General features: G+C 69.7%; 59 protein-coding genes, 1 tRNA gene and 1 pseudogene (2 of these 61 cut by a window edge). 38 read left to right on the top strand and 23 right to left on the bottom strand.

The genetic code is table 11. The annotated features are described in order from the left end of the window. Positions 1 to 118: the beginning of a zinc-binding dehydrogenase gene (locus tag ACQPXB_RS43420; protein ID WP_432847740.1), read on the bottom strand. It extends 815 nt beyond the left edge of the window; the window shows 118 of its 933 coding nt (coding positions 1-118); the start codon lies at positions 116 to 118; its stop codon lies off the left edge, out of view. A 320-nt stretch (positions 119 to 438) separates the two neighbouring features. Between ACQPXB_RS43420 and ACQPXB_RS43415 the strand changes: the two genes are divergently transcribed. The 8 genes from ACQPXB_RS43415 to ACQPXB_RS43380 all read left to right on the top strand — a co-directional run bounded on the left by ACQPXB_RS43415 (position 439) and on the right by ACQPXB_RS43380 (position 7,838). Continuing rightward, positions 439 to 1,008 carry a TetR/AcrR family transcriptional regulator gene (locus ACQPXB_RS43415; protein ID WP_366585735.1) on the top strand — a complete coding sequence of 190 codons (570 nt, stop codon included), beginning with the start codon at positions 439 to 441 and terminating at the stop codon, positions 1,006 to 1,008. Positions 1,009 to 1,508: 500 nt separating this feature from the next. Continuing rightward, positions 1,509 to 2,066 (top strand): RNA polymerase sigma factor, encoded by a 558-nt coding sequence (locus ACQPXB_RS43410; RefSeq protein ID WP_432857054.1) that lies wholly within the window; start codon positions 1,509 to 1,511, stop codon positions 2,064 to 2,066. Next, on the top strand, positions 2,063 to 2,839 hold the full coding sequence (locus ACQPXB_RS43405) for a zf-HC2 domain-containing protein (protein ID WP_432847738.1): 777 nt from the start codon (positions 2,063 to 2,065) through the stop codon (positions 2,837 to 2,839). The genes ACQPXB_RS43410 and ACQPXB_RS43405 overlap by 4 nt, the downstream gene beginning before the upstream one ends. 21 nt (positions 2,840 to 2,860) lie before the next feature. Then, positions 2,861 to 3,664: an ABC transporter ATP-binding protein gene (locus tag ACQPXB_RS43400; RefSeq protein WP_432857051.1), complete on the top strand. Its 804-nt coding sequence runs from the start codon at positions 2,861 to 2,863 to the stop codon at positions 3,662 to 3,664. Then, positions 3,661 to 4,986 (top strand): hypothetical protein, encoded by a 1,326-nt coding sequence (locus ACQPXB_RS43395; RefSeq protein ID WP_432847737.1) that lies wholly within the window; start codon positions 3,661 to 3,663, stop codon positions 4,984 to 4,986. The genes ACQPXB_RS43400 and ACQPXB_RS43395 overlap by 4 nt, the downstream gene beginning before the upstream one ends. After that, entirely contained in the window at positions 4,983 to 5,537 is a 555-nt protein-coding gene (locus tag ACQPXB_RS43390; RefSeq protein WP_432847735.1) for a hypothetical protein, read from the top strand. The genes ACQPXB_RS43395 and ACQPXB_RS43390 overlap by 4 nt, the downstream gene beginning before the upstream one ends. A 103-nt stretch (positions 5,538 to 5,640) precedes the next feature. Next, positions 5,641 to 6,255: a TetR/AcrR family transcriptional regulator gene (locus tag ACQPXB_RS43385; RefSeq protein WP_432847734.1), complete on the top strand. Its 615-nt coding sequence runs from the start codon at positions 5,641 to 5,643 to the stop codon at positions 6,253 to 6,255. Continuing rightward, positions 6,255 to 7,838 (top strand): carboxylesterase/lipase family protein, encoded by a 1,584-nt coding sequence (locus tag ACQPXB_RS43380; RefSeq protein ID WP_432847733.1) that lies wholly within the window; start codon positions 6,255 to 6,257, stop codon positions 7,836 to 7,838. The genes ACQPXB_RS43385 and ACQPXB_RS43380 overlap by 1 nt, the downstream gene beginning before the upstream one ends. Positions 7,839 to 7,843: 5 nt before the next feature. On the opposite strand, the gene ACQPXB_RS43375 is transcribed toward ACQPXB_RS43380, so the two are convergent. Genes ACQPXB_RS43375 through efeU form a run of 4 tightly spaced genes read right to left on the bottom strand, consistent with a single transcriptional unit; the run spans position 7,844 to position 11,538 of the window. Next, on the bottom strand, positions 7,844 to 8,254 hold the full coding sequence (locus ACQPXB_RS43375) for a PPOX class F420-dependent oxidoreductase (RefSeq protein ID WP_366585617.1): 411 nt from the start codon (positions 8,252 to 8,254) through the stop codon (positions 7,844 to 7,846). Positions 8,255 to 8,288: 34 nt separating this feature from the next. Next, complete coding sequence (gene efeB / locus ACQPXB_RS43370) at positions 8,289 to 9,545, bottom strand: iron uptake transporter deferrochelatase/peroxidase subunit (RefSeq protein WP_366585619.1); 1,257 nt, start codon at positions 9,543 to 9,545, stop codon at positions 8,289 to 8,291. Then, positions 9,542 to 10,687, bottom strand: coding sequence for an iron uptake system protein EfeO (efeO, locus tag ACQPXB_RS43365; protein ID WP_386953865.1), 1,146 nt, complete (start codon positions 10,685 to 10,687; stop codon positions 9,542 to 9,544). Before efeO ends, efeB begins: the two co-directional genes overlap by 4 nt. 2 nt (positions 10,688 to 10,689) lie before the next feature. Beyond that, positions 10,690 to 11,538 (bottom strand): iron uptake transporter permease EfeU, encoded by an 849-nt coding sequence (gene efeU, locus ACQPXB_RS43360; protein ID WP_366585623.1) that lies wholly within the window; start codon positions 11,536 to 11,538, stop codon positions 10,690 to 10,692. 409 nt (positions 11,539 to 11,947) lie between these two features. On the opposite strand from efeU, the gene ACQPXB_RS43355 reads away from it, so the two are divergent. Further along, positions 11,948 to 12,661, top strand: a complete 714-nt coding sequence (locus tag ACQPXB_RS43355; RefSeq protein WP_432857048.1) for a murein transglycosylase — start codon at positions 11,948 to 11,950, stop codon at positions 12,659 to 12,661. Between the two features lie 740 nt (positions 12,662 to 13,401). On the opposite strand, the gene ACQPXB_RS43350 is transcribed toward ACQPXB_RS43355, so the two are convergent. Both ACQPXB_RS43350 and ACQPXB_RS43345 read right to left on the bottom strand, forming a co-directional pair. Beyond that, on the bottom strand, positions 13,402 to 13,608 hold the full coding sequence (locus ACQPXB_RS43350) for a hypothetical protein (protein ID WP_432847730.1): 207 nt from the start codon (positions 13,606 to 13,608) through the stop codon (positions 13,402 to 13,404). Between the two features lie 139 nt (positions 13,609 to 13,747). Continuing rightward, the gene (locus ACQPXB_RS43345; protein WP_366585627.1) at positions 13,748 to 14,149 is read right to left on the bottom strand and encodes a tetratricopeptide repeat protein; all 402 of its coding nucleotides are present in this window, start codon (positions 14,147 to 14,149) and stop codon (positions 13,748 to 13,750) included. Positions 14,150 to 14,221: 72 nt separating this feature from the next. Here ACQPXB_RS43345 and ACQPXB_RS43340 point away from each other — a divergent pair, with 72 nt between their 5' ends. The 5 genes from ACQPXB_RS43340 to ACQPXB_RS43320 all read left to right on the top strand — a co-directional run bounded on the left by ACQPXB_RS43340 (position 14,222) and on the right by ACQPXB_RS43320 (position 17,530). Beyond that, positions 14,222 to 14,692, top strand: a complete 471-nt coding sequence (locus ACQPXB_RS43340) for a VOC family protein (RefSeq protein ID WP_366585629.1) — start codon at positions 14,222 to 14,224, stop codon at positions 14,690 to 14,692. A gap of 99 nt (positions 14,693 to 14,791) precedes the next feature. Then, a complete protein-coding gene (gene eno, locus ACQPXB_RS43335; RefSeq protein WP_220244276.1) occupies positions 14,792 to 16,078 on the top strand; it encodes a phosphopyruvate hydratase in 1,287 nt (428 codons plus the stop codon). A gap of 241 nt (positions 16,079 to 16,319) precedes the next feature. Next, positions 16,320 to 16,682 (top strand): FtsB family cell division protein, encoded by a 363-nt coding sequence (locus tag ACQPXB_RS43330; protein ID WP_220244275.1) that lies wholly within the window; start codon positions 16,320 to 16,322, stop codon positions 16,680 to 16,682. A 111-nt stretch (positions 16,683 to 16,793) separates the two neighbouring features. Beyond that, entirely contained in the window at positions 16,794 to 17,285 is a 492-nt protein-coding gene (locus tag ACQPXB_RS43325) for a DUF2975 domain-containing protein (protein ID WP_432847727.1), read from the top strand. Further along, positions 17,285 to 17,530 carry a helix-turn-helix domain-containing protein gene (locus ACQPXB_RS43320; protein ID WP_366585633.1) on the top strand — a complete coding sequence of 82 codons (246 nt, stop codon included), beginning with the start codon at positions 17,285 to 17,287 and terminating at the stop codon, positions 17,528 to 17,530. Before ACQPXB_RS43325 ends, ACQPXB_RS43320 begins: the two co-directional genes overlap by 1 nt. Here ACQPXB_RS43320 and ACQPXB_RS43315 read toward each other — a convergent pair. Further along, positions 17,527 to 17,757: a hypothetical protein gene (locus ACQPXB_RS43315; protein ID WP_366585635.1), complete on the bottom strand. Its 231-nt coding sequence runs from the start codon at positions 17,755 to 17,757 to the stop codon at positions 17,527 to 17,529. The genes ACQPXB_RS43320 and ACQPXB_RS43315 overlap by 4 nt on opposite strands. Positions 17,758 to 18,059: 302 nt before the next feature. Here ACQPXB_RS43315 and ACQPXB_RS43310 point away from each other — a divergent pair, with 302 nt between their 5' ends. Next, positions 18,060 to 18,614 (top strand): DUF501 domain-containing protein, encoded by a 555-nt coding sequence (locus tag ACQPXB_RS43310; protein ID WP_432857045.1) that lies wholly within the window; start codon positions 18,060 to 18,062, stop codon positions 18,612 to 18,614. A 99-nt stretch (positions 18,615 to 18,713) separates the two neighbouring features. Here ACQPXB_RS43310 and ACQPXB_RS43305 read toward each other — a convergent pair whose 3' ends face one another. Next, positions 18,714 to 18,995 (bottom strand): hypothetical protein, encoded by a 282-nt coding sequence (locus tag ACQPXB_RS43305; protein ID WP_432847725.1) that lies wholly within the window; start codon positions 18,993 to 18,995, stop codon positions 18,714 to 18,716. 132 nt (positions 18,996 to 19,127) lie between these two features. After that, positions 19,128 to 19,934, bottom strand: a complete 807-nt coding sequence (locus ACQPXB_RS43300; RefSeq protein WP_432847723.1) for a hypothetical protein — start codon at positions 19,932 to 19,934, stop codon at positions 19,128 to 19,130. A gap of 111 nt (positions 19,935 to 20,045) precedes the next feature. Between ACQPXB_RS43300 and ACQPXB_RS43295 the strand changes: the two genes are divergently transcribed. From ACQPXB_RS43295 to ACQPXB_RS43245, 11 genes are all read left to right on the top strand, one after another. Further along, complete coding sequence (locus ACQPXB_RS43295) at positions 20,046 to 21,143, top strand: lytic transglycosylase domain-containing protein (RefSeq protein WP_432847721.1); 1,098 nt, start codon at positions 20,046 to 20,048, stop codon at positions 21,141 to 21,143. Between the two features lie 24 nt (positions 21,144 to 21,167). After that, positions 21,168 to 22,121 carry an exopolyphosphatase gene (locus ACQPXB_RS43290; RefSeq protein WP_432847719.1) on the top strand — a complete coding sequence of 318 codons (954 nt, stop codon included), beginning with the start codon at positions 21,168 to 21,170 and terminating at the stop codon, positions 22,119 to 22,121. Between the two features lie 167 nt (positions 22,122 to 22,288). Next, entirely contained in the window at positions 22,289 to 23,911 is a 1,623-nt protein-coding gene (locus ACQPXB_RS43285) for a peptide ABC transporter substrate-binding protein (protein WP_432847717.1), read from the top strand. A gap of 95 nt (positions 23,912 to 24,006) precedes the next feature. Beyond that, complete coding sequence (locus tag ACQPXB_RS43280; protein ID WP_432847716.1) at positions 24,007 to 24,933, top strand: ABC transporter permease; 927 nt, start codon at positions 24,007 to 24,009, stop codon at positions 24,931 to 24,933. After that, on the top strand, positions 24,926 to 25,879 hold the full coding sequence (locus tag ACQPXB_RS43275) for an ABC transporter permease (RefSeq protein ID WP_432847714.1): 954 nt from the start codon (positions 24,926 to 24,928) through the stop codon (positions 25,877 to 25,879). Before ACQPXB_RS43280 ends, ACQPXB_RS43275 begins: the two co-directional genes overlap by 8 nt. Positions 25,880 to 25,886: 7 nt before the next feature. Then, positions 25,887 to 26,888, top strand: coding sequence for an ABC transporter ATP-binding protein (locus ACQPXB_RS43270; RefSeq protein ID WP_386953889.1), 1,002 nt, complete (start codon positions 25,887 to 25,889; stop codon positions 26,886 to 26,888). Next, complete coding sequence (locus ACQPXB_RS43265) at positions 26,881 to 27,879, top strand: ABC transporter ATP-binding protein (RefSeq protein WP_366585655.1); 999 nt, start codon at positions 26,881 to 26,883, stop codon at positions 27,877 to 27,879. Before ACQPXB_RS43270 ends, ACQPXB_RS43265 begins: the two co-directional genes overlap by 8 nt. A gap of 89 nt (positions 27,880 to 27,968) precedes the next feature. Then, on the top strand, positions 27,969 to 29,678 hold the full coding sequence (locus ACQPXB_RS43260) for a S8 family serine peptidase (protein ID WP_432847712.1): 1,710 nt from the start codon (positions 27,969 to 27,971) through the stop codon (positions 29,676 to 29,678). Positions 29,679 to 29,771: 93 nt separating this feature from the next. Beyond that, entirely contained in the window at positions 29,772 to 30,146 is a 375-nt protein-coding gene (locus tag ACQPXB_RS43255; protein WP_432847711.1) for a hypothetical protein, read from the top strand. Between the two features lie 148 nt (positions 30,147 to 30,294). Then, on the top strand, positions 30,295 to 31,227 hold the full coding sequence (locus tag ACQPXB_RS43250) for a hypothetical protein (RefSeq protein ID WP_432847709.1): 933 nt from the start codon (positions 30,295 to 30,297) through the stop codon (positions 31,225 to 31,227). A gap of 43 nt (positions 31,228 to 31,270) precedes the next feature. Beyond that, entirely contained in the window at positions 31,271 to 32,134 is an 864-nt protein-coding gene (locus tag ACQPXB_RS43245) for an LLM class flavin-dependent oxidoreductase (RefSeq protein ID WP_432847707.1), read from the top strand. 19 nt (positions 32,135 to 32,153) lie between these two features. Here ACQPXB_RS43245 and ACQPXB_RS43240 read toward each other — a convergent pair whose 3' ends face one another. Further along, positions 32,154 to 33,638, bottom strand: coding sequence for a S10 family peptidase (locus ACQPXB_RS43240; RefSeq protein WP_366585667.1), 1,485 nt, complete (start codon positions 33,636 to 33,638; stop codon positions 32,154 to 32,156). 40 nt (positions 33,639 to 33,678) lie between these two features. Between ACQPXB_RS43240 and ACQPXB_RS43235 the strand changes: the two genes are divergently transcribed. From ACQPXB_RS43235 to ACQPXB_RS43225, 3 genes and pseudogenes are all read left to right on the top strand, one after another. Beyond that, a complete protein-coding gene (locus tag ACQPXB_RS43235; protein WP_432847704.1) occupies positions 33,679 to 34,335 on the top strand; it encodes an endonuclease V in 657 nt (218 codons plus the stop codon). Further along, positions 34,335 to 34,797, top strand: a pseudogene (locus ACQPXB_RS43230) (hypothetical protein). The gene ACQPXB_RS43235 and the pseudogene ACQPXB_RS43230 overlap by 1 nt, the downstream one beginning before the upstream one ends. Before the next feature lie 84 nt (positions 34,798 to 34,881). Beyond that, positions 34,882 to 36,207 carry an NAD(P)/FAD-dependent oxidoreductase gene (locus ACQPXB_RS43225; RefSeq protein WP_366585671.1) on the top strand — a complete coding sequence of 442 codons (1,326 nt, stop codon included), beginning with the start codon at positions 34,882 to 34,884 and terminating at the stop codon, positions 36,205 to 36,207. Positions 36,208 to 36,261: 54 nt separating this feature from the next. Here the strand turns inward: ACQPXB_RS43225 and ACQPXB_RS43220 are convergent, their stop codons facing one another. Further along, a complete protein-coding gene (locus ACQPXB_RS43220) occupies positions 36,262 to 37,986 on the bottom strand; it encodes a multicopper oxidase family protein (protein WP_432847702.1) in 1,725 nt (574 codons plus the stop codon). 50 nt (positions 37,987 to 38,036) lie between these two features. Here ACQPXB_RS43220 and ACQPXB_RS43215 point away from each other — a divergent pair, with 50 nt between their 5' ends. After that, positions 38,037 to 38,648 (top strand): TetR/AcrR family transcriptional regulator, encoded by a 612-nt coding sequence (locus ACQPXB_RS43215; RefSeq protein WP_432847701.1) that lies wholly within the window; start codon positions 38,037 to 38,039, stop codon positions 38,646 to 38,648. Positions 38,649 to 38,679: 31 nt separating this feature from the next. Further along, positions 38,680 to 38,753 (top strand) — tRNA-Leu (locus ACQPXB_RS43210). Positions 38,754 to 39,383: 630 nt separating this feature from the next. Here ACQPXB_RS43210 and ACQPXB_RS43205 read toward each other — a convergent pair. The 5 genes from ACQPXB_RS43205 to ACQPXB_RS43185 form a co-directional block, all read right to left on the bottom strand. Then, positions 39,384 to 39,842, bottom strand: coding sequence for a hypothetical protein (locus ACQPXB_RS43205; RefSeq protein WP_432847700.1), 459 nt, complete (start codon positions 39,840 to 39,842; stop codon positions 39,384 to 39,386). A 243-nt stretch (positions 39,843 to 40,085) separates the two neighbouring features. Next, positions 40,086 to 40,352, bottom strand: coding sequence for a hypothetical protein (locus tag ACQPXB_RS43200; protein WP_432847698.1), 267 nt, complete (start codon positions 40,350 to 40,352; stop codon positions 40,086 to 40,088). A 127-nt stretch (positions 40,353 to 40,479) separates the two neighbouring features. Further along, positions 40,480 to 41,526 carry an ABC transporter ATP-binding protein gene (locus ACQPXB_RS43195; protein WP_432847696.1) on the bottom strand — a complete coding sequence of 349 codons (1,047 nt, stop codon included), beginning with the start codon at positions 41,524 to 41,526 and terminating at the stop codon, positions 40,480 to 40,482. A 3-nt stretch (positions 41,527 to 41,529) separates the two neighbouring features. Further along, positions 41,530 to 42,360, bottom strand: a complete 831-nt coding sequence (locus tag ACQPXB_RS43190; RefSeq protein ID WP_366585683.1) for an ABC transporter permease — start codon at positions 42,358 to 42,360, stop codon at positions 41,530 to 41,532. Further along, positions 42,361 to 43,368, bottom strand: coding sequence for an extracellular solute-binding protein (locus ACQPXB_RS43185; protein WP_432847694.1), 1,008 nt, complete (start codon positions 43,366 to 43,368; stop codon positions 42,361 to 42,363). A 119-nt stretch (positions 43,369 to 43,487) separates the two neighbouring features. Here ACQPXB_RS43185 and ACQPXB_RS43180 point away from each other — a divergent pair, with 119 nt between their 5' ends. Then, positions 43,488 to 44,273, top strand: coding sequence for a TSUP family transporter (locus ACQPXB_RS43180; protein WP_432847692.1), 786 nt, complete (start codon positions 43,488 to 43,490; stop codon positions 44,271 to 44,273). 38 nt (positions 44,274 to 44,311) lie between these two features. On the opposite strand, the gene ACQPXB_RS43175 is transcribed toward ACQPXB_RS43180, so the two are convergent. From ACQPXB_RS43175 to ACQPXB_RS43155, 5 genes are all read right to left on the bottom strand, one after another. Next, positions 44,312 to 44,710 carry a TOBE domain-containing protein gene (locus tag ACQPXB_RS43175; RefSeq protein WP_366585689.1) on the bottom strand — a complete coding sequence of 133 codons (399 nt, stop codon included), beginning with the start codon at positions 44,708 to 44,710 and terminating at the stop codon, positions 44,312 to 44,314. Positions 44,711 to 44,853: 143 nt separating this feature from the next. Further along, the gene (locus tag ACQPXB_RS43170; protein ID WP_432847690.1) at positions 44,854 to 46,005 is read right to left on the bottom strand and encodes an SPFH domain-containing protein; all 1,152 of its coding nucleotides are present in this window, start codon (positions 46,003 to 46,005) and stop codon (positions 44,854 to 44,856) included. Between the two features lie 10 nt (positions 46,006 to 46,015). Beyond that, positions 46,016 to 46,243: a hypothetical protein gene (locus ACQPXB_RS43165; protein WP_366585693.1), complete on the bottom strand. Its 228-nt coding sequence runs from the start codon at positions 46,241 to 46,243 to the stop codon at positions 46,016 to 46,018. A 466-nt stretch (positions 46,244 to 46,709) separates the two neighbouring features. Beyond that, the gene (locus tag ACQPXB_RS43160) at positions 46,710 to 47,120 is read right to left on the bottom strand and encodes a histone-like nucleoid-structuring protein Lsr2 (RefSeq protein WP_360594053.1); all 411 of its coding nucleotides are present in this window, start codon (positions 47,118 to 47,120) and stop codon (positions 46,710 to 46,712) included. Between the two features lie 386 nt (positions 47,121 to 47,506). Then, positions 47,507 to 48,250, bottom strand: coding sequence for a DUF5134 domain-containing protein (locus tag ACQPXB_RS43155; RefSeq protein ID WP_432847688.1), 744 nt, complete (start codon positions 48,248 to 48,250; stop codon positions 47,507 to 47,509). A gap of 292 nt (positions 48,251 to 48,542) precedes the next feature. Between ACQPXB_RS43155 and ACQPXB_RS43150 the strand changes: the two genes are divergently transcribed. Beyond that, the gene (locus ACQPXB_RS43150; protein ID WP_432847686.1) at positions 48,543 to 50,465 is read left to right on the top strand and encodes a LamG-like jellyroll fold domain-containing protein; all 1,923 of its coding nucleotides are present in this window, start codon (positions 48,543 to 48,545) and stop codon (positions 50,463 to 50,465) included. Positions 50,466 to 50,513: 48 nt separating this feature from the next. Here the strand turns inward: ACQPXB_RS43150 and ACQPXB_RS43145 are convergent, their stop codons facing one another. Next, entirely contained in the window at positions 50,514 to 51,107 is a 594-nt protein-coding gene (locus ACQPXB_RS43145; protein WP_432847685.1) for a phosphoribosylanthranilate isomerase, read from the bottom strand. A gap of 130 nt (positions 51,108 to 51,237) precedes the next feature. Between ACQPXB_RS43145 and ACQPXB_RS43140 the strand changes: the two genes are divergently transcribed. The 5 genes from ACQPXB_RS43140 to ACQPXB_RS43120 form a co-directional block, all read left to right on the top strand. Further along, positions 51,238 to 52,311, top strand: coding sequence for an SGNH/GDSL hydrolase family protein (locus ACQPXB_RS43140; RefSeq protein ID WP_432847683.1), 1,074 nt, complete (start codon positions 51,238 to 51,240; stop codon positions 52,309 to 52,311). A 145-nt stretch (positions 52,312 to 52,456) separates the two neighbouring features. Continuing rightward, entirely contained in the window at positions 52,457 to 53,434 is a 978-nt protein-coding gene (locus tag ACQPXB_RS43135) for a helix-turn-helix domain-containing protein (RefSeq protein ID WP_432847681.1), read from the top strand. Positions 53,435 to 53,540: 106 nt separating this feature from the next. Beyond that, positions 53,541 to 54,263, top strand: a complete 723-nt coding sequence (locus tag ACQPXB_RS43130; RefSeq protein ID WP_432847679.1) for an alpha/beta fold hydrolase — start codon at positions 53,541 to 53,543, stop codon at positions 54,261 to 54,263. A 19-nt stretch (positions 54,264 to 54,282) separates the two neighbouring features. Beyond that, positions 54,283 to 54,948, top strand: a complete 666-nt coding sequence (locus ACQPXB_RS43125) for a DUF2848 family protein (protein WP_386953950.1) — start codon at positions 54,283 to 54,285, stop codon at positions 54,946 to 54,948. Then, on the top strand, positions 54,948 to 55,456 hold the beginning of the coding sequence (locus tag ACQPXB_RS43120; protein WP_432847677.1) for a 4-hydroxyphenylacetate 3-hydroxylase family protein. Its footprint extends 928 nt past the window's final position; the window shows 509 of its 1,437 coding nt (coding positions 1-509); the start codon lies at positions 54,948 to 54,950; the stop codon falls past the right edge of the window. The genes ACQPXB_RS43125 and ACQPXB_RS43120 overlap by 1 nt, the downstream gene beginning before the upstream one ends.

The raw sequence follows: 55,456 nt of genomic DNA, 5'->3' as shown, positions 1-55,456 counted from the left end.
CCACGCCGATCGCCTCGGTCTCGATGAGCACCTGCCCCGCCCCCGGTGCGGGCTCCGGCACCTCGACGACCCGCAACCCGTCGGCCGGCCCGAAGTCCTGAATCGCCACTGCTTTCACCTGCGTGTTCTCCTCTCGTACGGCCACCGACGCTAACGGACGGGGGCGTCCGCTTCGGCTAAAGTGAGAGCGTGACGGCTCGTTTGCCTCAGACCTCGCGCCCCGCTGTTTCACGCGCGGACGCTCCCTCGGTTGATGCCGCTTCGCCTGCGGACGCTTCGCGGGCCTCGGGCTCGGAGGCCATTGCCTCGGGTGATGCTGCGTCGCCTGCAGCTGGCGTGGGCCCGGTTGCTTCGCGGCCCGCCACGCCGCGCGCTGAGGTCGGCGACTCAGCCGCTTCGCGCCCCCTCCGCTCCGACGCCCGCGACAACCGCGACCGCATCCTCACCGCGGCCCGCGAGGTCTTCGCTGCCGAAGGCCTCGACGTCCCGATGCGCGAGATCGCCCGCCGCGCCGGCGTCGGGCCGGCCACGCTCTACCGCCACTTCCCGACCAAGGAAGACCTGGCGGGCGCGGCCTTCGCCGATCAGCTCCAGATCTGCCGCCAGATCGTCGACGAGGGCCTCGCCACCCCCGACCCGTGGCTCGGCTTCTGCCTGGTGATCGAAAAACTCTTCGCCGTCCACGCTCGCGACCGCGGCTTCACCGCCGCGTTCCTCTCGCGCTTCCCGCGCGCCTTCGACTTCACCACCACCCGCGACTCCGCCCTCGCCTCGATCGCCGAGCTCGCGCGCCGCGCCAAAACCACGGGCCACCTCCGCCCCGACTTCGTCGTCGACGACCTCGTCCTGGTCCTCATGGCCAACAACGGCATCCACGCCACCTCGCCCGCCGCCCGCATCGCCGCTTCCCGCCGCTTCGCCGCACTGGCGATCCAGGCCTTCCGCGCCACCCCGCAACTGTCGCCACTCCCACCGGCGGCCCGCATGCCCCTGCACCCAGTGGTGTAACCACGGCGGCACTGGCCAACGGCCGTCGCTGCTTCTCGCCGCGCGGCCGCACTGGTGGTTGAGGCTTTCTGCGCTACGGCGCTGCCGCGTGCGGCTCGGATGCCCTGTACCCGGGCGGTGTGACCGCGGAGGCGCGGGCCGGCGGGCGTCGCCGCTTCTCGGCGCTTCGCCGCGCTGGCGATCGCAGGCCTTCCGCGCCATCCCGCAGCGGCCGCCTGCGGCCCGTATGCCCTGCACCCAGTGGTGTAACCACCACGGCGGGTTCGCCCCTGTCGGCTGTGTGCCTCGCACGCCGAGGCCGGATTCCCGCAGCGTCGCGAGCAGGCCGGAGCATCCGAGCGACCTTGCCCGTCGCCTCCGCTGCCTCAGCGGTCCAGGCCATTCGTGCATCCCCCGGTCACAACCACTTCCAGCCGCGGCACGCAGCCCTGCACCCAGGGGTGTGACCCAAACCACACATCGACGAGAACCGTGGGATGATTCGCGGCGTCTTGCCTGATGTGAAGCACCAGAAGCCCGCGACAGAGGTGGACGAGGAGAAGCTCGTCCGCCGGGTTGCGCGGGGTGATCGGGCGGCGTTCGAGGAGTTCTACCGGCGGACGGCGCCCTGGTTGGCGGTGCGGTTGCGGCGCCGGTGTGCGGATGAGCAGGTCGTCGCGGAGGTCATGCAGGAGACGTACCTCGCGGTGTGGCGCGCGGCCGGGTCGTTCGCCGGAGCTGCGGCCGGCGGGTCGGCGGTCGGGTGGGTGTGGACGATCGCCGCGAGAAGGCTGGTCGACGCGTTTCGGCGGAGGGCGCAGCACGCGCAGGTGCCGACCGTGACGCAGGTCGACGTGATCGCGCCGGCGGCGGAGGAGGAAGCGCTCCGGGGCACCGTCGGCGACGAGGTGGGCGACGCGCTGCGCACGCTCGCCCCCGAGCTGCGGCAGGTCCTGCAGGCGATGGTGCTCGACGGGCTGTCCGTCCGCGAGACCGCTGTGCTGCTCGGGCTGCCGGAAGGAACTGTGAAGACGCGGGCGCGCCGCGCGCGGATCGCCATGCGAGAGGCACTGACATGAACCACGTCTCGGATCGACTCCTGACCGGCTACCTCGAAGGCGGCACCCTGCCGGGCGACGAGGAGTGGGCCGCCGAGGCCCACCTGGAGACGTGTTCCGTCTGCCGCGCGCGGCTGGCGCAACTGTCCACATCGGACCCCATGATCGAGACGGTCTGGAATGGACTCCAGCCCCAGCTCACCACCAAGCCCCAACGCGTACCCGGCCGCTTCACGGCCCGCAGCTGGGCGACCCCGGTGATGCTGCCGTGGCTGGTGATGACGGTGCTGGTGGCGGTCGTGGCCGTACTGCTCGACCGCGGGTTCCAGGGAAACCTGTCGTTCGTCCAGATTTTCGCACCGGTTCTGCCGGTGCTGGGCGTCGCGGCGTCGTGGTCCCGCGGCCTCGATCCGGCGTACGAGCTGGTCGCCGCGAGTCCGCGGGCCGGTCTGGACCTCGTGCTGCGCCGCACGACGGCCGTGCTGGTGACCGTCGTTCCGGTGTTGCTGGTCGCGGGCTGGCTCACCGGCACGAATCTGGGGCTGGCACTGCTGCCGAGCCTCGCGTTCACCACGGGAACCCTGGCGCTGGGCGGGCTCATCGGCGTGAGCCGGGCGGCGTTCGTGCTGGTCGCGGCGTGGATCGCGGTGCTGGTGCTGCCGACGGTGGCCAAGGGTTCTTCGTTCGCACTGCAACCGGGATCGCTCCCGGTCTGGGGCGGGATCTTCGCGTTGACGGCTGTGGTGGTGGTGCTCCGCCGGAGCGCTTTCACGCGGCTCAGCGCGCATCACTGAGGGAGGAAGGGGACAATGGACATGCGGGCAGTCGAAGCCGCTGAGGTCGCTCCGTCGACCTATGCCTGGGAAATCCAGGCGGAAGCGCTGAAAGTACGGGTGGGGCGGCGGAAAATGGCCGTCGACGGCCTGGATCTGTCCCTGGGCAAGGGAGTCCACGGCCTGCTCGGGCCCAACGGGGCCGGCAAGACCACGCTGATCAGAGCACTGGCGACAGTGCTCCGGCCGGCGGAAGGCAGGCTGGCGCTGCTCGGTGAGTCAGTCGGGGGACACATCGACCAGCGCCGCCTGCGCCGGCGGATCGGGTACCTCCCGCAGACGTTCGGGTACTACAAGCGGTTCACGGTGCGTGAGTTCGTCGAGTACCTGGCGTGGTTGAAGGAGATGTCCAAACAGGACATCCCCGCCGCCGTGCAGCGCGCGATCGAGCGCGTGGGGCTGGCCGACCGCGCCGACGACAAGCTGAAAACGCTGTCGGGCGGCATGGTCCGCCGCGTCGGCATCGCGCAGGCCATCGTGAACGACCCGCAGATCCTGCTGCTGGACGAGCCCACCGCGGGCCTCGACCCGGCGCAACGCGTGCGCTTCCGCGAGCTCATGGCGCAGCTCGGACAGGACTCGTGTGTCGTCGTGTCGACGCACCTGGTGGAAGACGTCGCCACGGCGTGCACCGACGTGGTGCTGTTCGCCGAGGGCAAGCTCGTCTTCCAGGGCACGCCCGACCAGCTGGCCGCCGCCGGCACGCCCGAAGACATCGGCGACAGCCCCATCGAGCGTGGCTACTCGGCGCTGCTCAACCACGACCGGGGGAGGGGTTCCTGGTGAGCGTGCTGCGCACGGAGGCGCGCCGGACGATCGCGCCCTGGCTCCTGTTCGCGCTCTTGGCCGTGGGGCTGGGTTTCTTCTTCCTGTTCAGCGGGCCGTGGTGGAAGGACGCCGAGGCGTGGAACCTCCAGTGGACACCGTCGATCCTCTGGTCTCGTTACCTGCTTTCCCTGCTGTGGCCGATCATCGTGTGTGCGGCCGCGATCCAGGGGATGCGTGACCGACGGTCCGGAATGGACGAACTGCTGGCCACGACCCCGCTGCCCGTCGCGCGGCGCACGGCGAAGGTCGGGCTCGTCATCGGACTGTCCGCCGTGGCCGGTTACCTCCTGATCGTCGCGATCGGACTCGGCCAGGTGATCGCGAACGACGGGGTGTTCACCTTCACGTGGGTGCTGCCGTTGCTGGTCGGCGTCGCTTCGGTGGTGGCGGGTGCCGCCGTCGGGCTCGCCGTCGGGCGGCTGCTGCCGCACCCGCTGACGGCGCCGGCCGCCGGGGTCGTGGCGCTGGTGGTGGGCGTGTTCCTGCAGGTCGGGGGGGTGCGCGGGAGTGCCGTGCAGCAGGCGGTGCCGAACCGGATCGCGCTGCTCTCGCCCGCGGGTGGACAGCCGTACAGCGCGTTCGTGGACCCGGTCGTTTCGGTGTCGATCGGTCAGCTGTGCTGGTTGCTCGGACTCGCCGCCACGGGGTTCCTGGTGCTCGCGGCCCGGCGCTGGTTCGCCGTGCTGCCGGCTCTCGTCGGGCTGGCGATCGCGATCCCGATCTTCCCGGCCACGGCGACTGACAACTTCGTCGACAACCCGAGCGCGGCCGCGCCCGTGTGCGACGGTCCGGTGTGCGTCACGGCCCTGCACGGCGAATGGCTGTCCACTGTGGCCGGACCGGGAAAGGATGCGTTGGCACTGCTGGCAAAGCTGCCGTCCGCGCCGACGCATGTCGTAGAGACGACGACCTCGGAGAACAGGGCCCACGGCCCCGGCGACCCGTCCGCGCTCGTCGTCCGCCGCGACGACGCCGAACTGCGTGACGTCTCCGGCCGCGACCTCGAGTACGAGCTCCTCGCGACCGCCCCCTTCTGCTCCGGCCCGCCGACCGCCACGAAGGCGCGCTACATCATCGCCTCCTGGCTCCTCGGCGACCCGGGCGATCCACCGCACGCCGACGACTACGGTTCCTGGCTGACCACGCCGATGCACGACGTGGGGGCGCAGTTGCGCGCCCTGCCCGCTGCCGAGCAGCTCGCGCGCGTCTCGGCTGCGTACCAGGCTCAGCAGACCTGCTCCGGCGACCCGTACGCCTTGCTGACCGGGGCGTCGCAATGAGGTGGCTGACGCTCTACGCCCGCTCTCGCCGCCTGCCCGCGTCCCTTGCGGCCCTGGTCCTGTGCCCGCTCGTGATCCGGATCCTGGCCGGCGCCGACTGGTCGGTGCTGTTCGCCTCGCTGGCCCTCGGCGCTGCTGTCGCCGTCGCGGCCACCGGGCTCTCGGGCCAGGACGTGGACCTCGACCGCACCGCCGCCTTCGGCTGGTTCCCGCGGCGGCTCGTGCACCTGGTGCTGGTGGGCGTCGTGGCGGTCGGCGTGCTGCTCCTCGTGCGCGCCTCGGCCGTCCCAGCCCCTGTGATCCTGCGCGACGGCCTCGGCCTCGTCGGCCTGGCAGGCTTGGCCGCGTTCGCCTTCGGCGGCCAGTTCGGGTGGACGCTGCCTTTGCTGTGGCTGGTGCTGGCGCTCTTCGCACCTGCGGAACCGGTGGGGCTGTTCCGCGTGCTGGCGTGGCCTTTGCAGCCCTCGGACGTCGCGGTGTCGTGGTGGGTCGCGGGCGGACTGTTCGTGGTAGGCGCGGGGCTGTACTCGGCGGTGGGGGCGCGCCGCTGACCTGGGGGACCGGCCGGTTGTCGTACTCGCACGAGGGGCGGGTACGACAACTGGCTTTTTCGATGAGTGGCACCGATTGAACAGGGCTGCTAGCTGGTTGAACATGTCTGTTCAACCAGCTCAGGAAGGCGACACCGCGTCCTTCATCCACGCGGCCCGTCGCGAGCAGCTGGTGCGGTGTGCGATCGAGCTGATCGCCGAGGTGGGGCCGGCGAAGGCGTCGACGGTGCGCATCGCCGAGCGGGCCGGGGTCAGCCGCGGTGTGCTGACGTACCACTTTCGCGACCGGGCCGAGCTCATCGAGCAGGTGGTGCGGTCGGTGTACGACCTCGGGCTGGAGTTCCTGGGGCCGCGGATGGCGGCGGCGGCCTCGCCGCGCGAGGCGTTGCTGACGTTCATCGGCGGCAGCGTCGAGCTGTACGCCGCGCACCCGACGGAGATGGCGGCGCTCAGCAAGATCTATTCGGACAAAGACGGCGTGCCACGCGCCGGGCACCACCGGCACACGCGGGAGATGGCGGAGCTGGCAGCCGGCCTGCGCGCGGGTCAGGAGCAGGGCCAGTTCCGCGCGTTCGACGTGGACGTCATGTGCGCGACCGTCCGCGGTGCGCTCGACGCGGCGCTGGCCCACATCGCGGGCGGCGGTTGCGTCGAGCCGTACGCCTCGGAACTGCAGACCCTGTTCGACATCGCAACCACAGCACCAAGGGGAGACTGATGAGGCTTCACAGGATCGCCGCCGCCGCAGCCGTGGTGGTGCTCGCGTTGTCCACCGCGACCGGCGCCGCGGCCGCCGCGGCCGAGGACGCGCTGATGACCGTCCGGGTCGACACCGGCCTGCTGCACGGCGACGCGAACGCGACCACCCGCCACTTCCTCGGCGTGCCCTATGCGAAACCGCCGGTGGGCGCGCTGCGCTGGGTTGCGCCGCAACCCGCGACGTCGTGGTCCGGCGTCCGCGAGGCCACGAAGGCCGGCAGCCACTGCCCGCAGACCGCGGCCGGGCCGGGGCAGCCCGCGTCGGCCGATGAGGACTGCTTGTTCGTCAACGTCACCACCCCGCGCCGCATGGCGCCGGGCGCCAAGCTGCCGGTGATGGTGTGGTGGCACGGCGGCGGCTACACCAGCGGCGCCGGCGACGGCTACACCGCCGACCGGCTGGCCGACCAGGGCAACGTCATCGTCGTGACGCTCAACTACCGCCTCGGCGTCTTCGGCTACTACGGCCTCCCCGGCCTGCGCGGATCCGGCACCTTCGGGCTGCAGGACCAGATCGCCGGCCTGAAGTGGGCCAAGCGCAACGCGACCGCGTTCGGCGGGAATCCGGACAACCTGACCATCTTCGGCGAGTCGGCCGGCGGCATGTCGGTGTGCGCGATGCTGACGTCGCCGCAGGCCCGCGGCCTGGTCGACAAAGCGATCATGTCCTCCGGTTCGTGCCGGCTGAACTGGCCGGCCGGCGCGCTGTTCCCGGGCGCGCCCGCCGACCGGCCCTACACGTCGCTGCGGCAGGACCAGGCCGACGGCCTCGACGCCGCGCACGGCAACGGCTGCCAGAGCGACGAACTGGCGTGCATGCGCGGCAAACCGGCGGCCGACCTGGTGGCGCTGAACCAGAGCTTCTCCGACCACCTCGCCTACGGCACGCCGGTGCTGCCGCTGGACCCGGCGAGGGCGTTGCAGTACGGCCAGTTCGCGCACGTGCCGGTGATCTCCGGCGGAAACCGGGACGAGGAGCGCGCGTTCGTCGGCGGCGCCGTGATGGCCGACCCCACGCTGATCACCGACCAGACCTACCCGGCTCTGCTGAAGGCCGCCTTCGGCGCCGACGCCGACCGCGTCGCGGCCCAGTACCCGTTGGCGCGCTACGGATCCGCGCCACTGGCCTGGGCCACCGTCACCACCGACGCGGGCTGGGCCTGCCCCACGGTGACCGCCGACCAGGAACTCGCGCGGCACACGACCGTGTACCCGTACGAGTTCGCGGACCCCAACGCCCCCAACGTCAACGGCATCAACGTCCCCGGCTTCTCCCCGGGCGCGGCCCACGCGTCCGACCTGCCGTACCTGTTCGACCTGGGCGGCCTCGACCTGCTGAAGACCCAGCCCCAGCAGGACCTGGCGGCGAGCATGATCGCCTACTGGACGACCTTCGCCCGCACCGGCAATCCGAATCACGCGGGCGCCCCGAAGTGGCCGGCCGGGACGGCGCACGGGCGGCTTCAGCTGGTGCCCGACCAGATCCAGCCGGTGGACGCGGCAGCCGAGCACCAGTGCGGGTTCTGGTCGACGATCCGGTAGCGGCCTCAGACGTTGCGGTTGTTCGGCTTCATCTCCAACGGCGGCACGTCACCGTCGTCGATGCCCATGCTGATGATGCGTTCGGGGTGGAGCCGGATGACCGCGCCGTCGAGGTGCCCGTCGGGCGCGAAGACGTCGGTCAGCACCTCGGCGTGGCCGCGGATTTCCAGGCAGCGCACGCGCATGGGGTTCAGCGACGGGCGGTCGTCCACCACGAAGGCGGCGCGGCCGTTGGCGGCGACGTTGCGGTACTTGCGGCTCTGGGTCAGGTGGTAGCCGGTGATGTCGATGGCCTGGGCCTCGGCGTTGTAGGTGAAGCCCACGGGGCTGACCTGCAGGGTCCCGTTCGGCTGCTGGGTGGCGAGCCGGCCGAGACCCTGCGTGGCGAGGTAGTCGAGCTCTGCTGAGGTGAACATGCACTCCACCGTGCAAGTTCAACCCCACTTGAAGTCAAGCGAACAGGCCGTCGCCCCAGTTCGAGGTGGGGGTCAGGCCCGGCGGAACCGCGAAGTGCGCCGAACCGGTGTGCTGCACGTATTCCATCATCGCGTCCTTCGACGACAGCGCCTGCTGCATGGGCACGTACTGCTTGCGCGTATCGCGGTTGAAGGCCAGGAAGAACAGGCCGGCTTCGAGGTGGCCGACGCCGTCGGAACCGTCGACGAAGTTGTAGCCGCGCCGCAGGATCCGGGTCCCGTTCAGCGTCTGGTGCGAAGCCAGGCGGATGTGCGCGTCGTCGGCGATCAGGGGCACGCCGCCGGCGCCGCGGACGCCGAGGTCGACCTCGTCGAACTCCGCCGTCTGGCCCAGTGGCGCGCCGGAACCCTTGGTGCGGCCGATGATCTGCTCCTGGCCCTCCAGCGGTTCGCGGTCCCACGTCTCGATGTGCATCTGGATCCGACGGGCCACCAGGTACGAGCCGCCGGCCATCCAGGCCTGGCCGTCGCCGGCCGTGGCCCACACCTCGTCGCGCAGGAAGTCGGTGTCCTCGGACTTGATGTTGTTGGTGCCGTCCTTGAAGCCGAACAGGTTGCGGGGCGTGGCCTGCTCGCGCGAGGTCGACGCGCTGCGGCCGAAGCCGAGCTGCGACCAGCGCACCTCGGTGACGCCGAAGCCGAGCCGCGCGAGGTTGCGCACGGCGTGCACCGCGACCTGCGGGTCGTTGGCGCACGCCTGGATGCACAGGTCACCGCCGGTGCGCGCGGGGTCGAGCTTGTCCTTCGGGAACAGCGGCAGGTCGATCAGCTGCGCCGGCCGCTTCGACGCCAGGCCGAACCGGTTGTCGAACAGCGACGGACCGAAACCGATCGTCAACGTCAGCTCGGACGCGGGCAGGTCCAGCGCCTCACCGGTGTCGCCCGGCGGGGCTTCGGCCGCGCCGCCGACGGCGCCGTTTGGCACCACCTCCTGGCCCGCCGTCATCCGCCGCGCCGCCGACGTCCACGTGCGCAGCAGCTGCCGCAGCTCGCCGACGTCGGTGGTCGTCACGTCGAACGCCGCGAAGTGCAGGTTCTGCTGGGTCGGCGTGACGATGCCGGCCTGGTGCTCGCCGTGGAAGTCCACAGTGGTCACCGCGGCCTGCGCCGTGGAACCGCCCATTCTGTCGATGCCGACCCCGGCCGCCGCCCCCGCGCCGGCCAGGGCGACCCCCGCCCCCGCCAGGCCGAACAGCTTGCGGCGGGAGACGCGGGTGCCCTCTTCGCTCACTTCGACACAACCTCCGCGACCTTGCTCAGCGGCTCGCTCAGCGCGTCGACCGCCGAGGCGAACGCCTTGATCTCGTCCTGCGACAGCTGGTTGTAGTACTTGAACCCGTCACCCACGCGCGTCTTGTCCAGCAGCGCCTGCACGTTGGCGAACTGCTTGTCCAGAGTGGACACCAGCGCCGGGTCGCGCTCCTGCAGGATCGGGCGCAGCGAGGCGATCGCACCCTTCGAACCATCCACGTTGGACTGGAAGTCCCACAGGTCCGTGTGCGAGAACGTCTCTTCCTCGCCGGTGATCTTGCCGGTGGCGACCTCGTCGAGCAGGCCCTTGGCGCCGTTGGCGAGGTCGAGCGCGCTCAGCTGCAGCGTCTTGGTCTTGGCGACCAGGTCCTTGACGTCGGTGAGCAGCTTGTCGGCGATCTGCGGGCTGTCGGGCTGCAGGCCGGTGACCCACAGGTCCTTCTCGAGCCGGTGGAACCCGGTGAACTTCTGGCCCGACTCGAGGTCGGCCTCGCGCACGTCGATGGCCGGGTCGAGGTCGCCGAACTTCTCCGCGACGGGCTCGATGCGCTCGTAGTACACGCGCGTGGTGGCGTATTCGGCCTTCGCCTCGTCGACCTTGCCGGCCTTCACGGCGTCGACGAACTTCTGCGTCTCCGTCTCGAGCGCGGCGGTGTTGTTGGCGACGTAGGTGGCGTAGCTCTTGGTGGCTTCGGCCTTCTGCGAGTCGGTGTCGGTCTGCTTCTGCGCGCCGCCGGTGACGGTGAAGTCGCCGCGGATGCCGTTGCCGACCATGCCGGGCTTGCACGCCGTCTGGTACTTGCCGGCCTCGGGGACCTCGACGATGAGCCGGCGGTTGAGGCCGGGGGCGATGTTCTCGACCTCGCCCATGATCCGGTCGCCCTCGGCGTAGAGGTAGAACTCGGTGACCTTGGTGCCCTTGTTGGTGATCTCGAACGTCACGTTGCCCGCGTTGGCGGTGTTCGCGGCGACGGCGCAGGTGCTGTCGGAAGCCTCGACCTTGATCGGTCCCGCGGCGCCGGAGCCGCTCGTCGCGGAGTCGGTGCTGTCACACGCGGACAGGGCCACGAGGGCGCCGACCCCGGCGAGCACGGCCAGTGGGGTTCTGGGAGAAAGGGGCACGGTCACTCCTTGACAGCGGCCGCAGCGGCTTCAGCCGTGACGGTTTTCTTCTTGGTGGGCTTGAGGAAGAGCGGGAGCACGATCACCACGTAGGCGACCCACGCGATTGCCTGCAACACGGTGGTCTGCTGCGAGTAGTTGAAGACCCCCTTGAGCAGCGCGCCGTACCAAGAGGTTTCCGGCAGCGTGCTCGACGCGTCGAACGCGAGGGTGGTCAGGCCGGGGATGAAGCCGGCTTCCTGCAGGTCGTGCAGGCCGTAGCCGAGCACGCCGGCGGCGACGAACACCAGCAGCACACCGGTGACGGTGAAGAACTTCGCGAGGTTGAACCGCACGGCACCGCGATAGAGCAGGTACGCGATCACGATCGCGGCGGCGATGCCGACCACGAACCCGATGAGCGGCTGGATCGTGTCCGACTGCGCGGTCTGCACCGCGGAGTAGAAGAACACGGCCGTCTCGAGGCCTTCACGGCCGACGGCGAGGAATGACAGCAGCAGCACGGCGGCGGGGCCGACGTTGAGCGCGTCCTCCATCTTGCCGCGCAGCTCCGCGGCCATCTGCTTGGAGGCCTTGCGCATCCAGAAGATCATCGCCGTGACGAACGCGACCGCGACGATCGAGAGGCTGCCGCCCAGCAGCTCCTGGTGCTCGAAGCTCAGCTGCGCGGTGCTGTAGGTCAGGATCGCGCCGACGGCGACCGACAGCAGCACCGCCGCGCCCACACCCGGCCAGACGAACTTCAGCGCGTGGCGCCGGTCGGTCTTGACCAGGAACGCCACCAGGATGCTGACCACCAGGGCGGCCTCGAGCCCTTCGCGCAACCCGATGAGCGCGCTCGAAAACACCACTGCTCAGCCCTCCTCCGCATACCTGACCTGATGTTTTTAGGTAAGGCTTGCCTGTAAGTCCAGAGGAGCGTACGCCCGAGGCTCGGCGGGTGACCGGACAAATCGGACTACCCGGTCGGGTTAGGTTAGGGTAACCGCAGGTCAGCGACGTGGGCGGCGGATCCATAACGAATTGTGTGACGTGAGCTGCTGGGGCTGGGAGTTAACCGTCCGCTTGCCTTTGGTGGGGTGGGGCGGTCTCGGGGAGTGTTCGATCGGCCTCTGACTGTGTCCGGTCGGGCGTTTCGTGATCACCCGATATGGCGTCACGCGAAGGTGGGAGAAGTAACCTGTCCGGGTGGCCGATACCACTCAGACGACGTCTCCGCCCCGTCGCTACGTCAGCCGGATCGCGTTGTCTCTGGGGCTGGTGCTCACGGGGATCGTGCTGGTGGTGACGATCGGGGTGCGCGACCCGGCTCCTTCGGCCGCTCCGGCTGTGGCTCCGGCTACGTCGTCGTTCTCGGTGCCACCGCAGCGTCCCCAATCGGGTGGTTCGGCTCCGCGTGCCGGCTTGGCCGCCCCGCCCGACCGCCCGACCGAATCGGACCAGGCCGAACTCGATGCGTGGGCCACGCGCGTGGCGGGCAAGACGCAGCTGCCCGCCCGGGTCCTCGCCGCCTACGGCCGCGCGGAAATGTGGATGCGCCGCCAGAAACCGGCTTGCCACCTGTCCTGGGCGACCCTCGCGGGTGTCGGCCACCTGGCCACGCCTTCCCTCGCGGTGTCTTCCTCCGGGGACGTGACCCCCTCCGTCGTCGGCGCTGCCGCGGGCGCGGACACCGACTCCGGCGCCCTGGACGGCGACCGCAAAGCCGACCACGAACTCGGCCCCCTGCACTTCACCCCGGCCACGTGGAAGAAATACGCCGAACGCGCCAACGGCGACGGCAAACCCGCCAACCCCCAGAACATCGACGACGCCGCCTTCACGGCCGCCCGCTACCTCTGCTCCGGCGGCGACGACCTCGCCACCCCCTCGGGCTGGTGGCGCGCGATGCTGTTCTACAACGCCTCGGTGGACTACGTGCAGTCCGTCTTCTCCGCCGCCGACTCCTACGCAGCGGCGAGTGTTGCTCCTTGACCACCGGCCGGCAAGACAGGCCGCCATCGTCGCGGGTATCGGGATCGGGTGTCGCCGCCGCGGATTCAGGACTCGTTCAGCGTGGCGTGTGTCTTGTTGCTGAGTGGTGCCTGCCGGGACTGGGGAAGTGGGATCAGCTGATCAGGCGGCGAAACGCTGGTGGGCCGAGGCCGCCGCGCGGGATGGCGAGCCGGTTGTGGTGGCGGCGATGTCGGTCCGGTTCCTGAGCCGGGCGGAGCAAATCGTTCTCGCAGGTCGGGTTCGTCTGTCCGGGGGCGCCGTCGCGGGCGATCGCGTTGGAGCCGGGCCAGGCGGTGTTGACGGTCGCTCGCGAGCTGCGCCGCAACCAGCATCCGTGGTGAAGATCTCGACCTTGCCCGCGCAGCTGCAACGCTCGCGGGACTGGAATCAGGAATGCCGTCTACTTCTCTGATCCGCACGCGCCGCGGAAACGCGGCGAAATCAGTGGCACTGCTCCCCGGGGCACCGGCTTATCGGCCCACACCGCCCTCGACACCGCCGCCGACTCCTACGCGGCTGCGAGTGTTGCTCCTTGACCACCGGCCGGCAAGACAGGCCCCCGCCCTCCCGAGGGGGGCGTCCCCGAACCCAGTCTACCGAGGTCAGCGGCCTGGAAACCGGCTTCGCGGAATCTGTGGACAACCCCGCGCGCAGCGGACCGCGGTGTGGATAAGTCGCTCAGTTAGCCGGGCGGCGAGTCGGCCGTGTGCTAAGGCGCCTCAGGCGTGGGCGGTGATCCGCGTGCCCTTGAGGGCCTTGGCCGGACGCGGCGCGGCAGGCACGGCAGGCGAAGCAGAAGCGGCGGTGGCGCGCAAGCGGCGGCCCACCGGGAACCGGGCGTCCAACTCGACGATCACCGGCGACAGGGCCGCCAGCAGCAGGACGGCGAGGCCGGCGTAGACGGCGATGAAGGTGAAGACGTTCATCTCGAGCTCCTCGGGTCGTTCTCCGTGATGACTCAAGGTTCGCTCGCGAGGGGGGTCCGCCGGATCAGCCGACCGGCCGAGCGGCGACGCCGAAAGGTCACACCCGAAGAACCGCTGATCGACCGAAAGGCCGAGCCCGTCACCGGTCCTGCAGCGTGATCCGCGCCGTCACTTCCGCGATCGCCTCCAGGTACTCCGGCACGGGGTTCATCGCCGAGGCCATCCGCAGTTGTGCCAGCGCCTCGGCCAACCGGCCGAGGCGCTGGAGGGTCCGCCCGAGGACGAAGCGGGCGTAGTGATCCGTCGGATCCAGCTCGAGGACCCGCGTGAACGCGCGCTCCGCCCGGCGCAGCTGCGCGGAATGGAAGTAGGCGCGGCCCGCGAGGAGCTGGACACTGGGTTTGTCCGTCTCGTCGAGCAGGGGTTCGAGCGCCTTGAGCGCGTCGAGCGGGCGGTGGCGATCGACCAGATCCTCGGCCTGGCGGAAGGCACGGAAACGGTCTTCGCCGGTGGGCTCTGGTGCTGCTGCGGCGTCCGTCATGGTCACTCCGACGATACCGCTCCGGAGGGCCTCGCACGAGGCGGCGGACGGGTCGTGGTGGACTGTCCTGCCATGAGCAGCGGACAGGAACCCGGCTACCTGGGCCTGGCGCCCTACCTCTACTACACCGACGCGACGGCGGCGCTGGAGTGGCTGACCAGGGTCTTCGGCTTCCGGGAGGAAGTGCGGTTCGAGGACGCGTCCGGGGAGGTCTTCCAGGCGACGCTTTGCGCGGGTACCGGAACGGTCCAGCTCGCGGGCGTGGGTCCCGAATACTGGGCGGCCAAGGGCGTCGAGGGACCGGTCGGGCAGCTCAACATCATCTACGTGACCGACGTCGACGCGCAGTACGAGCGCGTGCGGTCCGCGCTGGGCGAGGACGCCGAGCCGGGGCCGCCGCAGGACCAGCCGTACGGCGCGCGCGTGTTCACGGTGGCCGACCCCGGGGGCAACAGCTGGACGTTCTGGCAGCAGACGTCGGAGACCGTCGAGCTGCCGTCCGGGTGGCGCGAAGTGCGCCCGGAGGGCTCGGAAGGACACTGACGGGCACTGAGCGGAATGGCCGTGCCTCCAACGGGTGAAAGCCGCGGACGGCTACTCTGGGCGGCGTCACCGCAGGCACGACCCACTGAGGAGCATGGCGTGGCTCTCATCGAGCAGGTAGGCGCGCGCGAGATTCTGGACTCGCGTGGCAACCCGACCGTCGAGGTGGAGGTGGCGCTCGACGACGGCACGCTGGCGCGGGCCGCTGTCCCGTCGGGTGCGTCCACCGGTGAGCACGAAGCAGTCGAGCTGCGTGACGGGGACACCGGCCGCTACAACGGCAAGGGCGTGGAGCGCGCGGTCGCCGCGGTGCTCGACGAGATCGGTCCGGACCTGGTGGGCGTCGACGCCGTGGACCAGCGGATCGTCGACCAGAAGCTCGTGGACCTCGACGGCACGCCCGCGAAGTCGCGCCTGGGCGCCAACGCGATCCTCGGCGTTTCGCTGGCCGTCGCGAAGGCCGCCGCCGAGTCGGCCGAGCTGGAGCTCTTCCGCTACCTGGGCGGGCCGAACGCGCACGTGCTGCCCGTGCCGATGCTCAACATCCTCAACGGTGGCGCCCACGCCGACACCGACGTGGACATCCAGGAGTTCATGATCGCGCCGATCGGCGCCGAGTCGTTCCGCGAGGCGCTGCGCTGGGGCACCGAGGTCTACCACGCGCTCAAGGGCGTGCTGAAGGGCCGCGGCCTGTCCACCGGCCTCGGCGACGAGGGCGGCTTCGCCCCGAGCCTTGGAAACAACCGCGAGGCGCTCGACCTGATCCTGCAGGCGATCGAGAAGGCCGGCTACGCGCCGGGCCGCGACGTCGCGCTCGCGCTCGACGTGGCCGCCACCGAGTTCTTCGCCGACGGGGCCTACACGTTCGAGGGCACCAAGCGCAGCGCCGAGCAGATGTCGGCCTACTACGCCGAACTGCTGCGCGACTACCCGCTCGTGTCCATCGAGGACCCGCTGAGCGAGGACGACTGGGACGGCTGGGTCCAGCTGACCGCCGAGGTCGGCGACAAGGTCCAGCTCGTGGGCGACGACCTGTTCGTCACCAACCCGGACCGTCTCGAGGAGGGCATCACCCGCCGCGCCGCCAACGCGCTGCTGGTGAAGGTCAACCAGATCGGCACCCTGTCGGAGACGCTGGACGCGGTGTCGCTGGCCACGTCGTACGGCTACAAGTCGATGATGAGCCACCGCTCCGGCGAGACCGAGGACACGTTCATCGCGGACCTCGCCGTCGCCACCGGCGTCGGCCAGATCAAGACGGGCGCCCCGGCGCGCGGCGAGCGGATCGCGAAGTACAACCAGCTCCTGCGCATCGAGGAGACGCTGGCGGACGCCGCGCGCTACGCCGGCGACCTCGCCTTCCCGCGGTTCACCGCGGAGGCCTGAGGGTTTCATGGCCGACCGGGGGAGGGCGCGCAGCCGTCGCGGCGCTACCGGCGCCGGGTCCTCGCGGACCCGGCGCGCCGAGGGAGGCGGGTCCACGCGGGCCCGTCGCCCCGCGTCGGCGCGGCGTCGCCCTGTTTCTTCGGGTGCTTCCGACGCTTCCGGCGCTTCGGAGACGACCAGGGCTCGGCTGCGCCGTGGCCTCGCGGCCAAACGCGCGTCCGGCGCGGCCAAGGTGCTCGGCATGTCGACCACCCGGCGCGCGGCCGTGGTGGCGATCGTCGTGTGTGCGCTGGCGTTCACCGTCGCCGTGCCGCTGCGGACGTACCTGAGCCAGCGTTCGGAAGTGCGTGACCAGGAGGCGCAGCAAGCCCAGCTGCAGAAGGAAGTCGACGTCCTGCGCGACCGCAAGGCCCAGCTCAGCGACCCGGCGCAGATCGAGGCGGAGGCCCGCCGGCGGCTGCGGTACGTGAAGCCGGGGGAGACGCCGTACATCGTGCAGCTGCCGGAGGACCAGCCGTCCGCACCGCCGCCCGCGGCCAACCCCGCGGCGGTTCCGCAGGGGTCTTGGTACGAGAAGCTGTGGGACTCCGTGTCGGGCGGGTGAGTTCTCGGTGTTTGAGCGGCGGGGTGCCTTCGGGTGCCCCGCCGTTTTCTTATTGCTTCACCTATCGAATTTCGATAGATTCCCATCGTAACTCGATGGGAGGATGGCCCTGTGGGAAAGCTGGCAGTGAACGCACTGCGCACGGTGCTCGCGGTGGTGCTCACCGGAACCGTGCTGATCCAGGTGCTGATGGTGTGGGTGCTGATCACCGGGAGCGATCCGGAGGACGGAACGCTGCCGTTGACCGCGCTGCGCCTCGTCACGATCGTCGGCCTGGTGACGGTGCAGATCGCCGTGGTCTGCGTGTGGCGGCTGGTGACGATGGTGCGCCGCGGCACGGTGTTCTCGCCCGCCGCCTTCCGCTACGTCGACATCGTCATCGGCGCGATCGTCGCGGCGGCCCTCGTGTGGTTCACGGTCACGGCCATCAACGCCCCCGGCCAGCGCGACGACCCCGGCGTCACCCTCATCATGGGCGGCATCGGCGTGGCCATCCTGGGCGTCGCGCTCATCGTGCTGGTGCTCCGCATGCTCCTGGCCCAGGCCGTCGCCCGCGACGTCGAGGCCACGCAGCTGCAGGCCGAGCTCGACGAGGTGATCTGATGCCCATCGCCGTCGACATCGACGTGATGCTGGCCCGGCGCAAGATGTCGGTCGGCGAGCTCGCGGAGCGCGTGGGGATCACGCCGGCGAACCTGGCGGTGCTGAAGAACGGCCGCGCCAAGGCCGTGCGCTTTGCGACGCTGGCGGCGCTTTGTGAGGTGCTGGAGTGTCAGCCGGGTGATCTGCTGCGGTGGGAGGCCGAGGTGGCTCAGGCGGGCGTGAAAACGCCTGGTGGCACGGGTTAGCGGCGTTGGCGTGCCCGGCCGGTCAAGTGGGCCACGGCGGCGCCGATGCCCAGAAGCAGGCCCAGGGCGACGAGGTAGGGGCCGAACGTCAGAGCGACGTCGGCGCCGATGTTCGCTCCGGTTCCGGAGTCGGCCTGGTAGCTGATGGATCCGACGGACAGCACCACTGCTCCGGCCGTGATCACGACGATTGAGCCCAGGCCAAGGCCCTTCGTCGTGCCTGTCATGGATTCTCCTCTGCCTGGGACCGGGGTTGCACGCCCGACATTCGAGGGCGTGCATGAGGCACAACGCCTCATGATCCTCCGCTGCGCCCGGCCTCGCTTGAGCACAAATCGCGCGCCGCCACCGGGACGGCAGGCCCCCAACCTCCAAAAGGGGGCGTCCCCGTTCCATTCTATCGGCGGGGGCCGGTGAAAACGGTGGTCGAGGCCGTGAGGGGCCGAGTTGTCCACAGGGGAGCCGAGTTGTGGATAAGTCGGGGGTTCGGGCGGAGGCGGCGGAGGGGCCGGGGGCCGGCGGCATTAACCTGGGGGACGTGAACAGCAGCAACAGCAGCACGGAAACCCCCCGCTTCGAGCCGGTCACCGATGCCGACCGGGAGATCATCAGGGAGCAGCTCGGGCGTCCGCCGCGAGCGTTGCGTGCCGTGGCGGCGCGGTGTCCGAGCGGGCACCCGTCGGTGGTGCAGACGAGCCCGCGGCTCGAGAACGGCACCCCGTTCCCCACGCTGTACTACTTGACGTGCCCGCGGCTGACGTCGCTCGTCGGCACGCTGGAGGCGTCCGGCGTGATGAAGGAGATGACCGCGCGGCTCGAGACCGACCCGGAGCTCGCCGCGGCGTACCTGCGCACCCACGAGACCTACCTCGCCGAGCGCGACGCCATCGAGTCCCTCGGCACGCAGGTCACCGCCGGCGGCATGCCGGGGCGCGTGAAGTGCCTCCACGTCCACCTCGCCCACACCCTCGCCGCCGGCCCCGGCGTCAACCCCTTCGGCGACGAGACCCTCGCCTGGCTTCACACCCAAGGCTGGCCGTCGGGCGAGTGCACCGCTGCCGAATCCGCCGCCGACGAGGGGTAACGCTCCCGTCTCGTGTGCAGATAGTCCGGACAGGCGGGCAGTTACTGCATCTGTGGGTTCCCGTACGGGTGAACCGCCGCCAAGCTGAGTACTGAATCTTCACACGACGTAGGCAACCATCGGGCTCACCACCGGGTGACCCCGAGGAGGGTTCGAACCATGCGGGCGCCACGCGGACTCGGGCACATCGCCCGCAAGCTCCGCACTGGACCCCACGCCGACGCCACCCGCGCCCCGGCTCCGGCCGAAGCCGAGGCGAACGATGTGGACGGTCGCGGCCACGACCTCGGTGTCGACGCCGCGGATCTCGGTGAGCCCGAATCGGACGTTGCCGAGGTCGAAGCAGCCGGAGAACCCGAAGCCCAAGCTGAAGTCGCTCACCCTGGAGTGGCTGAAGGCGCTGAAGAGACGGCAGCTGAATCATCCGAAGCTTCGCGAGTTCAGGACGGCGAAGGCGCTCGTCGCGAGTCGGCTGAAGGCACCGCTGCTCGAGACGAACCGCTCGACGAAGCTTCAGCCGCGGCCGCAGAGATTGGAGCCGCGCGCGCCGAAGCGAGCGAAGCCGACGCGGCCCAGGCTGAGACGGGCGAAGCTGAGCATGCGCAGGGCGAAGTCGCCGAAGCCGAAGAAGACGGCGGAGCAGTCCAGACCGGAGCGGACAAGATCGGCAACGCTAGCGCCGAAGTAGCCGGCGAAACTGAGCCCGCGGCATCTGACAACGAGCCGGGCGCACACGGCGGCGAGGCTCAGACTGAATCGGGCGAAGTCGGCGAAGTCGGTCCGGTCGGCGAAGCTCGTGCCGGGGTGGCCAGCGGAAACGATGTGGCTCCTGACGTTGAGCCCGAAGCGCAGGGTGGCGAGGCTCCGGCTGCGGCGGGCGGAGTCGCCGAAGGCGTCGAAGCCGCTGAAGTAGCTGGCGAAGCCGAGGTCGCGGCGGCTGGAGACGGGCCGCAAGCGCAGGCCGGTGGGGCTCGGCCTGAGGCGGGCGGAGTTGCAGAAGTGGGTGTGGTCGGCGAAGGTCGTGCCGAGGTGGTCGGCGAAACCGACCTGGCACGCGACGCCGGGACGGAAGCGCAGGGCCGTGAGGCACATGCCGAGGTGCGCGAAGTCGCCGAAGCGGGTGTGGTCGGCGGAACTGATGTGGCAGGCGACGCCGGGCCTGAAGCGCAGAGTCGCGAGGGCCGAGCCGAAGCGGGCGAAGGCGTCGAAGCCGCTGAAGAAGGTGAAGTCGGAGCTGCTGCCGAAGTAGGCGAAGCAGAAGCACGAGCAGTTGAGGCGGGCGAAGCAGAAGCAGCGGAGGCAGAAACCCCAGACAGACACCGCCGCTGGGCGAGGCCGAACCAAGCGCCGCGGGGGCCGAGAAGTCTCCGCGTCGCGACGAGGAAAGCTCGGTATCGCGGCCGGAAGGTCACCGCTGAGCATCGGAACGTCGTGTCCGTCGCCGTGGGGGTGTTGGCGGTCGTGCCGGCGATTGCGTTGACGGTGGCCGTCGGTGCGTGGACGGCCGGGTTGCCGACGACCCACACCAAAAACGTGGCGCTCGAACAGGGTTACGACCCCCAGAACCCCCAGGTGGAAAAGGTCGCGGTCGACGGGAGCTTGCCCGATTCGCCCGTTCCGCTGCCGTTGCCGGCGTACGAGTTGCCCAACGGGCCCCTTGGGATTCCGACCACGGCGTTGGCCGCGTATCACAACGCGGCCGACATCCTCGCCCACGAGCAGCCGAACTGTCACATCGACTGGGCGCTGGTGGCCAGCATCGGGCGGATCGAGTCCAACCACGCGCGGGGTGGCTACGTCGACGCGGCGGGTACGGCGCTCGAACCGATCCTCGGGCCGGAGCTCAACGGGACCGGGCCGTTCGCGGCGATTCCCGACACCGACGGGGGTGTGCTGGACCACGACACCGTCTGGGATCGCGCCGTCGGCCCGGCGCAGTTCATCCCCGCGACGTGGCGCGAGTACGCGTCCGACGGGAACGGCGACGGCGCGGCCGACCCGGAGAACCTGTTCGACGCCTCGCTGGCCACGGCGCGCTACCTCTGCTCCGGTGGGCTGGACGTCGCGAACCCGGACCAGCTGCGCACGGCGATCTACCGCTACAACAACTCCGACGTCTACGTGAACACCGTCATCCTCTGGGCCGAGGCCTACCGCAACGGCGTCGCGCCGTTGCCGGACAGCCAGATTCCCGTCGGGGCGCCCAATGCGGGTGTGAACCCGCCGCCGCCCGCCGTGCCGCCGCCTCCGGTGTCGGGTGCGCCGCCGAGTGGGCCGCCGCCGGTGTCGTTGCCGCCGAGTGGGAGCCCGAGCAGCAGCACCGCCACGTCGACAGAGACGACCACCAGCACCTCGCCGACCTGCGTCAGCAGCACCACAGCCGACAGCACGCCGGCGACCACACCCGAAAGCCCGAGCACGAGCCCGACGACCACCCCGAGCCTTCCGCCGTGTGGCCAGGAAAGCTCCGCTCCGCCGGACGGCAGCAGCGACTCACCGACCCCGACGAGCAACGCCCCGGAGTCCTGACCTCGACCCAGTAAAGTCGACGCCATGCCTCGTGTAGCCGCGATCGACTGTGGGACCAACTCCATCCGCCTGCTCGTCGCCGAGCTGACGCCGCGCCACGACGGCACGGTCGACTTGCGCGACCTGCACCGCGAGATGCGCATCGTGCGCCTCGGCCAAGGCGTCGACGCCACCGGCCGCCTCGCGCCGGAAGCGCTGGAGCGGACGCGGAAAGCCCTCGCCGACTACACGATCGCCGCGCGGCGCAAGGGCGTCGAAAAGGTTCGGATGGTCGCCACCTCCGCCACCCGGGACGCCAGCAACCGCGACGAGTTCTTCGCCATGACGCGCGAGACGCTCGGCGTCGAGGCCGAAGTGATCAGCGGCGACGAGGAAGCGCGTCTGTCCTTCACCGGTGCCGTCGGGGAGCAGGACCCGGACGACGGGCCCTTCGTGGTCGTCGACGTCGGCGGCGGCTCGACCGAACTGGTCCTCGGCACCTGGGACGGCCGGCGCGCCGAGGTGCTCGCGGCCAAGTCCGTCGACATCGGCTGCGTCCGCATTACCGAGCGTGACCTGAAGGGCGACCCGCCCACCCCGGAAGAGATCACCCGGGCGAAAACCACCGCCGAGACCATCCTCCAAGAGGCCTTCGACGTCGTCGACGTAGCCAAGGCCAAGACGTGGATCGGGGTCGCCGGCACGGTGACCACGTTGTCAGCGGTCGCCCAGGAGCTGCCCGAGTACGACTCCGAGCGCACCCACCTGTCGAAGCTCTCCCACGCCCAGATCGACAGCCTCGCGACGAGCCTGCTGGCGGCCGACCGGGCCACTCGCGCGGCCAACCCCGTGATCCATCCGGGCCGGGTGGACGTGATCGGCGGGGGTGCGGTGATTGTGCAGGTACTGGCCGAGCAGCTCGCGAAACGCGGTGGTCCGGACCAGCTGGTTGTCAGCGAACACGACATCCTCGACGGAATCGCGCTGTCTCTCGCCTGAGCGGAGCAGCGCGGGCACACTCGGTGATCAACACGACGTTGGTCGTACTCTGGCCGGGTGAGCGACAAGGTTGTCACTCATTTGCAACCGAGCGATCTGGTTACAAACCGCCAATAGCCCGATAACCTCCATCTCACTTTTCGCCGAACATGAGATGGAGGGGAAACATGCGGCGTTCACGCAGGCTCTGGGGAGCCGCCGCGGTGGTGACAACCTTGTCATTGGTCCTGGCCGCGTGCGGTGGTGGCTCCAGCAGTAGCGGGTCGTCCGGTGAGGTGGATCCCAACGGGACCTTCACCGTCTACGGCACCGAGCCGCAGAACACCCTGATCCCCACGAACACCAATGAGCTGGGTGGCTCGAAGGCCGTCGACGCGATGTTCGCCGAGCTGGTCGCGTTCAAGGGTGACAACGCACAGCCCTACAACCAGATGGCCGAGTCGATCACCACGACCGACTCCAAGGTCTTCGACATCAAGATCAAGCAGGGCTGGAAGTTCCACGACGGCACCGAGGTCAAGGCGAAGAACTTCGTCGACGCCTGGAACTACGGCGCCTACTCGCCCAACGGCCAGATCAACAGCACGTTCTTCGAGAACATCCAGGGCTACGACGACGTCCACCCGGCTGACGACAACGCCAAGCCGACCACGGACAAGATGTCCGGCCTGGTCGTGAAGGGCGACTACGAGTTCCAGGTGACGCTGAAGGCGCCGTTCTCGGTCTTCGCCACCAAGATCGGCTACACGGCCTTCGCGCCGCTGCCCGACGTGTTCTTCAAGGACCCCAAGGCCTTCGCTCAGCACCCGATCGGCAACGGTCCGATGAAGTTCGTCAGCCGCACGCCGAACGTCGACATCAAGCTGACGCGCAACGACGACTACAAGGGCCAGGACAAGGTCAAGTTCAAGGACCTGGACATCAAGATCTACGCGAGCCAGGAAACCGCGTACCAGGACCTGTTGAGCAACAAGCTCGACTTCATCGAGACGCTCCCACCCAGTGCCCTGGCCGGCAGCAAGTACAAGACCGACCTCAAGGACAACCTGGTCGTCGGTCACCTGCTCGGCATCAGCACCATCGCCGTGCCGTACTACGTGCCCGGCTACGACAACCTCGACCTGCGCAAGGCCATCTCGATGGCGATCGACCGCGCGCAGATCACCAAGACCGTCATGAACGACACCTACGTGCCGGCCGACGGCTACGTCTCGCAGGGCATCGAGGGCTACCGCCCGGCGGTGTGCGAGTTCTGCAAGTTCGACCCGACCGCGGCGAAGGCGGCGTTCGCGAAGTCCGGCTTCAAGGGCAAGCTCACCATCGCCTCCAACGCCGACGGTGGCCGCAAGGAGCCGCTGGTGGCCGCGTGCAACAGCATCAAGAACGTGCTCGGCGTCGAGTGCGACTTCGTGCCGGCGACGGACTTCGGCCAGTGGCGCAGCATCGTGACGGGCCACAAGCTGACCGGCATGGGCCGTTCGGACTGGTCGGCCGACTACCCGTCGATCGAGGACTTCCTGAACCCGATCTACCGCACGGGCGCCTCGTCCAACGACTCGGTCTACTCCAACCCGGCCGTCGACCAGCTCCTGGAGCAGGCCGACTCCACGCCGGACAAGGACGCCGCGATCAAGATCTACCAACAGGCCGAGGACGCCATCGCCAAGGACCTGCCGTCGATCCCGGTCTGGGACGAGAAGGGTGTGGCCGCGAAGTCCAAGCACACCAAGACCGTGACGCTCGACTTCCGCCGCCGCGCCGACTACTCGTCGGTCGAGGTCACCAAGTGACGCGCTGAAAAGACGTCCCACCACCCAGGCAGCCGCGGACCGTCCCACGAGGACGGTCCGCGGCGCGCCCGGCGCGCACTCCTAGGAACTGACGCATGATTCGCTACGTCCTGCGACGCCTGCTCCAGCTGATCCCGGTGTTCTTCGGAACGACCTTCCTGATCTACGTGCTGGTGTGGGCCGTCCCGGGTGATCCTTTCTCCGGCAAGTGCGGTCAGACGGCCTGCCCCCAGGCCTACGTCGACTTGATGACCGAGAAGTTCCACCTGAACGACAACCTGATCCTCCAGTACCTCAAGTACCTCGGCAGCCTGTTCACGGGCGACTGGGGCGAGACCTTCAACGGCACCTCCGTCGGCGAGCTGATCGCCACTTCCTACCCGATCACGCTGCGCCTGGCGCTCGTCGCGGTGCTCATCGAGGCCGTGATCGGCCTGACCGCCGGAATCCTGACCGGCCTGCGCGGCAAGGGTTTCCTCGACAACCTGGTGCTCGTCTCCACCACGTTCCTGATCTCGCTGCCGGTGTTCGTCACCGCGATCGTGCTGCAGCTGGTGCTGGGCACCGAGCTCGGCATCATCGACACGAGCGTGTCGGACGACCCGTCGTTCGGCGAGCTGATCGTGCCCGGCATCGCGCTGGGCAGCCTGTCGATGGCGTACGTCGCGCGGCTGACGAGAACGTCGATCGCGGAGAACCGCCACGCCGACTACATCCGCACGGCCATCGCGAAGGGCCAGCCCAACAGCCGCGTCGTCGGCGTGCACCTGCTGCGCAACTCGGTGATCCCGGTGCTGACGTTCCTCGGCACCGACCTGGGTGCGCTGATGGGCGGCGCGATCGTGACCGAGGGCGTGTTCAACATCAACGGCCTGGGCGGGCTCATCTTCCGCGGCATCCAGAACCGCGAGAGCGCCACCGTCGTGGGCGTCGTGGTGCTGCTCGTGCTCGTGTACCTGCTGATGAGCCTGATCGTGGACCTGCTCTACGCCGTTCTCGACCCGAGGATCCGCTATGACTGACCCCAACCTCGTCGGAGGCACGGCTGTCGACGCGGCAGAGCTGTCGCGCGTCGACGACTCCGCGACCGAGACGAACAAACCCCGCAGCCTGTGGGGCGACGCCTGGCGCCAGCTGCGCCGCAAGCCGGCGTTCGTGATCTCCGCGGTGATCATCGTGCTGGTGGTGCTGATCGCGATCGCGCCCGGCCTGTTCTCCCACCGCGAAGCCGGGTTCAGCGACCTGACGAAGGCCAACCAGGGCCCGTCGGCCGAGGCCTGGTTCGGGTACGACAACCAGGGTTATGACGTCTACGCCCGCACCATCTACGGCGCCCGCGCTTCGCTGCTGGTCGGCGTGTTCGCAACGATCCTGACGGTGGTGTTCGGCTCGCTGGTCGGCATCCTCGCCGGCTACTACGGCCGCCTGATCGACAGCCTGCTCTCGCGATTGGGCGACATCTTCGCCGGCCTGCCGTTCGTGCTCGGCGCGATCGTCATCCTCACGACGTTCAACGCGCCCGGCTCCAACCCCGGCGCGGTGACGATCATCGTGCAGGTGGTCTGTTCCATCGCGGTGCTGACCTGGCCGGTCGCCATGCGCATCATGCGTTCGGCGACGCTGGTCGCGAAGCAGCTCGACTACGTGAAGGCCGCCCGCGCACTGGGCGCCAGCACGCCGCGGATCGTGTTCCGGCACCTGCTGCCCAACACGCTCGCGCCGGTGCTGGTCTACGCCACCATCGCGCTCGGCGCGGCCATCGGTGCCGAGGCGACGCTCGCGTACCTCGGCATCGGCGTGCGGCCGCCGGTGATCTCGTGGGGCGTGATGATCAGCGACTCGCGCGACTACTTCCGGGCCGACCCGCACATGCTCTTGTTCCCCGGTGCGTTCGTCACCATCACCGTGCTCGCGTTCGTGATGCTCGGTGACGGGATCCGCGACGCGCTCGACCCGAAGTCGAGGTAACCCGCCGATGTCCGAACCAACGAACGAGCTGCTGCTCGAGGTCGAAGACCTCCAGGTGGAGTTCCGCACGGCCGACGGCGTCGCCAACGTGCTCAACGGCGTGAGCTACTCCGTGCACGCCGGCGAAACCCTTGCCGTGCTGGGTGAATCCGGCTCCGGCAAGAGCGTGACCGCGCAGACCATCATGGGCATCCTCGACATGCCGCCGGGGGTGATCACCGGAGGTTCGATCCGCTACCGCGGCGAGGACCTGCTCACGGCCACGCCCGAGCGGCGGCGCGAGCTGCGCGGCACCGAGATCGCGATGATCTTCCAGGACGCGCTCTCGGCCCTGAACCCCGTGTTCACCGTCGGGTTCCAGATCGAGGAGCAGCTGCGCGTGCGCCAGGGGATGTCCAAACAGGACGCCCGCAAGCGCGCGATCGAGCTGCTGGACCTGGTGCGCATCCCGGCCGCCGCGCGGCGGGTGAAGGACTACCCGCACCAGTTCTCGGGCGGCATGCGCCAGCGCGCGATGATCGCGATGTCGCTGGCGCTCGACCCCGTGCTGCTGATCGCGGACGAGCCGACCACGGCACTCGACGTGACCGTGCAGGCCCAGATCATGGACCTGCTCGGCGAGATCCAGCGTGAACGGCAGATGGGGCTCGTCCTCATCACCCACGACTTGGGTGTGGTCGCGGAGGTCGCCGACCGGATCGCCGTGATGTACGCGGGCCGGATCGTGGAGCAGGCCGACGTGCACGAGCTGTTCAAGTCGCCGGGCCACCCGTACACGGGAGCGCTGATGGACTCGCTGCCGCGGCTGGACCTCAAGGGGCAGACGCTGGAGACCATCAAGGGCCTGCCGCCGAGCCTGCTCGACATCCCTTCGGGTTGTCCGTTCCACCCGCGGTGCAAGCGGGCGGAGCAACGCTGTTCGGAGGAACGGCCGTCGTTGCACAGCCTCGGTTTCGGCCGGGTCAGTGCGTGTCACTTCGCCGAAGAGGTGGTGGGAAGCCGTGGCTGAGCCGATTCTCAGGGTGCAGGAGCTGGTGAAGCACTTCCCGGTGCGCCAGGGCGTGCTGTTCAAGCGCACCATCGGGCACGTCAAGGCCGTCGACGGTGTCTCGTTCGACCTGGCGCCGGGCGAGACGCTCGGCGTGGTGGGCGAGTCGGGCTGCGGCAAGTCGACGCTGGCGCAGGTGCTGATGCGCCTGGAGGAGCCGACCGCGGGCGGGGCGACGTTCGAGGGCCGCGACATCTTCAAGCTGCGCGGCGGCGAGCTGCGCCGGCTGCGGCGCGAGATCCAGATCGTGCTGCAGGACCCGTACACGTCGCTGAACCCGCGGATGACCGTCGGCGACATCGTCGGCGAGCCGTTCGAGATCCACACCGAGGTGGCGCCGAAGGGTTCGCGCGCGCAGAAGGTGCGTGAGCTGCTGGAGGTGGTGGGGCTCAACCCCGAGCACCTCAACCGCTACCCGCACCAGTTCTCGGGCGGGCAGCGCCAGCGCATCGGCATCGCGCGGGCTCTCGCGCTGCGGCCGAAGGTGATCATCTGCGACGAGCCGGTGTCCGCTTTGGACGTCTCCATCCAGGCACAGGTGATGAACCTGCTCGGCGACCTGCAGACGGAGTTCGGGCTGTCGTACGTGTTCATCGCGCACGACCTGTCCGTGGTGCGCCACCTCGCGACGCGGGTGGCCGTGATGTACCTGGGCAAGATCGTGGAGATCGGCACCGAGGACGAGATCTACGAGCGGCCCTCGCACCCGTACACCCAGGCGCTGCTCTCGGCCGTGCCCGTGGCCGACCCGGAGGTGCGCGGGCAGCGGCAGATCATCCGGCTCGAAGGTGACCCGCCGAGCCCGCTCGACCCGCCGTCCGGCTGCCGGTTCCGCACGCGGTGCTGGAAGGCGCAGGACATCTGCGCCACCGAGGACCCCGAGCTGTCGCCGCGCACCGACGGTCACCTCTCGGCGTGCCACTTCGCGGAAGCCCGGTCCGTGGTGCCCTGACTTTAGTCGGGTTCCTCCGCTTGGCGATTGCTGCAACGTGTGTCCGGTATGTACGTTGCATTGTCGGTTTTCGCGTTGGAGGAGGACCCGTGAAGAGACCCAGACTGCTTCTCGCCGTGTTGGCGTTACCCCTGCTCGGTGCGACTGCTTTCGTGCCGGTCGCGTCGGCGGGGGTGTCCGGCCCGGTCACGGAGTTCACGGTGCTTGCGCGTTCGGACGTCGGCGCCGCCGTGGCCGCGGTCGAGGCCGCCGGCGGGACGGTGGTGGCCCGCAACGACGCCGTCGGCCTGATCACGGCGTCGGCGTCGGCTTCGGGCTTCGTGGCGCGGGTGTCGTCCAGCAGCGCGGTGTTCGGCGCGGCCCGGTCGAAGGCGATCGGGTCGGCGCCGCGCGACGGCAAGAAGGCGGAGCACGACGCGGTCGAGAAGGAGGGCCGGGCTTCGGGTTCTTCGGGTTCTTCGGGTGCCAAGCGCGGCGCTTCCGGTACAGACCCGCTGGACGACCAGCTCTGGGGCCTGAAGTCCACCCGGTCGGACCTCGCGCGCACCAAGCAGCCCGGCGACAAGCGCGTGAAGGTCGGCATCATCGACACCGGCGTCGACGCGAGTCACCCGGACATCGCGCCGAACTTCGACCGCGCCGACTCGCGGAACTTCACGCCCGACATCGTCGCGGACGTCAACGGCGCCGTGGTGGACGGCCCGTGCGAGTACCGCGGCTGCGTCGACCCCGTGGACCACGACGACAACGGCCACGGCACCCACGTCGCCGGCACGATCGGCGCGGCGGTGAACGGCTTCGGCGTCTCGGGCGTCGCCCCGGGCGTCTCGCTGGTGAACATCCGCGCCGGCCAGGACTCGGGCTTCTTCTTCCTGCAGCCGACCGTCGACGCGCTGACCTACGCCGGCGACGCGGGCATCGACGTGGTCAACATGAGCTTCTACACCGACCCGTGGCTCTACAACTGCCGCGCCAACCCGGCCGACTCCGCCGAGGAACAGGCCGAGCAGCGCACCGTCATCGAGGCCACCACGCGCGCGCTGAACTACGCGCACCGCAAGGGCGTTTCGATGGTCGTCGCGCTGGGCAACGAGCACACGGACCTCGGCGCGCCCCTGCCGGACGCCACGAGCCCGGACTACCCGAGCACGGCGGCGCACCCGCGGCAGATCGACAACGCCTCCTGCCTGTCGATGCCCACGGAAGGCCCGCACACGATCGGTGTCGCCGCTTTCGGTCCGTCGCAGGCGAAGGCGGACTACTCCAATTACGGGACCGAGCAGATCTCGGTTTCCGCGCCGGGCGGGTACTACCGGGACGGCTTCGGGACGCCTTGGTTCCAGAAGGTGGAGAACGAGATCCTGTCAGCCTATCCGCGCAACGTGGCCGTGGCCGAGGGGAACGTCGACGCGGCCGGGAACGTGACTCCGGCCGGGGTTGCCGCGGGCGTGCAGAAGGCCGTCGCCCGTGACGGCCGGGTCGGGTACTACCAGTGGCTGCAGGGGACTTCGATGGCCACGCCGCACGCCACGGGCGTGGCGGCGCTGATCGTTTCGGAGTACGGGAAGAAGTCGGGTTCCGGTTTCGGAATGGACCCGGACGCCGTCCAGCGCGTGTTGGAGGGAACGGCTTCGCCGATCGCCTGCCCGGTGCCACGGACGGTGGACTACCTGGACGAGGGCCGGGACGAGTCGTTCACGGCTACTTGCAACGGGAATGCTGCGTTCAACGGGTTTTACGGTCATGGCGCCGTGGACGCTTACGCGGCTGTGACGCGCGGGGCGAAGTACGTGAAGTAGTCGGTCTCGGTGGGTTGACGGCCCCGTGTCGAGGTTTTCTGCCTTGGCGCGGGGCCGTTCTGTTTGCCGGGATATTGCGGTGAGAATGGGCCGGTGAAAGTCGAGATCGTCCGAGTCGTGGACGCGGCGCGAGGCTTGGTGCGGTTCAGGTCGGCGGCCGGTAGTGCTTCGGGTTTCTGGAAAGGACCAAGGCCGGGGGTGCTCGGGGAAGTGCACGTCGAGCTTGACTTGCCGGCTGAGGTATCGGAGTGGGAAGTCGTTCCCGGGCTCGGGTTCGCGCTCGAGGGCGGTCTTCGCGAGGATGCCCAGGCATCGCTGACCGGAGAGGTGCTGGCTGTCGATGACGTCGTCACCCTGCGGGTCGGCGGCGACGTGGTGCTGGTGGAGTTTTCCGGGCGGGTGCCTCGGGGCTGGCAGAGGGTTCGGGTTGCGGCCGCGGAGGTGCACCTCTACCCGTACCGCCTCTGAACTGCAGCCGGAGTGACTCGAGCGTCCCCACCGGTGAATCGGCAGTAGGGGCATTGACACCACAAACCGGCGCACCCAACGATGGAGCCGGCGCGTCGAGTGCCGCGCCTGGGGGGTGGGGGCTGTGCGTTGTGGTGGGTGGGCCAAGGTGGCCGTGGTCGGGATGGTCGTGGCGGGGCTGATGGCCGGGGCCGGGGCGGCGAGCGCCGCGACCACCGTGCCGATCTCGGCGCCCGGGGGCTACGCGAGTGATCCGTCCGGTACGCCGGCCGCGGGGAAGCACACGCGGGCGCTCGGGGCGGCGGTCACGGTACCGGCCGGGGAGACGCGGTACGTCAGCAGCAAGCTGAACGTCACCGGCGCCGCGCAGGTCACGGAGGTGTCGCACCTCGTGTACTGCCGGCGGCCGGGGCAGACGGTGAACGCGGCGCAGCTGGTGAGCGGGCAGAACGTGCTCGCGAACACCGCGACGACGTTGCTCACCCGCGGGTTCGTGACGGCGCCGGTGGACAGTGCGCTGACGTGCGCGGTGTATGCGCAGTTCGTGAACCACGCGGCGAACGTCAGTGGCCACATCTCGGTGCTGGCGTCGTCGTACCTGCAGGACGTCGACGGGCCCATTGCCGCGGTGAAGCAGACGTTCAACGGCAAGGTGCTGGTGAACTCCTCAGCGACCGCGAACTCCGTCTCATTCACCGCGCCCGCCGGGGCGACGGCGGTGCAGGCGATCGGGGACGTGAACATCACCGTCTGCTACAACGCGGACAACGGGCTCTGCCAACGTTCGGCCGGCGCGCGCATGGACGGCGCGAACTCGCTGGTCGGCACGCAGCTCGTGGTGAACCAGCTCGACGCGAACGGCAACGTCTGCAACACCACCACCAACGGTCCCCTCGACGGCGTGACCGTGACGAACACCGTCCACCACTTCAAGATCAACACCTGGGTGACGAACGCCCCGATCGTCGCGGCGTGTTCGCGCGATTTCGTGGTGTACACCAGGGTTACCGCCAACGCGGCGCACAACTCGTTCCTGATCGAGGCCAACAACCAGAGCGTCGGCGCGGCTTTCGTGCCCTGAGCCGAGCGCTGCGGCGGGCGGCCGGGGGTTGCACACTGGCGGCATGCGGATCGGTATCGGAATTCCCAACACGGTGCCCGGCACGAGTGGGCCGGTGGTGCTCGAGTGGGCGCGCCGGGCGGAGCGGCGTGGGTTTGGGTTCGTGTCGACGATCGGGCGGGTGGCGTATCCGTCGCTGGACTCGCTGACGGCGCTGGCGGGTATGGCGGGGGCGACGAGCACCATCGGGCTGGTCACCAACGCGGTGCTGGGGCCGACGTATCCGGACGCGGTGCTCGCGAAGGTGGCCGGGACCGTGGCGTCGTTGGCGGAAGGGCGGCTGACGCTCGGGCTCGGCGTGGGGGCGCGGGAGTCGGATTACCTGCCGGTGGACCGGGATTTCGCCGGGCGGGGCGCGGCGTTCGATCGCCAGTTGAGCTACCTGAAGCGGGCGTGGCGCGGTGAAGCGGTGGCCGAAGGGGATTTCCCGGGCGAGAGCAGGGCCGTGGTGCCGGAGCCGCCGGGGATACCGATCCTGATCGGTGGGCACAGTAAACGCGCGGTGCGGCGGACGGTCGAGCACGCGGCCGGCTGGACGGGCGCCGGTGGTGGGCCGGCGCGAGCGGAGCCGACGGTGAAGGAGATCCGGCAAGCGTGGGCGGAAGCCGGCCGCGGAGGTGAACCGCGGTTGCTGGGGTTGGCGTATTTCTCGACGTCGCAGCCCGAGAGCGGCGACGAGTACCTGCGCTCCTACTACGCGTACGCCGGAGATCACGCCGACACGATCGCCGACGGAGCGGTGCGGACGCCGGAGAAGATCAGGGCCATCGTGCGGGACTTCGAAGCGGCGGGGCTGAACGAGCTCACGTTCACGCCGACCGTGGCGGATCCGGACGAGGTCGACCGGCTGGCCGACCTCGTCCTCTAGACCGAAACGCCCGAAACAATCACCGGTTCGAAGCCGACTTCACGAACTTCCCCAGATCCTTCGACTGCTGGATCCGCGTCGGTTCGTGCACGTACATCATGTGCCCGGCCGGGTAGTACGCCGTCTCGATGTTCTCGCGCAGTTCGTCCGGGATCTGCAGGTGGGCGAGCACGTGCTCGGACGCGAAGTACGCCGTGGCGCCGTCGTAGTGACCGAACGCGACGTGGACCTTCAGGTGCGGGTTCGCGCGCATGGCGGCGCTCACGGAGTCCACAACGGACACGAACCGGCCCTCAAAGTCCTTGTACGACCACGCCTTGAAGACATCGCCGGACAGGATCTCGTACGGCAGGTCGTTCTGGTACCCGAGCTCGGCGCGGATGTAGTGGTTGAAGCCCGCCGAGTAGGCGCCGATGATGCGCGAGATGGACGCGTCGTCGCTCATGTGCTCGCGGCCGCCGTCGACCTCCCACGTGGTGAAGCGGCCGTCCATGCGGCCGACGAGCAGGCCGCGGTCGCGCAGCAGCTCCGTGAAGAAGCGGACGTGCTCGATGCGCAGGTTGACCCGGTCCACATAGGACTCCGAAAGCCCCGTCAGTGAAGCGAGCGTAGCCACGGCCTCCGCCCGGTCCTGAGTGGACAGCCGTGCACCACGAGCCAGGGCCCACGGCAGTTCCTTCGACGCGAAGTCCTCGGCGTCGGCGAGCACGTCGTCGAGGGGCCGCTCGCCGTGGAAGCCGTGGTAGTGCGCGATGGCCGCGTAGGTGGGCACGTAGAGCGAGTACGGCAGGTCGTTGCCGTCTTGGAAGCGCAGCGTGCCCATGTCGAGCACGGACGAGATGAGCAGCAGCCCGTTGAGGTACAGGCCGTAGCGGTCCTGCAGGTGTCCGGCCAGCGCGGCCGCGCGCAGCGTGCCGTACGACTCGCCGGCCAGGAACTTCGGCGACAGCCAGCGCTCGTTGCGCGAGACCCACAGGCGGATGATCTCGGCGACCGACTCGATGTCGCCCTGGAACCCGGTGTAGTCCTTCGACTCGCCGCCCTCGGTCACGCGCGAGTAGCCCGTGGAGACCGGGTCGATGAACACCAGGTCGCTGTGCTGGAGGAGCGTCTCGGTGTTGTCCTCGAGGCCGTACGGCGGCGGCACCAGGTCGTCGACGTCACCCGAGAGCACCCGCCGCGGGCCCAGCAGGCCCATGTGCAGCCAGATGCTGGACGAGCCGGGGCCGCCGTTGAACGCGAACGTGACCGGGCGCGTGCCCGGGTCGGCGTCGTCGAGCGTGTACGCGGTGAGGAAGACCTCGGCCTTGGGCTTGTGGCCCTCCGACTTCCCGTCCTTCTGCACCTCCTGGCGCAGCACCACGCGACCGGCCTGCGCGGTGTAGGCCAGTTTGCGGCGTTTGACCGTGAGCGTGTGGTGCGTGGTCACGAGGTCGTCGACGGGCTCCGGCGGCTTCTCCGCGGTGGCCGGCTTTTCAGGGGTCTCTTCGGTGGTGTCCGACATGGACCCAACTTAGCCAACCTCGCTGTGGAAAGCTGACGGAATGCGCTGGCCCGCCACGATTCCCGAAGCCCGCGAGGCCCAGGACGCGCTCCGCGGCCGCGTGGACCTCACCGACGCCCGCCCGGCGCCGGCGACGGTGACCGGCCTCGACGTCGCCTACGACCCCGCCGGCACGCGCATCGCCGCCGCCGCGGTCACGCTCGCCCTCGACGACCTGCGCGTGGTCGAGGAACGCGTGGTGACCGGCGAGGTCACCTTCCCGTACGAGCCGGGCCTGTTCGCCTTCCGCGAGCTGCCGCCGCTGCTCGACGCCATCGCCGCGCTCACCCACCCGCCCGAGGTGTTCGCCTGCGACGGCCACGGCCTCGCCCACCCGCGGCGCTTCGGGCTCGCGTGCCACCTCGGGGTGCTCACGGGAACCCCGGCGTTCGGCGTCGGCAAGACCCGGCTCGTCGGCACGCACGCGGAGCCCGGCCCGCAACCCGGCGACACCGCGCCGCTGCTGGACGGCGACGAGCAGGTCGGCGCCGTCGTGCGCACGCGGCCCGGCGTGAAGCCGGTGTACGTCTCCGCGGGCCACCTGATCAACCTCGACCACGCCGTCCGGCTCACGCTCGCGTTGACCCCGCGCTACCGCCTGCCCGAGACGACGCGCGCCGCCGACCACCTCTGCCGCGCGGCCCTGGCCGGCCGCTGATGGACACCCTCGCGGAACTCGACGCCGCGGTCATCGAGTGCCGCGCGTGCCCGCGGCTGGTGGCGTGGCGCGAGAACGTGGCGGCCATGAAGCGCGCCGCCTACCTCGACGACGAGTACTGGGCCAAGCCCGTGCGCGGCTTCGGGCCGGCGAACGCCGCGCTGGCCGTGCGGACTCATCCTCCGCGGCACCCGTCTCGTCTCGCCCGTCCGCTGCGCGCCACCCGAGAACAAGCCGACGCCGGCCGAGCGCGACACCTGCCGCCACTGGCTCGCCGACGTGGGGTGGCCGGTGCCGTCGCCGAGGCCGGCGTTCGGCCACGGGACCGTCGTCGGGCTTGGTGACCTACAGCTGCACGGCTGTTACCACGTGTCACCCCGTAATGTCCAGACGGGCCGTGTGACTCACGCGATGGTGTGTGACGTGTTCGCCTCCGCGGCCAGGGCCGCAGGCCTCTTCTGAATCGTTACCGCCTGCATGGCGATGCTGGTCACAGCGGGGCGGGGTACCCGAGCGATACGGCTCGGCAAGTGCGACTATGGAGTCATGGCTGTTAAGTCGGAACCGACTCGGATCCTGATCCTCGGTGGTGGATACGTCGGCCTGTACACCGCGTACGGGCTCCAGAAGATGCTGCGCGCCAACGAGGCCTCCGTGACCGTCGTTGACCCTCAGCCGCACATGACCTACGCGCCGTTCCTGCCCGAGGCGGCGGCCGGCGCGATCGAACCCCGTCACGTGGTGGTGCCGCTGCGCCGCGTGCTCAAGCGCTGCCACGTGCTCACCGCGCGCGTGACGAAGATCGAGAACGAGCGCAAGGCCGTCACGGTCGAGGCCGCCGACGGCCACATCGAGACGCTGAACTACGACGTGCTCGTGGTCGCGCTCGGCGCCGTCGCCCGCATCCTCCCGATCCCGGGCCTGGCGGAGCAGGGCATCGCCTTCAAGACCATCGGCGAGGCCATCTACCTGCGCAACCACATCATGACCAAGCTCGACGAGGCGGCCAGCACCCTCGACCCCGAGCTGCGCAAGCGCCTGCTGACCTTCACGGTCGTCGGCGGCGGCTTCGCCGGCATCGAGGCGCTGGCCGAGCTCGAGGACATGACCCGGTTCGCGGTGGAGAACTACTACCCGAACATCAAGCCCGCCGACATCCGCTGGGTGCTCGTCGAGGCCGCCGGGCGGATCCTGCCCGAGGTGCGCGAGACGCTCGGCGTGTACACGGTGCAGCAGCTGGAGAAGCGCGGCATCGAGGTCTACCTGTCGACGGCGGCGAAGTCGTTCGAAAACGGTCACGTCGTGCTGTCGGACGGAACCGAGTTCGACACCGACACGCTCATCTGGACGGCCGGTGTGAAGGCCAACCCGGTGCTCGCCGACTCCGACCTGCCGCTCGACAAGCGCGGCCGCGTCGAGGCCACCGCCGCGATGCAGGTCGTCGGCCACCCCGAGGTGTGGACGGCGGGCGACAACGCCGCCATCCCCGACCTCTCGCGCACCGAGCAGGACCCGACGGCGACGTGCCCGCCCAACGCGCAGCACGCCGTGCGCCAGGCCACGCTGCTGGCCAAGAACATCATCAAGGTCCTGCGCGGCGGCCAGCCGAAGGACTACTTCCACAAGAACCTCGGTGCGGTCGCCAGCCTCGGCCTGCACAAGGGTGTCGCCGACGCGCTGAACCTGAAGATCAAGGGCTTCCCGGCCTGGCTCTTCCACCGCGCGTACCACCTCAAGGCGATGCCGACGTGGAACCGCAAGACGCGCATCCTGTTCGACTGGATGCTCGGCGGCCTGTTCCGCCGTGAGGTGATCTCGCTCGGGCAGATCAACAACCCGAAGGAAGAGTTCGCCCGGGTTTCGAAGGGCTGAGTGTTCCCACGCCGAAGCCGGACCTCCTCGACGGGAGGTCCGGCTTCGGTCGTCTTACGGTGCGACCAGGCGGTAGCGGGCCATCATGCAGTCGTCCTCGTGGTCGAGGATGTGGCAGTGCCAGACGTAGCCCTGCAGGTCCATGTTCATGCCGGGCATCGCTGTGGCGGCCGGGGTGAACGTCGCGTCCGGGTCGAAGCCGAGCTCGTCGGCCGTCGGGAAGTGCACGAGGAAGCGCGTGACGGTGTTCTGCGGACAGTTCACGGTGTCCTTCGGCCCCGCTTCCCACGGCGCGGGCGGCTGCGGCGGGCCGATGAGGAAGTCGTCCGGCGGCGGCGCCCATTCCGTGTGCAGGGGCGGGCGCGGGTTCGCCAGTGAGTAGGCGACCGGGTCGAACATCTGGCGGTTGAGCAGGTGCAGGTTCACCAGGTGCAGGTGCACGGGGTGGTCCTCGATGGTGAGGTTCACGACCTCCCACAGCTCCGTGGTGCCCTGGCGCGGCATCGCGATCGGGTCGTCCTCGAAGCACAGGTTGTTGAGCGACATGCCGATCGGCGGCCAGCGCGTGAGCTTGAGGTCCTGGGTGAGCGTGACGACGCGGCGGCGATCGGGCGCCGACGGCTTTTTCGTGACACGCAAGCGAGTCGGCAGTGCTTGCTGGTGACCTTTCGCGCCCGTGCTGGTGAACCGCACGACTTCGGGCAGTGGCTGCGCGCCGGTGACGAGGGCGATGAGCGCGGCTTCGGTCTGGTCGTTGATCAGGTCGACGTGCTCGCCCTTTTCGAGGTCCGAGAAGTCGACCACGAGGTCGGCGCGCTCGCCGGGCGTGAGGCGGATGTCGGTGGTGACGACGGGGGCGTCGAGCAGGCCGGCGTCGTTGCCGATCACGTGGAACGGGCGCCGGTCGCGGAAGAACAGGTGGTACGCGCGGAAGTTCGACGCGTTGAGCACCCGGAACCGGTACTGGCCGCGGGCGACCGCCGCGTACGGCGAGACCTTGCCGTTGACGGTCATGCGATCGCCGATCTGGCCGCCGTCCCAGTGGCCCTGCGGCACGAGGGTGAGGGTGCGGTAGTTGAGCGAGCCGTCGGCGTGGAAGCGGCGGTCGGCCAGGATCAGCGGGAGCTCGAACTCGCCGCTGGGCAGCCGCCACGCGTTGGTGCGGTCGCCGGTGTCGCCTTCGTCGCGCAGGAGGTACATGCCGGCGAGTCCCGCGTGGACGTTCAGGCGCGTGAGGCCCATGCCGTGGTCGTGGTACCAGAGACCGGCGGCGGGCTGGCGGTTTTCGTGGCGGTAGGTGCGGCTTTCGCCGGGGTGGAAGACGTCCATGGGGTGGCCGTCCATCTCGGGCGGCGTGACGGCGCCGTGCAGGTGGACCGAAGTGTGGGGCCTGGTGCGGCTTTCTTCGGACGCGCCGTCGAGCGTCGGGTCGACGTCTGCGGCGAAGAGGTGCTTGCCCAGGTTGTTGTCGAAGGTCAGCTCGAGGCGCTGGTTCGCGCGGGCCTCGATGGTGGGGCCGAGGTACTCGGCGCCGCCGTAGGACCAGGTGGGCGCGGGGGCGAGGTCGCGGTGGAAACGGTGGGTGGACTCAGCCATGGCGAGGCGCTGGTCGCCGCGGATCGTCTGCGGGATCGGGAGCTCGTCGACGTAGGGCGCGAGGTCGGGCGAGGGGAAGGTGCGGAGGTCCACGTCGGTTCGCGGTCTGGCCGGGATCGCGGCGGTGGCCGCGGTGGCCGCGGTGGCTTTGAACAGCCGTCGACGGGAAATGCCTTCTGCCATGGGAGGTTCCTGTCCAAGTGATAGTGATCTATCAGTTGGTAGTGTAGGGCATGCCCCCGCAGCCGCTGCGTGCTGACGCCGCCCGCAACGCCCGCCGCATCGTCGACGCCGCCTACTCGGTCTTCACCGCCGGCGGCGTCACCGTGCCGATGGAGGAGATCGCCGCGGCGGCCGGCGTCGGCGTCGCGACGCTGTACCGGCGATTCCCCCACAAGCAGGACCTGGTGCGCGCGGTGCTGGAGGCGCGGTTCGACGAGGCGATCGCGCCCGTGCTGTCCCGAGCCGCCTCCCTCGACGATCCGCGGGAGGGCGTTTACGTCGCACTGGAGGCCGCCGTCGGTCTGGCGGCCGCCGAGCAACCCCTGTTCGCCGCGGCCAACAACGTGGGCGCGCTGACGATGGACCTGGCCTGGCGCTTCTTCTCGCCGGTGGCCGCACTGGTGACCGCCGGGCAGGCCTCGGGGGTGTTCCGCCCGGACCTCGTGCCCGACGACGTCCCGCGTCTGGTGCTGATGCTGCTGGGCACGTTGCCGTCATTCCCCGCGGGCGCCTCGGAGGGCTGGCGGCGGTACCTGGACCTGCTGATGGACGCGCTCGGCCCGGTCGGCGCCTCGGAGCTCGCGCCGGCGTCCGCTGTGGCGGATCACACGCCGCACATCTGACGTCCCGCGGCGGCCCCGCTAAGGTGTCGGTGCCCCCGTAGCCCAACTGGCAGAGGCAGTCGACTTAAAATCGACCCAGTGCGGGTTCGAACCCCGTCGGGGGCACTGCCGGCGCAGGTCAGGGCGTTTCCCCTGGCTCTTCGTCAAGATCAACCCCCGGTTTATCCCGGGAATTGGCTGAGCCCCGTCGATCCACATGCTTTCCATCGCGATCGCGTTGTCACGAGAGACGACCGTGCGGCCCATGTAGACGTCCTGGGTGATCGATGGCCGGGCGTGCCCGAGCTGGTCGGCGATCTGGCGTGAGCTGAGCTTCGCGTCGTCAAGGCGGCCCCTCCGGGGCCGCTGAACACCGTGTTTAACCCGCGGGCAAGCGACCATCCGCCGGCGGGGCCGTCAACAGGTCTATTGATCAAGAGATGTCCTCGCCGGACGGGCAGGTCTCCAGGATGGTCGAGCCGAGCACGCCAGTTGCGTCCGTGTGTGCCTGTCGTCCATCCCGACCTCCCGCGGGCTATCAAGCCTGTCAAGGGCGCAGTCCCGAGGTATGCCGGCGGCAGGCAAGCCGGTGCGCCGTTGACAGGCTCGATCGGGCTGGCGCCAGTCGGCGGCATGGACGAAGAGGCCCTGCTTGTAGTTAATCTCGGAACTGGGTGTGTGCTGGCATGATCAGTACAACTAGCCCCGGCAGTGATGGACCAGCCGATGAGGACTTGGCTGTGCTGTCGTGTCGGATCAGAGCTGGTCGTTGTCCGAGTCGCGTGCCCATTGGTTGCGCGGCCGCAGACGCGAGAGGATCCTGAGGGCCTCGTCGCGGACCCCGTCGTCGTCATCGGCAGCGAGCTCGTGCAGTTGCTGGATCAGCCGATCCGCGCCTGCGGTCGTCATCCACTCCGGGTTGCAGTCCAGAGCGGCCACGAGCTCATCTCTGGTCGAGAACTCGACGGCTCGGCTGCTCCCCAGCAGCACGCAGCGCAGGCCAGCCGTGTCCTTGCGTGCGAGCAGGGCCTCCGCGGTCTCCTGGGTGACCGCGGAGTCTCGGAGATCCAAGAGGAGACGGTGGAGGACGTCCGTGATTCCGTCGATCTTGTCCGATGCCGCGAGCCGCCGACCGGCCGATGCGCGGACGGACCAGTCTGGGGAGTCGGCGTCCTGAGCGGCGGCGGTCAGTTCTTGATCGTCGGGAGACGCCATGCCCCAGCCTTCCAGGGACGTCGTTGATCTTCACTCGATTTCCTAGGCCCTCACTGAGTAGGTGACCGGTGAGTCGCTGGATTGCCAGTCAACTGCCAGAAATCAATGCCAGAAGTCGACAACGGTTGGCGCACAGCGGCAGAGGTAGGAACCAGACCAGAACGTCAGGGGTTCGAATCTCTAGGCCCGTACCGACACAGTCCTGCCTCACAGTGCCGGACTGCTGCCCGCGAAAGCCGCAAGTCACCGGGCACGTCGACTCCTTATCTCGACAAGCCAGTCCCGCACCTGGCTGTCGTCATGCAGGTAATCCCCGCCAGGCCCATGACGCAGATCGATTCCGAAGAGAAGTTGCAAGGCCCACAGGCTCAGCTCATCCCACGAGAGACCGTCATCAGTCAGCCACCGACCAGCCCACCGGTCGGCAGCGTCACGGCTCATTCGCCCGTCAAGAAGCGCGACGAAATGCGCCTCGATCTCGTCCAAGTCCGGCTGCTCACCAGCGATCACGCATCGACCGTACCCGCCGTCGTGGCTGGTGAGCGCCAACAATGCTTGACGACACTCGGCAGTCGCCGATGTGGACCGAAAATCGACCCGGCGCAGGTCAGAAGCGCGACCAGGGGCGTAATCAAGATCAAGCCCTCCTCGGGGGCGAAGGTGTTGGTTCGATGATGCGCAGCGCGTGGCGGGGCACGGTGACTTCCACTTCGCCGTTGAGCTCGTCGAGGTCGCGGTGCAGCACGAGCGCGGTGAGCGGCGGGGTGGTGGCTAGCAGGACCCGGGCGAGCGGAATGGTCCGGACCACATCGAGGACGCGGGCCCGTGCTCGCAGCGCCGGGGACGGGCGCGGGCCTGGGCTGCCGAGGACGACTTCTTCCGGCCGGTAGTACACCGTTCCCCGCGTCGCGCCGTTGCCGGGGGCCGTGGGGTTGATCGGCAGGTCGCCGACGTGCAGGCCGTTGGTGTCGTGGCGTGCGGGGCCGAGGGCGGTCCAGCCGAGCAGGCGCGCGGTGACCGCGTCGGTGGGGTGGCGGGTCAGGTCGGCTGTGGGGCCGGTCTGGCGGAGGGTGCCGGCGTCGAGGATGGCCAGGTCGTCGGCGAGGCGGAGTGCTTCGTCGCGGTCGTGCGTGACGTGGATGGCGGGCACGGCCAGGTCGCGCAGCGTCGCGCGCAGTACCTCGCGCAGCTCCTCCCGGACGGGCTGGTCGAGTGCCGAGAGCGGTTCGTCCAGCAGGAGGGCGGCCGGTCGGGCGGCGAGGGCGCGGGCCAGCGCGACCCGTTGCCGTTCCCCGCCGCTGAGTGAGCGAGGCGCGCGGCGGGCGAGGTGGGCGATGCCGAACCGCGCGAGCAGTTCCCCCACTTCCGGGGTGCGCCGGTGGCCGCGCAACGCGGGGGCGAAGCCGACGTTGTCGCGAACGGACAGATGGGGAAACAGGGCGGCGTCCTGGAACACCACGCCGATGCGGCGAAGGTCGGCGGGCAGGCCGGTGATGTCCTCGCCGTCGAGGCGCACCCGCCCGCGCCGCGGCGTGCGGAAGCCGGCGATGGTGTCGAGCAGCATGCTCTTGCCCGCGCCCGAGGGGCCGAGCACGACCAGGACGCGGCCGGCGGGCACGGTGAGGTCCAGCGGCCCGAGCCGGAAAGAGCCCGCTCGGGTGAGCAGGTCGGTGACGGTGAGCACGCGTCACCGCCGGGGCCGGGTGCTGCCGACGAGCCACCCGGAGGCGAGCGTGCGCAGCACGAGGAACGTGGCCAGGGCGACGAGCAGGAGCAGCACCGCCGCCGACGCGGACTCGGCGAGCCCCGAGGACAGGAACAGGTTGTAGATCGCCACCGGGGCGGTGGCCGGGTAGTAGGCGAGGATGACGACGGCGCCGAACTCGCTGATCGAGCGGGCGTACACGAGCACCGCGCCGGTCAGGACTCCGCGCCAAGCCAGCGGGAGGCTGACCCGCCGGAACGTCTGGCCCGGCGAGGCGCCCAGGCTTCGGGCGGCACGTTCCACGTTCGGGTCAAGGGCTTCGAACGCGACCCGCGCGCTGTTGACGGCGAACGGCGCGCTGACGAACAGCATCGCCACGATGATCCCGGCTTGCGTGCCGTAGAACGACAATCCGATGGCCTGCGACGGGGCGCCGAGCCAGCCCGTGCGGCCGAACACGAACAGCAGGGCGATCCCGGCGACCGTGTGCGGAACCGCCAGCGGCAGGTCCACGATCGCCTGCACCAGCGCGTGTCCAGGGAACCGCCGCCGGGCCAGCAGGTAGGCGAGCGGGACACCCAGCACCGTCGCGACCACGGCGGTGATCGCGGCGTCCTGAACGCTCAGCACCAGCGCGTCGAGGATCTCGTCGTCGGCCGCGGCGTCCCGGAGACTTCCGGGCGAGGTGGCAGTGACGAGGCCGAGTACGGGCAGCAGGATGAACCCCAGCAGCAGCCCGCTCGCGACCCACAGCCCTGCCGAGAACAACCCGTGCACCCGCCGCGGCGCCGCGCGGCCGACCGTCTCGTTCATTCAGCCCCCGGGCAGCGTGGCCGGGACCGTCTGCGGCCGCACCGACGCGGGCACTTGCGCGCCGTCGGCGACCCCGGCGACCGCCGGGTTGACCACGGTGAACCCGTTGTCGGACATGATCTTCTGACCCGCCGGCGAGAGGACGAACTCGACGAACCTCAGGCCCGCCGTCGCGTTGGGCGCGTTGGTCGGCACGGTCAGCGCGTACACGATCGGCTTGCCCGTCCGTGGCCCTGAGGACGTCGGCACGCTGACCGTCGCGTACGCCGCGGCTTGCGCCGGGTCGGACAGGTCGATCTGGCTGGGCAAGTCCAGGAACCGCAAGTGGTGCTGCAACGCGTCGGACCGGTAGATCCCGAGGTAGTCGATCTGCCCGGTGGAAACCGCCGGTAGCAGCTGCGTTTCGGTGCCGACCATCGTCTCGGGCGGGGAGTTCGCCAGCACCGCGGCTGACAGATTCGGCTGGTGGTAATGGTTCTGCGCCAGCGCGAGCATCTGCAACGTCTGATACCCCGACGGATCGGTGTCCGGATTGGACCGTCCGATCCGGACTCCCGACTGAGCCAGCACCTGGAACCAGTTGTCCGCCGTCAGGCCGGCGGCACCTTTGCTCTGGTCGGTGTAGGCGAAGGTGATGCGGTTCGAGGCGAACCCGACGTACCAGTTCGCGAACTGCGTGCCGTACATCTTCGACGGGATCAGCGAGTAGTCCGCCACACCCAGCACGTCGACCGGGTTGTGCAGCTCGGTGATGCCCCGCACCACCTCGACGCTCCCGGCGAAGCGCGACTGCACCGTCACACCGGGGTTCTCCGCCTTGAACGCCGCGATCATGGCCGTGAACGGCTTGGCCAACGTGCCCGCCCCGTTCACGATCAACGTGCCGGTGACCGGCACGGCGGAACCACCCGCCGGAGCCGCCGGAGCCGGCGGCGACGACCCACACGCCGCCACCACAGCCGCCGCCGCACCGATTGCCAGGAACCTGAGCCCGAAGCCACGTCGCATCGTGCGCCCTCCTGCCGCGTCGCAGAGTGAGCAAGGCTACCGACCGTGAGGTCCGGACGACAGCGCCGAACAGTCCACACTTCACAATCAGGACACACGCAAGGACGGGAAGGACAGCAGTGAGCTGGTCGACGGAGGTGCTCGCGTTCGTCGCGGGCTTGATCATCTCGACGGTGACCGCTCCCGTCGGCGTGTCCGGCGCCGTCTTCCTCCTGCCCGTGCAGGTCAGCGTCCTGGGCGTCCCGAGCCCGGCGGTCACCCCGACGAACCTGCTTTTCAACGTCGTCGCCGGCCCGGGCGCGCTCGTCCGGCACCGCCGCAACGTCCACCTCCGCGGCCCGCTGACCCGGCTGCTGCTGGCCGGTACCGTTCCCGGCGTCGTGATCGGAGCCGTCATCCGCGTGTTCGCGGTGCCCGGCCCCGGCGTGTTCCGGCTCCTGGTCGCGGCCTTCCTGGTTCCCCTCGGCCTGTCGCTTTGCGTTCGCGCGCTGCGTCCGGCCGAGCACCACGCCGATACGCCGCCGTCGCCGCGCGCGACCGTCGCGCTGGCCCTGGTGGTCGGCATCGTGGGCGGGATCTACGGGATCGGTGGCGGCTCGCTCCTCAGCCCGATCCTCGTCAGCCGCGGAGTGCCCGTCGCCACCGCCGCCCCGGCCGCACTCGCCTCCACCTTCGTCACATCACTCGTCGGCGCCATGTCGTTCGCGCTGCTCGCGATGACCTCGACCGGCGACATCGCTCCCGACTGGTTTGTCGGCCTCGCCTGCGGCCTCGGCGGCTTGTTCGGTGGCTATCTCGGCACCCGCTTGCAGCCCCGGCTCCCCGAAACCGGCCTCCGCCTCCTGCTCGGCATCCTCGCCCTGGGCATCGGCGCGCTCTACGTCGTCCAAGCCATGCTCGGCTGAATCCCGGCGCGACCGGAATCCGTCCGGTGCCTGGCCGATCAGGTGTTCGGAGTTTCGACGACCACGGTGGTCGCCTTGATCACCGCGACAGCCACCGAACCCGGCTCGAGGCGAAGTTCCCGCACCGCCTCGGTGCTCATCAAGGAAACCACGCGGTCCCGGCCGCACTGGATCTCGACTTGCGCCATGACGTTGTCGGCGACGATCGAGGTGACCAGCCCGACCAGCCGGTTGCGCGCCGAACTCCCCACGGCAGTCGGGTCGGGAGCGGAGTCGCCCTGGCTGCGAGCGAACTTCGCCAGCTCCCCACCGTCGATCACGGACCGCTTGCCCCGATCCTTGGTCGCGGTGAGCGCCCCGGCGTCGATGTGGCGCCGGATCGTGTCGTCACTCACGCCCAGCAGCCTCGCTGCCTCGGAAATCCGGTACTGCGGCATCCGGGAAGCATAGACGCGAGGCGGCCGGTGGGCATTCGGCACGGAGCCGGGTGACGCGGACTTGGGCGTGAGGGGCGTTTCGTGGCCTGGCTCTTCGAGAATCGGGCCAGGCCACGAAAATTGTCAGAACGCGTGCTCGTGCGTCAGCTCGTGACGGCGTGGTTGTTCTCGCGTTCCGCGGGGCCGTTGTCCGGTGCAGGCTGGGGCGTGCCGGAGTCGGTGACGGTCTTCTTCACGGAATCGAGGATGGCCAGGCCCTGGCCGACGAGGCCGGCCGCGACCTGGCCGAGGCCGTCGGCTCCATTGAGGACGGTGACGTTCGCGCCGCTGAGGCCCGCGGCGGCTTCCTTCACGATCTGGGGCAGCTGCTCGATGAGGAGCCGGTCGAGGGCGACGCGGTTGTGGGACGCGGCGGCGGCGGCCGTGACCTCCGTGGCCTCGGCGTCGGCGCGGGCCATGATGCGGACCTGTTCGGCGCGGGCCTCGGCGGGTTTGACGACCTCGGCAACCAGTTGTTGCTGGCGCAGCAGCGCTTCCCGTTGTGCCAGTTCGGTCCTGGCGTCGATCACCTCGCGTTGGGCCATGGCCTGGGCCAGCGGACCGGCCTGCGCGGCTTCGGCCTGAGCTTTATCGACTTCGGCCTTGTACTGCGCCTGCACGACGGAGGTCTGCCGTGCGTACTCCGCCTGCCGCCGTTGCGATTCCTGCTCCGCCTCGGCCGCGGCCTGGTCCGCGCGGGCCTGGGCGATCTGGGCCTCGCGCTGGATGGCCGCGTTGTGCGGTGCGGCCATGGCGGCGATGTAGCCGAGTTTCATGTCGTCGATCGACTGGATCTGCAGGGAATCGATGGTCAGGCCGATTTTCGCCATTTCCGCGGCCGATCCGTCGAGGACCTCGGTCGCGAGCTTCTGGCGCTCGGTGACGATCTCCTCCACGGTCATCGAGCCGACGATCGAACGCAGGTGACCGGCGAAGATACGGCCGGTCAGGACCGACATCTGCTGCTGGTCGGACAGGAACCGCTGGCCGGCGTTGACGATGCTCTCGGTGTCGTTGCCGACCTTGAACGCGATGACCGCGCGGACGTTGAGCGCGATGGCCTGCTTGGTCACGCAGGTTTCGGACACCTCGGCTTCGGACATACTGAGCGTCAGGAACCGCACTTTCCGGAAGAACGGCATGACGAACGCGCCGTGCCCGGTGACCACCCGGAACGGCGTCTCTCCCGTGCCGCTGCTCTTGCCACCGGAAATGAGCATCGCCTCGTCGGGTGCGGGCACGCGGTAACCGAACATCGTCGTTCTCCTAGCTGCTGGTGAAGGGATCCGTCCAGGCGATGACCTCGACGGCACGATGGGGGAGGGATTCGACGACGAGCACGGTCGTGCCCTTCGCGAGCGGCACCTCGGAGTAGGCCCGGTAGGTCTCGGTGCCGCCGCGGATCCGGACCAGGACCTCACCGGGGCCTTCCGGCCCGCGGGTGCCGATGAGCAGCACGCCGGTCCGCCCCTGCGGCGACCGATCGGCGTGCATTACCCGACACCTCCGGACAACTCGGGCGTGGTGTCCCACCTGCTTGGGTCCAGAGCCGGCGGCACCGGTGCGGCACCATGGGAACGATCGGTGAAGTGTCCCACGGCGGCACACCGGCCACCAGGGCACAACTGCGCCACGTCGGCGTCGGAGTTGTTGCGATTCGCGGGGCGCGGGGGGATCGGGGGCTGTGCAAACGTCGGCGGAAGGGGCACGCCGGACACGTTCGGGCAGCTGGTGATGGCGGGGCGCGGGGCTGGTTCCGGTGGGTGGAACGTCGTCGCGCTTGATCGACCGGGCTGAGGTGGAACTGTGCGAGTTCGGATCTTGTTTACGCGATCGGTACCGGTTCGGCGGAAACCGTCGCGGGGGTGGCGATCCACTGTGGACCGACTGGCGCCGGCTCGTTGACGAACGGGGGGTCCGTTGTCAACGAGCCGGCACCTCGGTCAGCGGGCTCGCCGTACTACTTCTTGGCGGCGGCGACCTTCTTGCGCGCCGGGCGCTTGCGGGCCGGCGCCGAGGGCTTGGCGGCTTCGAGCTCGGCCTGCTCGTAGGCACTCACGACGTCGGACGGGATGCGGCCGCGCTCGGAGATCTGGTAGCCGTTTTCGTTGGCCCACGCGCGGATCGTGCGCGAGCGCTCGCGGTCGGCCGGGGTGGCCGCCGTCGGCTGCCCCGCGGCGACGCGCACCTTGCGGCCGCCGGTCTTGCGGGCCGCACCGATGTAGCGCGCGAGCTCATCGCGCAGCGCGGCGGCGTTGTCGTCGGACAGGTCGATCTCGTAGCTGACACCGTCGAGTCCGAAGGGGACTGTCTGGGTGGCCGGGCTGCCGTCGATGTCGTCCAGCATTTCGACGAGAACCTTCTGGGCCATGAGTGCTCCTTTGAAATTGGCGTGCATGCTGACCGTGACCAGGCGCACGAATGTGGCGATCGTTTGTGATCGTAGCATCGAATGGTCGGGGAAATGCAGGCACCGAAACTGTCGGGGAAACTCCCGGTGCGGTTGAGGCGGTGTCGCGGGTCAGGAAACGTCGACGGAAGGTGACCAAAAGGTCTCGAACTGCTCCGTCACGCCGTGGTACTGGCCGGCCCGGCGTGCCTTCATGGACGAAACCGCAGCGATCGCGCGGGCTTTGGCGGCCATCGTGCTCCGCCGGACGGAGTGGGCGGTCCACTGCGCGGTCAGCCGTCGAGTTGCAGAGAGCACGAGTGCTCGCATTACGGGCACAGGAACAGGTTTACGCCGAGATCGCCGTCTCAGCCGGACGCGACGAGCGCGCAAGCCATTCCGAGGCTCATGCCCGCGCGGGACAACGCGTGGGTTGGGTCCGTGCGCCACGCGGGGACCGTGTGGGCGGCTTCGAGGAGGAACCACGCGGCCGCGGCGAAGGTGATGGGGGTCCACCAGCCGTGGCCCATGGTGGGCATGGTGAGCCACGGGCCGTGGTCGTGTGCGGGATGTGGCATGGCGGTGAGCATGAACAGCATCGTCGTGATGGGGGCGACGTGGTGGAGGCGGCGGGTCGTGAGGAACCAGCCCAGGGTGAGCAGGAGCACGGCCTGCCAGCCGGCGGCGGGGATGGGGGCGCCGACGGGACAGGTCATGGCGATCATCGCGGAGCAGAGGACGAGTTCGGCCACGGAGTCGGAGCGGGTCGGCGGCCGGTGCGACGACGAGGCGTTGGCGGGCAACGGCGAGCCGCCGGCGTTGGCGGGCAACGGCAGGCCCGCGGCGATGGCGGGCGACGCCGAGCCGCCGGCGTTGGCAGGCAACGGCGAGCCCTCAGTGTCGGCGGGCGACGACGGCCCCACAGTGTTGGCGGGCAACGATGAACCCACGCCACACGACAACGCCTGACCACCGTGGACATCCACTGGAGACTCGCGCCGCCCAGTGACCTCCGCCGGAGCAGCAGGAAGCCCACGCCAGAGCTCCGCCAGTGGCACCCACGCCAGCGCGGCGAACGCGGCCGTCAGCAGCCAGGACAGGGACGCCGGCACGAGGGGGACCCCTTCCACCGGAGGTGATCGAAACGAGTACCCGGTAGACCACGCACAGTCGCGATTCGTGACAGCCGGCGGGAAATGCCCCCGGACGAGACAGGAATTGTCGAAAACGAAAGGGCAGACCCGTTGCCCGCCAGGCCCACCGGCCGTGACCTGCGTCTCAAGGGCGCGCGACGTAAGGGAGCCGACGTGAACAGGCCACCTGGTGTTCGTGTTGGCTCAAACAGCCGTGAATAGCGTCCGGGGCGCTGAAGAATTCTCCCTGGAAACCTGAATGGGGTAGACCATGCGCGAAAACCAGGTGGGCCCGAACCGACGGTCCTTCCTGCGCAACGCGGGACTCGCCGGCGTCGGCGCCACGGCGCTGGGTGCGCTCGGTGTCGCACCGGCCCAGGCCGACACCGCGAACACCGCCAACAGAGGCACCGGCAGATGGAACCCGGACGGCGAGAGCCTCCAGTTCACCGTCGCCGTGATGCCGGACACCCAGTACCTCTACTGGGGCAGCCAGAACAGCATCAACCCGGAGCCGCAGGAAGCCTCGTTCCGGTACGTGATCGAGAACAGCGGCACGCCGAACAACAACATCGTGTTCATGGCGCACCTCGGTGACGTCACGCAGGACGCCGACGTCACGTCTTTCCAGGCCGTGGACAAGACGTTCAAGATCCTCGACAAGGCGAACGTCGCCTACAGCGTGCTCGCCGGCAACCACGACGTGTCCGGGGACGACACCCGCGGCAACACGCCGTACCTGCAGGCGATGGGCCCGCAGCGCTTCAAGGGCCAGAAGTCGTTCGTCGGCTCGGACGCGAGCGGCTACAACACCGCGCACACGTTCCACGCGGCCGGGCGTGACTGGTTGCTGCTGGCCATGGACTGGCGTACGTCGGCCGCCGGGTTCGCGTGGGCGAACCAGGTCATCAAGGCGCACCCGAAGATGCCGGTGATCCTGACCTGCCACGAGATCGTCGCGCCGACCTACGGCGACGAGGTGTACCCGTACGAGTCGGGCGACCCCGAGAACAACGCCGAGATCACCGACTACGGCCAGACGGTGTGGAACTCGCTGATCAAGGACAACGACCAGATCTTCCTCACGCTCAACGGCCACTACTGGCCCTCGGGCCGCATCACGAAGAAGAACACGGCCGGCAACGACGTGCACCTGCACATCACGAACTACCAGAACCGCTACATGAGCGGTGGCGGCATGCTGCGCCTGTACCACTTCGACCTCGAGCGCAACACCATCGACGTCGAGACGATCTCGCCGTGGATCCTGGAGAAGGACCCGGCGAAGCGCAACCGCCTCGAGGTCATGGAGTCGCGGCTGACCACCGCCGTCGACCGGTTCTCGATGCCGTTCGACTTCGAGCAGCGCTTCTCCGGCTTCATCCCGGTGAAGACGCGCGCGGCTCGCGGGGCCAACAAGGTCCTGCTGCCCGGCACGCTCGCGTACTGGCGCTTCGACGGCAACCACGCCGCCGCCGGCAGCCCGGTCACCACGACCCAGAAGGTCAAGGACCTGTCCGGCAACGGCAACGACCTCACGCTGGCCTCGGTGCCCGGCACCGTTCCCGGTGCGCTGACCTGGTCCGACGACCACCACCCCGACCAGCCGGGCCACGCCAGCCTGCGCTTCGTCGGCGGCAAGAACCCGCTGCACGGCGCGTACCTCACCACCGCGGCGAAGGCGGCGCTGAACGCCGAGACGTTCAAGCAGGGCTACACGATCGAGACGTTCGTGAAGATCCCGCGCGACTGGGACGGCGGCAACAACGGCAACATGCCGGTGCTGGTCCGCCGCGGCGCGGCCGGCGACGCGGGCAAGCACGGCAAGAACACCGACCCCAAGGAGCCGGTGGCCCAGCTCATGACCACGAACAACGGTCGTGAACTGCTGTTCAACTGCTACCCGCTCAGCCAGACCTACCCGACCACCAACTGGAGCCACGGCATGCCCGAGGATCAGTGGTGGCACCTCGCGGTGGTCAACGACGGTCACCACACCAAGGCGTACATCGAAAGCTCGCTGGTGGCCGACAACCCGTTCACCGACTCGGTCGGCATCGCCTCGCTCGGCCTCACTTGGCTGCTCGGCGGCCACGAGTACGGCGGCGCGATCGACAACGTGTTCCACGGCTGGATCGGTGACGTCCGCATCGTCAACCGGGCGCTGCGCCTGGACGAGTTCATGACCCACTGATCCGCCGGCAGCGGGTGGTCATCGGCGCCCACCCGCTGTCGTCCGCGGTCAGGAACTCCTTGCGGCGCTGAGGAAAGCGCGGATCAGCGCCTGGTCCTTGACACCGCGGGAGGACTCGACGCCGCTGGAGACGTCCACTCCCCACGGGCGGACGGTGGCGACGGCCTCGGCCACGTTGTCCGGGGTGAGGCCGCCGGCCAGCAGCCAGTCGCCGTCGGGCGTCTTGGCCGACCAGTCCCACGTCTCGCCGGAGCCGGCGTTGGGGGAGTCGAGCAGGAGCAGGTCTTCGCCGTATTCGCCGACGGCCGGGACCTCTCCGGAGCGCAATGACGTGGCCCGGATCAGCCGCACGGGCAGATCGCGCAACGCCGCGAAGTCGGCCGGCGAGTACCCGGAGCCGTGCAGCTGGACGGCCCGGATCCCGGTCTCGGCCACGGCGTCGCGGATCTCCGGCACGGCCACACCCTTGAACACCCCGACCGTGAGCACCTCGCCGGGCACATCGGCCGCGAGCTGTGCCGCCTCGGCGCGGGTGACCTGCCGCGGGCTCTCGCACAGCAGGAACCCCACGGCGTCGGCTCCTGCTTCGACCGCGCACGTCACGTCGGCCGCCGTCTTCAGGCCGCAGATCTTCACGAACACGCCCCGACCCTAACGGTGACGGGCGGGCATCACGCGCGCACTCGCATCACCAACGTGACGGATCGGACACCCGCGCGGCGGCGCGGATGTGATTATGGGTCGACTTCCGCCCGACGAAGGAGCTCGCACGATGGTCACGGCGCACCCCGGTGGATCCGACGACGGCCGGCAGCTGTCCGGGATGACTGCGGCCTCGATCCGGCGTTGGCGCTGGAAGCGGGCCGCCGCCGTCGCCGGAACCGGTTCGGCCAGGTACGCGAAGATCGGCGACTCCATCAGCGCCGGTCAGGGACTCCAACCCGCCACGCAGTCGCCGCCGGTGGTGATGGGCGGCATGCTGGCGGCCCGGGGCTTCCCGGTGCGGGGCGCCTCGGTGATCCTGAACCCGCGCACCATGACGGCCGATTCCCGGCTGACGTTCACCGGGTCCTGGTCCGAGTTCGCGCCCGGCGCGCTGACCACGTTCGCCTCGTCCGCGACGAGCGGCGGCTCCGTCTCGCTCACCGCTTTCGTCGCGGAGGCCGGCGACTACCTCGCCCGCGTCATCACCACGCTGGACTCGCGCGAGTGCACGATCGCGCTCGACGATGGCGAGCCCGGCCCGATCCGGGTCAGCGGTGCGGCCGGCCTGGCGACGCACCTCGTCGCGCTGCCCAAGCTGGCCGCCGGCCGCCACACCGTCACGGTCACCGTGGCCGGCGAGGGCGGTGAGCTGCGCGTCGGCAGCATCGGGCTCGAAGCCGCCGACGGCATCACGATCGGCGACTTCGGCATCTCGATGTCGACCACCGAGGACTGGGTTGCCGGTGGCGCGGCGTATTCGGCTCTGAACCACGTGGTGGCGTGGGCGCCGGACCTCGCCCTGATCGCGCTGATGACGAACGACGCCAACGAGCAGACGTTCATCGCGCCGGACCGGTACGCGGCCAACCTCGACACGATGGTGTCCGCACTGGAGAACATCTGCGACGTCGTCCTCGAGGCCCAGATCCCCGGCGACCCGGACTGGGTCGACCTGTCGCCGTACCGCGACGCCGTGTACGCCGTGGCCAATGCCCACGGCGTCCCGGTGCTCGATCTCTTCGACCGCTGGGGCAGCTACGCCGCCGCCGCGGACGCGGGCCTGATGAACGACGCCTTCCACCCCAACGCGGCCGGTGCGGCCGACATCGCCGCGGCGGAGCTCGAGGTCGTTTCGGCTTAAGTGACGCGGGTGCGCCGGTGCCGTCCGGCCACTCGGTCCGGCCGCGCTGATTCGTGACGGTGGCATCGCCGCGCCCGCTTCTCGGGTCCGCTGGACAACGGCGAGCCGGGATGTTGTCCTGAGGGACAACGCACCGGGAGGCGGCATGACAGCAGCGCAGCTCGCGGCCGGCCTGGCCGACGTGTCGCAGCAGGTGCTCGCGTCCAGCGGTGATCCCGACGAGGTCACGCAGGCCTGTACACAGGCGTTGCGGCCGCATCGGCTCGTGGTGCATTCGCGCCGGGCGCGGCTGGCGACCCGGTTGGAGCACCTCTCGGCGGGCCCGATCTCGCTCAACCGCCTGCGCTACGGGGCCGACGTGACGGTCGCGCCCGCCGTGCCCGAAGAGGACAACTTCCTGCTGACGCTGCCCGTCGCCGGGTCCGCGAAGTTCACCTACGGGCGCGACACCGCGGAGCTCGCGCCGGGGCAGCCCGCGATCGTGGGGCCGTACCGGGAGTTCAAGCTGGACATCGACAGCGCGTTCGACCAGCTGATCGTGCGGATGGACCGGCGCTGGGTCGAGAGCACGGCCCGCCGGATCCGCGGGGTCGCGACGGTCGGGCCGGTGGATCTCTCGCTGTCGCTGCCGGAGCAGCCCGCGTTCCTGTACCGGCTGCTGGAGAGCGTGGTCAGCCTGCCGACGCTGGGGCCCAGCGTCGCGCGGCCGGAGGTCGGGCAGCAGCTGGGCGAGCTGGTGATCGAGTCGTTCCTGCTCACGCAGCTGCGCGAGGAGGAAGCCGAACCCGCGCGGGTGCCGTCGGCGCAGGTGCGGCGGGCGATGGAGTACCTGCTCGACCACCTCGCCGAGCCGATCAGCCTGTCGGAGGTCGCGCGGCAGAGCGGGACGAGCCTGCGCAGCCTGCAGGCCGGGTTCCGCCGGGACCTCGACACGACGCCCGGCCAGTGGCTGCGGGGGCAGCGCCTCGACCGGGCCCGCCGGCTGCTCGCGGCGGGTGAGCCGGGGACCACGACCGTGACGGGCGTCGCGGCGGAATGCGGCTACTTCCACCTGGGCGAGTTCGCCACGCAGTTCAAGGCGCGCTTCGGGGTCACGCCGTCGGCCGTGCTGGGCCGCCGCTGACGGTTTGCGCGAATCCGATGCTCGCGCGTCGCTTCGCCGATAGTCCTTCCCGCTCGCCGACAGCAGCATGTGCCGTACGCACTCATCGGCGAGAACGGAGCGGCGGATGCGATTCGTACTGGTGCACGGGGCGTGGCACTTCGGGGAACTGTGGGACCCCGTCCGCAAGCACTTGGAGGACGCGGGCCACGAGGTCCACACCCCGACGGCCGGCGGCCTCGGCGAGAACGACGACAAGCACGTCGACCTGCGCGGCGCCGCGCAGCCGATCGTCGACTACATCCGGGAGCACGACCTGACCGACGTCGTGCTGGTCGGGCACAGCTGGGGCGGGTACGTGATCTCCCGCGTGGCGATCGAGCTGCCCGAACGGATGCGGCGGCTGGTCTACTTCGCCGCCTTCGTGCCGGCGCACGGCCGGGCGCTCGTCGACGAGATCCCGCCGCACCTCGTCGCCGCGCTGCAGGCGAGCTACGACGAACGCACCGACGGTGGCGTGGTGCTGCCGTTCCCCGTGTGGCGCGACGCGTTCTACAGCGATGCCTCGGCGGAGGAGGCGAAGCGCGTGTACGACGTGTTGCGCCCGCAGCCGTGGAGCGCCTTCACCGACCCGGCGGACATGACGGGCTGGGACAAGGTGCCGCAGGCGTTCAGCTACTTGGCGCCGTCCGAGGACAACGACATCACGCAGGGCGAGTGGGGGCGGCACCCGCGGCTGTCCAACCGGCTCGTGATGTTCCGGCTCGTCGGCATGGAGGGCAGCCACGAGGTGCTGCTGGCGAACCCCGAGCTGACAGCGCGCAAGTTCATCGAGGCGGGGCGGGACTGACCGTCCTTTGAGGAGTGAAGTGACGATCGAATTGACGGTGGTCGGCTCCGGCGCGACGTTCGTGATCGCGCCGGAGCGGATCGTGGTGGCGGGCTACACCGCGAAGGACGAGGCCGCTGTGGAGCACCACATCGCCGAGCTCGCGGCGATCGGCGTGCCGCGGCCGGCGAGTGTGCCGGCGTATTACGTGCTCTCGCCCGGACTGTTGACCACTTCACCGTTGGTCGAGGTGGGTTCGGCGACGACGTCGGGGGAGGTCGAGCCCGTGGTGATCCGTCACGACGGGCGGTACTACCTCGGCGTCGGCTCCGATCACACCGACCGGGAGCTCGAACGTGTCGACATCGCGCAGAGCAAGGCCGCATGCCCGAAGCCGCTGGGCTCGCGGGTGGTGGAGATCGGGCCCGACCTGTCCGTTGTGGACTGGGATGGCCTGGTCGTGGAGTCCGGTGTGGACTCTGCGGCTTATCAGAGCGGCAGTGTCGCGACGCTGCGCCACCCCTCGGACACGCTCGGCCGGATGCCGGCCGGGCTGGACGACGGCGGTGACCTCGTGCTGTTCTGCGGCACGCTTTCCTTGCTCGGCGGGAAGTTCGTCTTTGGTTCGCGCTGGCGCGTCGACCTGCGGCTGCCCGGCGGCGAAACCCTGACCCATGTGTACGAAACCCAGCGAAGGAAGGCTTGATGCGCAGCGGATCGCAGTACCTGAGCGCCCTCGACGACGGACGGCGCGTCTACCTCGACGGCAAGCGCGTGGACGGTGTGGCGCGGCACCCGGCGTTCGCGCCGATCGCGAAGACCGTGTCGGAGCTGTTCGACCTCGCCGCCGACCCCGCGTCCGGCATGACGCGGCCGGGCCCGGACGGCGACGTGGTGAACCGGCTGTTCACCGCGCCGCGCAGCCGCGAGGACCTCACGGCGTTCCGCGAGGCCGCCACCACCTGGGCGCGCCACACCCACGGCTGGGTGGGCCGCAGTCCCGACCACGTCGGCGCGTTCCTCGCCGCGTTCGCGTCGCACCCGGACGTGTTCGGCGACTACGCGGCGAACGTGACGGCGTTCCAGAAGCGTGTCGTCGAGGAGGATCTGTACCTGTCGTACGCGATCATCCCGCCGCAGGTTTCGCGCGCCACCACGGCGAGCGCGTGGGACGGCGATCTGGTGCAGGTCGGCGTCGCCGAGGAGCGCGCCGA

Origin of the sequence: Amycolatopsis sp. CA-161197 (genome assembly GCF_050942255.1) — a bacterium.
Classification (GTDB): domain Bacteria; phylum Actinomycetota; class Actinomycetes; order Mycobacteriales; family Pseudonocardiaceae; genus Amycolatopsis.
This window is presented reverse-complemented; position numbering and strand designations above follow the sequence as displayed.

Coding starts and splice junctions, on each gene's coding strand:
- ACQPXB_RS43235 (WP_432847704.1), top strand. CDS start 33,679: ATGCGCTGGCCCGCCACGATTCCCGAAGCCCGCGAGGCCCAGGACGCG.
- ACQPXB_RS43135 (WP_432847681.1), top strand. CDS start 52,457: ATGACAGCAGCGCAGCTCGCGGCCGGCCTGGCCGACGTGTCGCAGCAG.
- ACQPXB_RS43385 (WP_432847734.1), top strand. CDS start 5,641: ATGTCTGTTCAACCAGCTCAGGAAGGCGACACCGCGTCCTTCATCCAC.
- ACQPXB_RS43340 (WP_366585629.1), top strand. CDS start 14,222: ATGAGCAGCGGACAGGAACCCGGCTACCTGGGCCTGGCGCCCTACCTC.
- ACQPXB_RS43270 (WP_386953889.1), top strand. CDS start 25,887: ATGTCCGAACCAACGAACGAGCTGCTGCTCGAGGTCGAAGACCTCCAG.
- ACQPXB_RS43330 (WP_220244275.1), top strand. CDS start 16,320: ATGTCGACCACCCGGCGCGCGGCCGTGGTGGCGATCGTCGTGTGTGCG.
- ACQPXB_RS43375 (WP_366585617.1), bottom strand. CDS start 8,254: ATGTTCACCTCAGCAGAGCTCGACTACCTCGCCACGCAGGGTCTCGGC.
- ACQPXB_RS43245 (WP_432847707.1), top strand. CDS start 31,271: ATGCGGATCGGTATCGGAATTCCCAACACGGTGCCCGGCACGAGTGGG.
- ACQPXB_RS43275 (WP_432847714.1), top strand. CDS start 24,926: ATGACTGACCCCAACCTCGTCGGAGGCACGGCTGTCGACGCGGCAGAG.
- ACQPXB_RS43285 (WP_432847717.1), top strand. CDS start 22,289: ATGCGGCGTTCACGCAGGCTCTGGGGAGCCGCCGCGGTGGTGACAACC.
- ACQPXB_RS43380 (WP_432847733.1), top strand. CDS start 6,255: ATGAGGCTTCACAGGATCGCCGCCGCCGCAGCCGTGGTGGTGCTCGCG.
- ACQPXB_RS43225 (WP_366585671.1), top strand. CDS start 34,882: ATGGCTGTTAAGTCGGAACCGACTCGGATCCTGATCCTCGGTGGTGGA.
- ACQPXB_RS43320 (WP_366585633.1), top strand. CDS start 17,285: ATGCCCATCGCCGTCGACATCGACGTGATGCTGGCCCGGCGCAAGATG.
- ACQPXB_RS43140 (WP_432847683.1), top strand. CDS start 51,238: ATGGTCACGGCGCACCCCGGTGGATCCGACGACGGCCGGCAGCTGTCC.
- ACQPXB_RS43160 (WP_360594053.1), bottom strand. CDS start 47,120: ATGGCCCAGAAGGTTCTCGTCGAAATGCTGGACGACATCGACGGCAGC.
- ACQPXB_RS43215 (WP_432847701.1), top strand. CDS start 38,037: ATGCCCCCGCAGCCGCTGCGTGCTGACGCCGCCCGCAACGCCCGCCGC.
- ACQPXB_RS43130 (WP_432847679.1), top strand. CDS start 53,541: ATGCGATTCGTACTGGTGCACGGGGCGTGGCACTTCGGGGAACTGTGG.
- ACQPXB_RS43205 (WP_432847700.1), bottom strand. CDS start 39,842: ATGGCGTCTCCCGACGATCAAGAACTGACCGCCGCCGCTCAGGACGCC.
- ACQPXB_RS43405 (WP_432847738.1), top strand. CDS start 2,063: ATGAACCACGTCTCGGATCGACTCCTGACCGGCTACCTCGAAGGCGGC.
- ACQPXB_RS43400 (WP_432857051.1), top strand. CDS start 2,861: ATGCGGGCAGTCGAAGCCGCTGAGGTCGCTCCGTCGACCTATGCCTGG.
- ACQPXB_RS43290 (WP_432847719.1), top strand. CDS start 21,168: ATGCCTCGTGTAGCCGCGATCGACTGTGGGACCAACTCCATCCGCCTG.
- ACQPXB_RS43150 (WP_432847686.1), top strand. CDS start 48,543: ATGCGCGAAAACCAGGTGGGCCCGAACCGACGGTCCTTCCTGCGCAAC.
- ACQPXB_RS43185 (WP_432847694.1), bottom strand. CDS start 43,368: ATGCGACGTGGCTTCGGGCTCAGGTTCCTGGCAATCGGTGCGGCGGCG.
- ACQPXB_RS43220 (WP_432847702.1), bottom strand. CDS start 37,986: ATGGCAGAAGGCATTTCCCGTCGACGGCTGTTCAAAGCCACCGCGGCC.
- ACQPXB_RS43390 (WP_432847735.1), top strand. CDS start 4,983: ATGAGGTGGCTGACGCTCTACGCCCGCTCTCGCCGCCTGCCCGCGTCC.
- ACQPXB_RS43170 (WP_432847690.1), bottom strand. CDS start 46,005: ATGTTCGGTTACCGCGTGCCCGCACCCGACGAGGCGATGCTCATTTCC.
- ACQPXB_RS43175 (WP_366585689.1), bottom strand. CDS start 44,710: ATGCCGCAGTACCGGATTTCCGAGGCAGCGAGGCTGCTGGGCGTGAGT.
- ACQPXB_RS43190 (WP_366585683.1), bottom strand. CDS start 42,360: ATGAACGAGACGGTCGGCCGCGCGGCGCCGCGGCGGGTGCACGGGTTG.
- ACQPXB_RS43165 (WP_366585693.1), bottom strand. CDS start 46,243: ATGCACGCCGATCGGTCGCCGCAGGGGCGGACCGGCGTGCTGCTCATC.
- ACQPXB_RS43315 (WP_366585635.1), bottom strand. CDS start 17,757: ATGACAGGCACGACGAAGGGCCTTGGCCTGGGCTCAATCGTCGTGATC.
- ACQPXB_RS43345 (WP_366585627.1), bottom strand. CDS start 14,149: ATGACGGACGCCGCAGCAGCACCAGAGCCCACCGGCGAAGACCGTTTC.
- ACQPXB_RS43240 (WP_366585667.1), bottom strand. CDS start 33,638: ATGTCGGACACCACCGAAGAGACCCCTGAAAAGCCGGCCACCGCGGAG.
- ACQPXB_RS43350 (WP_432847730.1), bottom strand. CDS start 13,608: ATGAACGTCTTCACCTTCATCGCCGTCTACGCCGGCCTCGCCGTCCTG.
- ACQPXB_RS43280 (WP_432847716.1), top strand. CDS start 24,007: ATGATTCGCTACGTCCTGCGACGCCTGCTCCAGCTGATCCCGGTGTTC.